Annotated in this window: 58 protein-coding genes and 1 pseudogene (2 of these 59 cut by a window edge); 29 read left to right on the top strand and 30 right to left on the bottom strand. The window is 63.9% G+C overall.

Going from position 1 to position 54,826, the window contains the following annotated elements:
* Window positions 1-930: the 5' portion of a class I SAM-dependent rRNA methyltransferase gene (locus X727_RS159955; protein WP_023833675.1), read on the bottom strand. Its footprint begins 153 nt before the window's first position; 930 of the gene's 1,083 nt are visible here — the first part of the coding sequence; its start codon is at window positions 928-930; its stop codon lies beyond the left edge, outside the window.
* Between the two features lie 127 nt (window positions 931-1,057).
* On the opposite strand from X727_RS159955, the gene X727_RS159960 reads away from it, so the two are divergent.
* The 4 genes from X727_RS159960 to X727_RS159975 all read left to right on the top strand — a co-directional run bounded on the left by X727_RS159960 (window position 1,058) and on the right by X727_RS159975 (window position 3,191).
* Window positions 1,058-1,756, top strand: coding sequence for a YafY family protein (locus X727_RS159960; protein ID WP_023833674.1), 699 nt, complete (start codon window positions 1,058-1,060; stop codon window positions 1,754-1,756).
* 90 nt (window positions 1,757-1,846) lie between these two features.
* A complete protein-coding gene (locus tag X727_RS159965) occupies window positions 1,847-2,242 on the top strand; it encodes a VOC family protein (RefSeq protein ID WP_023712334.1) in 396 nt (131 codons plus the stop codon).
* Window positions 2,239-2,670, top strand: coding sequence for an EVE domain-containing protein (locus X727_RS159970; protein WP_023833673.1), 432 nt, complete (start codon window positions 2,239-2,241; stop codon window positions 2,668-2,670). The genes X727_RS159965 and X727_RS159970 overlap by 4 nt, the downstream gene beginning before the upstream one ends.
* 104 nt (window positions 2,671-2,774) lie before the next feature.
* Window positions 2,775-3,191 (top strand): VOC family protein, encoded by a 417-nt coding sequence (locus X727_RS159975; RefSeq protein WP_031203909.1) that lies wholly within the window; start codon window positions 2,775-2,777, stop codon window positions 3,189-3,191.
* Here X727_RS159975 and X727_RS159980 read toward each other — a convergent pair.
* The 4 genes from X727_RS159980 to sppA form a co-directional block, all read right to left on the bottom strand.
* Window positions 3,181-4,146: an ornithine cyclodeaminase family protein gene (locus tag X727_RS159980; RefSeq protein ID WP_023683067.1), complete on the bottom strand. Its 966-nt coding sequence runs from the start codon at window positions 4,144-4,146 to the stop codon at window positions 3,181-3,183. The two genes, X727_RS159975 and X727_RS159980, sit on opposite strands and share 11 nt — an antisense overlap.
* A 31-nt stretch (window positions 4,147-4,177) precedes the next feature.
* On the bottom strand, window positions 4,178-4,522 hold the full coding sequence (locus tag X727_RS159985; RefSeq protein WP_023698203.1) for a lipopolysaccharide assembly protein LapA domain-containing protein: 345 nt from the start codon (window positions 4,520-4,522) through the stop codon (window positions 4,178-4,180).
* 52 nt (window positions 4,523-4,574) lie between these two features.
* On the bottom strand, window positions 4,575-4,859 hold the full coding sequence (locus X727_RS159990) for an integration host factor subunit beta (protein ID WP_006200394.1): 285 nt from the start codon (window positions 4,857-4,859) through the stop codon (window positions 4,575-4,577).
* An 80-nt stretch (window positions 4,860-4,939) separates the two neighbouring features.
* Window positions 4,940-5,896, bottom strand: a complete 957-nt coding sequence (gene sppA / locus X727_RS159995; RefSeq protein WP_023820573.1) for a signal peptide peptidase SppA — start codon at window positions 5,894-5,896, stop codon at window positions 4,940-4,942.
* Between the two features lie 295 nt (window positions 5,897-6,191).
* Between sppA and lptC the strand changes: the two genes are divergently transcribed.
* The 6 genes from lptC (at window position 6,192) to ptsN (ending at window position 11,587) form a co-directional block, all read left to right on the top strand.
* Window positions 6,192-6,905 carry an LPS export ABC transporter periplasmic protein LptC gene (lptC, locus tag X727_RS160000; protein WP_023669748.1) on the top strand — a complete coding sequence of 238 codons (714 nt, stop codon included), beginning with the start codon at window positions 6,192-6,194 and terminating at the stop codon, window positions 6,903-6,905.
* Window positions 6,892-7,476 carry an LptA/OstA family protein gene (locus tag X727_RS160005; protein WP_023683069.1) on the top strand — a complete coding sequence of 195 codons (585 nt, stop codon included), beginning with the start codon at window positions 6,892-6,894 and terminating at the stop codon, window positions 7,474-7,476. The genes lptC and X727_RS160005 overlap by 14 nt, the downstream gene beginning before the upstream one ends.
* The gene (gene lptB, locus X727_RS160010; RefSeq protein ID WP_023669746.1) at window positions 7,473-8,291 is read left to right on the top strand and encodes an LPS export ABC transporter ATP-binding protein; all 819 of its coding nucleotides are present in this window, start codon (window positions 7,473-7,475) and stop codon (window positions 8,289-8,291) included. Before X727_RS160005 ends, lptB begins: the two co-directional genes overlap by 4 nt.
* 214 nt (window positions 8,292-8,505) lie before the next feature.
* A complete protein-coding gene (gene rpoN / locus X727_RS160015) occupies window positions 8,506-10,032 on the top strand; it encodes an RNA polymerase factor sigma-54 (protein WP_023833671.1) in 1,527 nt (508 codons plus the stop codon).
* Window positions 10,033-10,429: 397 nt separating this feature from the next.
* Window positions 10,430-11,014: a ribosome-associated translation inhibitor RaiA gene (gene raiA, locus X727_RS160020; RefSeq protein WP_023751408.1), complete on the top strand. Its 585-nt coding sequence runs from the start codon at window positions 10,430-10,432 to the stop codon at window positions 11,012-11,014.
* Between the two features lie 108 nt (window positions 11,015-11,122).
* On the top strand, window positions 11,123-11,587 hold the full coding sequence (ptsN, locus tag X727_RS160025) for a PTS IIA-like nitrogen regulatory protein PtsN (RefSeq protein WP_023669743.1): 465 nt from the start codon (window positions 11,123-11,125) through the stop codon (window positions 11,585-11,587).
* Between the two features lie 71 nt (window positions 11,588-11,658).
* On the opposite strand, the gene X727_RS160030 is transcribed toward ptsN, so the two are convergent.
* A complete protein-coding gene (locus X727_RS160030; RefSeq protein WP_023683072.1) occupies window positions 11,659-11,916 on the bottom strand; it encodes a DUF1150 family protein in 258 nt (85 codons plus the stop codon).
* A gap of 64 nt (window positions 11,917-11,980) precedes the next feature.
* Window positions 11,981-12,406, bottom strand: coding sequence for an Hsp20 family protein (locus tag X727_RS160035; RefSeq protein WP_023669741.1), 426 nt, complete (start codon window positions 12,404-12,406; stop codon window positions 11,981-11,983).
* Between the two features lie 144 nt (window positions 12,407-12,550).
* On the opposite strand from X727_RS160035, the gene X727_RS160040 reads away from it, so the two are divergent.
* Window positions 12,551-13,492 (top strand): nucleoside hydrolase, encoded by a 942-nt coding sequence (locus X727_RS160040; RefSeq protein WP_023698210.1) that lies wholly within the window; start codon window positions 12,551-12,553, stop codon window positions 13,490-13,492.
* Between the two features lie 209 nt (window positions 13,493-13,701).
* Here X727_RS160040 and X727_RS160045 read toward each other — a convergent pair whose 3' ends face one another.
* The 5 genes from X727_RS160045 to X727_RS160065 all read right to left on the bottom strand — a co-directional run bounded on the left by X727_RS160045 (window position 13,702) and on the right by X727_RS160065 (window position 18,248).
* Complete coding sequence (locus tag X727_RS160045; RefSeq protein ID WP_023728527.1) at window positions 13,702-14,016, bottom strand: hypothetical protein; 315 nt, start codon at window positions 14,014-14,016, stop codon at window positions 13,702-13,704.
* 106 nt (window positions 14,017-14,122) lie between these two features.
* Window positions 14,123-14,737 carry a LysE family translocator gene (locus tag X727_RS160050; RefSeq protein WP_023669737.1) on the bottom strand — a complete coding sequence of 205 codons (615 nt, stop codon included), beginning with the start codon at window positions 14,735-14,737 and terminating at the stop codon, window positions 14,123-14,125.
* A 98-nt stretch (window positions 14,738-14,835) separates the two neighbouring features.
* Window positions 14,836-16,296, bottom strand: a complete 1,461-nt coding sequence (locus tag X727_RS160055) for an amidase (RefSeq protein WP_031196903.1) — start codon at window positions 16,294-16,296, stop codon at window positions 14,836-14,838.
* Window positions 16,293-17,201: a ribokinase gene (locus tag X727_RS160060; protein ID WP_023740841.1), complete on the bottom strand. Its 909-nt coding sequence runs from the start codon at window positions 17,199-17,201 to the stop codon at window positions 16,293-16,295. The genes X727_RS160055 and X727_RS160060 overlap by 4 nt, the downstream gene beginning before the upstream one ends.
* A 141-nt stretch (window positions 17,202-17,342) precedes the next feature.
* Complete coding sequence (locus X727_RS160065) at window positions 17,343-18,248, bottom strand: methylated-DNA--[protein]-cysteine S-methyltransferase (RefSeq protein WP_031203907.1); 906 nt, start codon at window positions 18,246-18,248, stop codon at window positions 17,343-17,345.
* Between the two features lie 115 nt (window positions 18,249-18,363).
* Here X727_RS160065 and X727_RS160070 point away from each other — a divergent pair, with 115 nt between their 5' ends.
* A complete protein-coding gene (locus tag X727_RS160070; RefSeq protein WP_023704196.1) occupies window positions 18,364-19,179 on the top strand; it encodes a class I SAM-dependent methyltransferase in 816 nt (271 codons plus the stop codon).
* A 10-nt stretch (window positions 19,180-19,189) separates the two neighbouring features.
* Here the strand turns inward: X727_RS160070 and X727_RS160075 are convergent, their stop codons facing one another.
* Window positions 19,190-19,684 carry a DUF2244 domain-containing protein gene (locus X727_RS160075; protein WP_023669732.1) on the bottom strand — a complete coding sequence of 165 codons (495 nt, stop codon included), beginning with the start codon at window positions 19,682-19,684 and terminating at the stop codon, window positions 19,190-19,192.
* A 22-nt stretch (window positions 19,685-19,706) separates the two neighbouring features.
* Between X727_RS160075 and nth the strand changes: the two genes are divergently transcribed.
* Complete coding sequence (gene nth, locus X727_RS160080) at window positions 19,707-20,540, top strand: endonuclease III (RefSeq protein WP_023683078.1); 834 nt, start codon at window positions 19,707-19,709, stop codon at window positions 20,538-20,540.
* Here the strand turns inward: nth and X727_RS160085 are convergent.
* From X727_RS160085 to X727_RS160100, 4 genes are all read right to left on the bottom strand, one after another.
* On the bottom strand, window positions 20,500-22,008 hold the full coding sequence (locus tag X727_RS160085; RefSeq protein WP_023833669.1) for a tripartite tricarboxylate transporter permease: 1,509 nt from the start codon (window positions 22,006-22,008) through the stop codon (window positions 20,500-20,502). The two genes, nth and X727_RS160085, sit on opposite strands and share 41 nt — an antisense overlap.
* 9 nt (window positions 22,009-22,017) lie before the next feature.
* On the bottom strand, window positions 22,018-22,491 hold the full coding sequence (locus X727_RS160090) for a tripartite tricarboxylate transporter TctB family protein (RefSeq protein WP_023833668.1): 474 nt from the start codon (window positions 22,489-22,491) through the stop codon (window positions 22,018-22,020).
* Window positions 22,492-22,585: 94 nt separating this feature from the next.
* On the bottom strand, window positions 22,586-23,563 hold the full coding sequence (locus X727_RS160095; protein ID WP_023833667.1) for a tripartite tricarboxylate transporter substrate-binding protein: 978 nt from the start codon (window positions 23,561-23,563) through the stop codon (window positions 22,586-22,588).
* 178 nt (window positions 23,564-23,741) lie between these two features.
* Complete coding sequence (locus tag X727_RS160100; protein WP_023833666.1) at window positions 23,742-24,197, bottom strand: DUF2214 family protein; 456 nt, start codon at window positions 24,195-24,197, stop codon at window positions 23,742-23,744.
* 141 nt (window positions 24,198-24,338) lie between these two features.
* On the opposite strand from X727_RS160100, the gene X727_RS160105 reads away from it, so the two are divergent.
* From X727_RS160105 to X727_RS160115, 3 genes are all read left to right on the top strand, one after another.
* Window positions 24,339-24,569: a YdeI/OmpD-associated family protein gene (locus X727_RS160105; protein ID WP_023683083.1), complete on the top strand. Its 231-nt coding sequence runs from the start codon at window positions 24,339-24,341 to the stop codon at window positions 24,567-24,569.
* Window positions 24,570-24,711: 142 nt separating this feature from the next.
* Window positions 24,712-25,251, top strand: a complete 540-nt coding sequence (locus X727_RS160110; protein ID WP_023683084.1) for a GNAT family N-acetyltransferase — start codon at window positions 24,712-24,714, stop codon at window positions 25,249-25,251.
* A 120-nt stretch (window positions 25,252-25,371) separates the two neighbouring features.
* Window positions 25,372-26,472: an OmpA family protein gene (locus X727_RS160115; RefSeq protein WP_023833665.1), complete on the top strand. Its 1,101-nt coding sequence runs from the start codon at window positions 25,372-25,374 to the stop codon at window positions 26,470-26,472.
* Here X727_RS160115 and X727_RS160120 read toward each other — a convergent pair.
* The gene (locus tag X727_RS160120) at window positions 26,459-27,232 is read right to left on the bottom strand and encodes an IclR family transcriptional regulator (protein ID WP_023833664.1); all 774 of its coding nucleotides are present in this window, start codon (window positions 27,230-27,232) and stop codon (window positions 26,459-26,461) included. The two genes, X727_RS160115 and X727_RS160120, sit on opposite strands and share 14 nt — an antisense overlap.
* 206 nt (window positions 27,233-27,438) lie before the next feature.
* Between X727_RS160120 and X727_RS160125 the strand changes: the two genes are divergently transcribed.
* The 5 genes from X727_RS160125 to X727_RS0133335 all read left to right on the top strand — a co-directional run bounded on the left by X727_RS160125 (window position 27,439) and on the right by X727_RS0133335 (window position 32,663).
* Window positions 27,439-28,416 (top strand): tripartite tricarboxylate transporter substrate-binding protein, encoded by a 978-nt coding sequence (locus X727_RS160125; protein WP_023726470.1) that lies wholly within the window; start codon window positions 27,439-27,441, stop codon window positions 28,414-28,416.
* Window positions 28,417-28,541: 125 nt separating this feature from the next.
* Window positions 28,542-29,078, top strand: a complete 537-nt coding sequence (locus tag X727_RS160130; protein WP_023726471.1) for a tripartite tricarboxylate transporter TctB family protein — start codon at window positions 28,542-28,544, stop codon at window positions 29,076-29,078.
* 4 nt (window positions 29,079-29,082) lie between these two features.
* On the top strand, window positions 29,083-30,606 hold the full coding sequence (locus tag X727_RS160135) for a tripartite tricarboxylate transporter permease (RefSeq protein ID WP_023686551.1): 1,524 nt from the start codon (window positions 29,083-29,085) through the stop codon (window positions 30,604-30,606).
* Between the two features lie 15 nt (window positions 30,607-30,621).
* On the top strand, window positions 30,622-31,800 hold the full coding sequence (locus tag X727_RS0133340; protein ID WP_031196007.1) for a CoA transferase: 1,179 nt from the start codon (window positions 30,622-30,624) through the stop codon (window positions 31,798-31,800).
* Window positions 31,797-32,663, top strand: coding sequence for a citryl-CoA lyase (locus X727_RS0133335; protein WP_031196006.1), 867 nt, complete (start codon window positions 31,797-31,799; stop codon window positions 32,661-32,663). The genes X727_RS0133340 and X727_RS0133335 overlap by 4 nt, the downstream gene beginning before the upstream one ends.
* 6 nt (window positions 32,664-32,669) lie before the next feature.
* Here the strand turns inward: X727_RS0133335 and X727_RS160140 are convergent, their stop codons facing one another.
* On the bottom strand, window positions 32,670-33,146 hold the full coding sequence (locus X727_RS160140; protein ID WP_023669717.1) for an NUDIX hydrolase: 477 nt from the start codon (window positions 33,144-33,146) through the stop codon (window positions 32,670-32,672).
* A gap of 120 nt (window positions 33,147-33,266) precedes the next feature.
* The gene (locus X727_RS160145) at window positions 33,267-33,569 is read right to left on the bottom strand and encodes a hypothetical protein (RefSeq protein ID WP_023683090.1); all 303 of its coding nucleotides are present in this window, start codon (window positions 33,567-33,569) and stop codon (window positions 33,267-33,269) included.
* A gap of 218 nt (window positions 33,570-33,787) precedes the next feature.
* On the opposite strand from X727_RS160145, the gene X727_RS0133330 reads away from it, so the two are divergent.
* A complete protein-coding gene (locus tag X727_RS0133330; protein WP_023669715.1) occupies window positions 33,788-34,378 on the top strand; it encodes an invasion associated locus B family protein in 591 nt (196 codons plus the stop codon).
* Between the two features lie 15 nt (window positions 34,379-34,393).
* Here X727_RS0133330 and X727_RS160150 read toward each other — a convergent pair whose 3' ends face one another.
* The 6 genes and pseudogenes from X727_RS160150 to X727_RS25130 form a co-directional block, all read right to left on the bottom strand.
* Window positions 34,394-35,086, bottom strand: a complete 693-nt coding sequence (locus tag X727_RS160150; protein WP_023833663.1) for a response regulator transcription factor — start codon at window positions 35,084-35,086, stop codon at window positions 34,394-34,396.
* Window positions 35,083-37,822: pseudogene (locus X727_RS01000000164420) on the bottom strand (sensor histidine kinase KdpD). Before X727_RS01000000164420 ends, X727_RS160150 begins: the two are co-directional and overlap by 4 nt.
* 66 nt (window positions 37,823-37,888) lie before the next feature.
* The gene (gene kdpC, locus X727_RS160155) at window positions 37,889-38,455 is read right to left on the bottom strand and encodes a potassium-transporting ATPase subunit KdpC (protein WP_023833662.1); all 567 of its coding nucleotides are present in this window, start codon (window positions 38,453-38,455) and stop codon (window positions 37,889-37,891) included.
* 12 nt (window positions 38,456-38,467) lie between these two features.
* A complete protein-coding gene (gene kdpB / locus X727_RS160160) occupies window positions 38,468-40,561 on the bottom strand; it encodes a potassium-transporting ATPase subunit KdpB (protein ID WP_023833661.1) in 2,094 nt (697 codons plus the stop codon).
* A 232-nt stretch (window positions 40,562-40,793) separates the two neighbouring features.
* Window positions 40,794-42,497, bottom strand: coding sequence for a potassium-transporting ATPase subunit KdpA (gene kdpA, locus X727_RS160170; RefSeq protein WP_023699137.1), 1,704 nt, complete (start codon window positions 42,495-42,497; stop codon window positions 40,794-40,796).
* 18 nt (window positions 42,498-42,515) lie between these two features.
* Complete coding sequence (locus tag X727_RS25130; RefSeq protein ID WP_023669708.1) at window positions 42,516-42,605, bottom strand: K(+)-transporting ATPase subunit F; 90 nt, start codon at window positions 42,603-42,605, stop codon at window positions 42,516-42,518.
* 402 nt (window positions 42,606-43,007) lie between these two features.
* On the opposite strand from X727_RS25130, the gene X727_RS160175 reads away from it, so the two are divergent.
* Window positions 43,008-44,798: an NAD(P)/FAD-dependent oxidoreductase gene (locus tag X727_RS160175; RefSeq protein ID WP_023833660.1), complete on the top strand. Its 1,791-nt coding sequence runs from the start codon at window positions 43,008-43,010 to the stop codon at window positions 44,796-44,798.
* A gap of 154 nt (window positions 44,799-44,952) precedes the next feature.
* Here the strand turns inward: X727_RS160175 and X727_RS160180 are convergent, their stop codons facing one another.
* Both X727_RS160180 and X727_RS160185 read right to left on the bottom strand, forming a co-directional pair.
* The gene (locus tag X727_RS160180; protein WP_023833659.1) at window positions 44,953-46,179 is read right to left on the bottom strand and encodes an amidohydrolase/deacetylase family metallohydrolase; all 1,227 of its coding nucleotides are present in this window, start codon (window positions 46,177-46,179) and stop codon (window positions 44,953-44,955) included.
* 103 nt (window positions 46,180-46,282) lie between these two features.
* Window positions 46,283-46,648 (bottom strand): RidA family protein, encoded by a 366-nt coding sequence (locus X727_RS160185; RefSeq protein WP_023683098.1) that lies wholly within the window; start codon window positions 46,646-46,648, stop codon window positions 46,283-46,285.
* A 175-nt stretch (window positions 46,649-46,823) separates the two neighbouring features.
* On the opposite strand from X727_RS160185, the gene X727_RS160190 reads away from it, so the two are divergent.
* Window positions 46,824-47,309, top strand: a complete 486-nt coding sequence (locus X727_RS160190) for a hypothetical protein (protein WP_023833658.1) — start codon at window positions 46,824-46,826, stop codon at window positions 47,307-47,309.
* Window positions 47,310-47,449: 140 nt separating this feature from the next.
* Here the strand turns inward: X727_RS160190 and X727_RS160195 are convergent, their stop codons facing one another.
* The gene (locus tag X727_RS160195) at window positions 47,450-47,680 is read right to left on the bottom strand and encodes a hypothetical protein (RefSeq protein WP_023726475.1); all 231 of its coding nucleotides are present in this window, start codon (window positions 47,678-47,680) and stop codon (window positions 47,450-47,452) included.
* A 146-nt stretch (window positions 47,681-47,826) separates the two neighbouring features.
* Here X727_RS160195 and X727_RS160200 point away from each other — a divergent pair, with 146 nt between their 5' ends.
* From X727_RS160200 to X727_RS160210, 3 genes are all read left to right on the top strand, one after another.
* Entirely contained in the window at window positions 47,827-48,468 is a 642-nt protein-coding gene (locus X727_RS160200) for a glutathione S-transferase family protein (RefSeq protein ID WP_023754275.1), read from the top strand.
* Between the two features lie 137 nt (window positions 48,469-48,605).
* A complete protein-coding gene (locus X727_RS160205; protein ID WP_023833657.1) occupies window positions 48,606-50,108 on the top strand; it encodes an ATP-binding protein in 1,503 nt (500 codons plus the stop codon).
* A 128-nt stretch (window positions 50,109-50,236) separates the two neighbouring features.
* A complete protein-coding gene (locus tag X727_RS160210; RefSeq protein ID WP_023683101.1) occupies window positions 50,237-51,202 on the top strand; it encodes a hypothetical protein in 966 nt (321 codons plus the stop codon).
* A gap of 70 nt (window positions 51,203-51,272) precedes the next feature.
* Here X727_RS160210 and X727_RS160215 read toward each other — a convergent pair whose 3' ends face one another.
* Complete coding sequence (locus X727_RS160215; RefSeq protein ID WP_023683102.1) at window positions 51,273-51,716, bottom strand: SRPBCC family protein; 444 nt, start codon at window positions 51,714-51,716, stop codon at window positions 51,273-51,275.
* A gap of 393 nt (window positions 51,717-52,109) precedes the next feature.
* Between X727_RS160215 and X727_RS160220 the strand changes: the two genes are divergently transcribed.
* Window positions 52,110-53,534, top strand: coding sequence for a family 16 glycosylhydrolase (locus X727_RS160220; RefSeq protein ID WP_023669698.1), 1,425 nt, complete (start codon window positions 52,110-52,112; stop codon window positions 53,532-53,534).
* Window positions 53,535-54,826: the 5' portion of a type I secretion system permease/ATPase gene (locus tag X727_RS160225; RefSeq protein WP_023726478.1), read on the top strand. Its footprint extends 469 nt past the window's final position; 1,292 of the gene's 1,761 nt are visible here — the first part of the coding sequence; its start codon is at window positions 53,535-53,537; its stop codon lies beyond the right edge, outside the window. It begins immediately after the preceding gene.

The following is a 54,826-nucleotide window of genomic DNA, read 5'->3' as shown; positions in this document are numbered from 1 at the left end:
ATAGGCGGTCAGCACCACGGCGAGCGGTTTCGGCGTCAGAATCGCGCGGCAAAGATCGGTCAGGCCGGGCAGGTCCTCGAACAACTGCCAGACCTCGCCCTTGGGGCCGCGGCCATAGGCGGGCGGGTCGAACAGGATGATGTCGTAGCGGCTGCCGCGGCGCTCTTCGCGCTCGGCGAATTTCACTGCATCGTCGACGATCCAGCGGATCGGCTTGCTGCCGAGACCGGCCATTTCCTGGTTTTCGCGCGCCCAGCCGACCGCCTTCTTGGAGGCATCGACATGGGTGACCTCGGCGCCGGCACGGGCGGCTACGAGAGACGCGAGCCCGGTATAGCCGAACAGGTTCAGCACCTTGACCGGGCGCTTGGCCGCCGCGATCAGGCTGGCCATATGGTCCCAGTGCGAAGCCTGCTCGGGGAAGACGCCGACATGGCGAAACGAGGTGAAGCGGCCGAGATAGTCGATGCCGTCATGCTTCATCGGCCAGGTCTCGCCCAGCGGCACCTTCGGAAAACGCCAGCGGCCGATGCCTTCTTCGTCGGTATCGCCGGTGAAGATGGCGTCGGCTCGGTCCCAGTCCCTGGCGGGCAAGGCCTTTTGCCAGATCGCCTGTCCCTCGGGCCGCACGATGCGGTAGGGGCCGTATTGTTCGAGCTTTTCGCCGGCGCCGCTGTCGAGCAGTGCATAATCCTGATTGGGCGCAACTTCGAGGATCACCGGCAGGCGCTCAGTGGGCAGGACGCCTTCGCGACGCGCCAGGATACGGGGGGCGGGCTTCGGATCAGACCGGTCGTCCGGTTTTGTTTCGTGGCGTGGCTGTCTGGCTTCGGGTCGGACTGGTACGGTCTCCGGCTGCGGCCGCGCATGTTCGGTCCTGCCCTTTGCGGGCGGACGGTTGTCGCGGCGTTTGTCGCGAAAAGACTTCAAGCAGGAGCGTCTCCGGAGGCGGCAGGCCGCTTTTGACATAGGGTCACCGGCTGCGCAAACAAAATGGTCCAGCGTGCGAATGTCTGAGGTGGTGGACCTCGCTGAGGAAACAGGCAAATCTGGAATCATGTCCCGTTCCGAACGCCTGCTCGACTTGATCCAGATCCTGCGCCGGCATCGCCGGCCGGTGAGCGGTCGCACGCTTGCCGGCGAGATGGACGTTTCAATCCGAACGCTCTACCGCGACATTGCCACGCTGCAGGGGCAAGGCGCGCCGATCGAGGGCGAGGCTGGGCTGGGATATGTGCTGAAACCCGGCTTCATGCTGCCGCCGCTGATGTTCACCGACGAGGAGATCGAGGCCATCGTTCTGGGATCGCGTCGGGTTGCCAGACAACCGGACACGCGGCTGTCGGCCGCCGCCACCGACGCGCTGGCCAAGATCGCCGCTGTGCTGCCGGACGATCTGCGCGAGGACCTCGATGCGACCGCGCTTTTGGTCGGGCCGCACGGCGATGCTGTCGAAAGCATCGACCTTGGCCTGGTGCGCCAGGCGATCCGCAACGAGAGAAAACTCGGCTTTCTTTACCGCGACGCCGGCGGCGCCGCCTCCGAGCGCTTGATCTGGCCATTCGCGCTCGGCTTTTTCGACAAGGTGCGGGTGGTGGTGGCCTGGTGCGAGACGCGGCAGGATTTCAGACATTTTCGCGCCGACCGGATGTCGGGGCTCAACACCACGGATATCCGCTATCCGCGTCGTCGGCAGGCGCTGCTGAAGGAATGGCGCGCGACGCTGGACGCACCGAAGCGCCAGCCTGGCGCTTAATGCTCCTTTCCACGCGCCCACAAGACGCTGCTGCCAGAATCTGACAGTGGCGTCACCTATGCTCCTCCAATCGAAACCTGGAGAGCAGACATGAACACCCCCAATTTCGTCATCCTTTATGTCGACAGCCCGGAGCGGAGCGGCGCCTTCTACGGTGCGCTGCTGGGACGCCAGCCGGTGGAGACGTCGCCGACCTTCGTGCTGTTCGTGCTCGACAATGGGTTCAAGCTCGGCCTGTGGTCGCGCCACACCGTGGAGCCGGCGGCCGCAGCGGCGGGCGGCGGTGCGGAGCTCGTCTTCGCGTTGGACCGGCCTGATGCGGTGGACGCCGCCTACACGGACTGGGCAGGACGCGGCTTGACCATCCTGCAGACGCCGACCGACATGGACTTCGGCCGCACCTTCGTTGCGCTCGATCCCGACAAGCACCGGCTGCGCGTCTACTGGCTGAACGATGGAGAACAGGCCAATGGGGAACAGCAATGAGTGCACACTGGATCGCGGTCGCTTCCGCCGAACATGTCCGGCGCGGCCGCGAGGCCGGCTTCATGCAGGTCAACCACGGCAAGGCGGCACCTTTGCGCCGCATCAAGCCCGGCGACGGCATCATCTACTACTCGCCGACCGCAATTCTGCGCGAGAAGGACGGCCTGCAGGCCTTCACGGCAATCGGCACCGTGCGAGAAGGCGAGCCTTACCAGGGCGACATGGGTGGTGGCTTCACGCCGTTCCGCAGGGATGTCGAATGGGCCAAGGCCGAGGAAGCGCCGATCAAGCCGCTGCTCGAGCAGCTCGACTTCACCGCGGGCAAATCGAACTGGGGTTATCAACTGCGCTTTGGCCTGTTCGAAATTACGGCGCATGATTTCGCGCTGATCGCCGAGGCGATGGGCGCTGCCATGAAGGCAGGCTGAAGCATCCAGCCGCCGGATGGGCAAGGCACACCGTGACAAGGCTGCTGACACCAAGTTGTCAGCAGCCTTGTGCGACAAGCGATTGTCTTCAGATAGCGACGCGCTTGCCCAGGATCCGCATCATTACCGACCAGATGAAGCCCTTGGTGGCATTCTACGAGACGATCACCGGGCTTACCGCAACCTGGTTGACAGACGATTTCGCCGAACTGGCAACGTCGTCCTGCACATTGGCGATCGGCAGCACCCGCACGCTGGCCCTGTTCGGAACTGATGTGGCGCAGCCGTCCGCCAATCGCTCAGCGATCGTCGAGTTTCGCGTCGCCGATGTTGATGCTGAGTACAGCAGGCTGGCGAAAATCATCGGCGATTTCGTTCAGACGCCGACGACGATGCCATGGGGTAACCGGTCGCTGCTGCTGCGCGATCCCGATGGCAATCTGGTGAACTTCTTCACCCCGGTCGGCGCGGAAGCGATCAGGAACTTCGATCGCAGAACCGGCGCAGACGCTACTGCTTGAGCGCGTTGTAGACGGCAATGCCGGCGGCAAGGTCCTCAAGCGCGGCGCCGACCGACTTGAACAGCGTGACCTCAGTGGGGCTCTGCCGGCCCTGTTTTTCCCCGCGCGCCAGCTCATGCAGATCGGCGACGATGGCTTCCGGCTTCAGCACGCCGGAGGCGAGCGGCTGGACGATGTCGCCGGCTTCCTTGGTGGCGCCGGCGCGGGTGTCGACATAGACGCGGGCGCGCGCGATCGCGTCGTCGTCGCTCTCGCGCATGGTCGGCGTGAAGCCGCCGACCAGATCGACATGCGCGCCCGGCTTGAGCAGCGCACCCTTGACCAGCGGCGTCGTCGTGATCGTCGCCGATGAGACGATGTCGGCCTCGGCGAGTTCGGCGTCGAGATCGCTTGCGGCCTCGGCGTTGAAACCGTCCGCGCGCAAATCAGCCGCGACCTTTTCGGCATTGGCGGGCGTGCGGTTCCAGATGCGGATGGTCTTGATCGGCCGCACCGCGGAGTGCGCCTTGGCGAGGAACGGCGACAGCGCGCCGGCGCCGACCACCAGAAGCCGCGATGCGTCCTCGCGGGCGAGATAGGAGGCCGCCACCGCCGAGGCGCAAGCGGTGCGCCACTGTGTCAGCCGTTGGCCGTCGATCAGCGCTTCGGGCTCGCCGGTGGCGCCGTTGAGCAGGAGGTAGAGCCCCATTACCGCCGGTTTGCCGATGGCGTTGTTGTCGGGCGATACGGTGACGATCTTGACGCCGATATGACCCCCGACCGACGTGCCGGCCGCATGGAAGTCGGTCCACGCCGGCATCAAAAGCAGCGTGGATGTGGCACCGTCGGGCCGCTCGACCCCGTGATGATGGCGGACGGGTTGCACAGCACCCTCGCGGAAGGCCGCGCGCAATGTCTCGACCAGCCCGGGAAAGGTCAGCGCCTGGTCGACAGCGTCGGCCGAAATGGTCAGCATGCAAAACTCCGCGAAGATAAAAGCGCCGGCTTCAGGCCGTTGGCTTCGGCAGCGCCGGCCCTTGGCCCGAGCCTTGCGGTGCGGCGGGTACCCGGCTGACCGCCTGGCGCAAATTCTCGGCCTCGACGCCGCGCTGGCGCGCCAGCTTGCGGTAGCGGCCCTGCTTGACCCAGGTCGCCAGGCTGCCGACGACCATGCCGATGGCGAGCGCCACGAACAGGAAGATGAACAGCGGCAAGGTCAGCGTCAGTTTCGGATTGCCGGGGTTGAACGGGTCGAGCGTGAAGGCGACCAGCTCGCGGTTGGCGACGGCCAGCGCAATCAGGATGACGGCGAGCGGCACGAAGACCACGATAAGTATGAAGCGGTTCAACATAGAGATTCCCTGGAGAAGGCAGGCCTTGATAAGGTCGGCGCGTGGTCCGCGCCTACTTGCCGCCATTCAGCCTTTCACGCAATTCCTTGCCGGTCTTGAAGAACGGCACCCACTTCTCCTCGACCTCGACGGATTCGCCGGTGCGCGGGTTGCGGCCGGTGCGGGCAGGGCGATTTTTCACCGAAAAAGCGCCGAAGCCACGCAACTCGACCCGATTGCCTTCCGCCAGGGCATCGGTGATCTCGTCGAAGATCGCTCCCACGATGTTTTCGACGTCGCGCAGGAAAAGATGCGGGTTGCGCGTGGCAATGATCTGCACAAGCTCGGATTTGATCATCAGAAAGGTCCCCGTGAAAGCGCTGCGGTCAAATTATCAGGATGATTTTATTTGCTTTTTTACTCGCCCCAACCGGCAGATCAAGGGTGCCAGACGGAAACGAGACCGTCAAGAAACAAGCGATCCGCGCCAATTTCGTGAAGCACGTCGCTGCCGGCCTCCGACAGGCCGAGCGCGCTGCCGACGCTGCGCGCTATTGCTTTCGAGAACAGGAAGCCGCCACGCCGCTCGGTGTCCTTCCATTCCACCACCTTGAGCTTGGCGTCGACACCCTTGGTCGCCAGCCAGTCGATCGCCACGCTCTCGCCGCCGACAGCGTCGATCAGACCGTTGGCAAGGCCCTGGCGGCCGGTGAAGATCGAGCCGTCGGCAAGGGCCAGTGCCTGATCGCGGGTCATTTTGCGGCGCTCGGCGACGATGCCGACGAACCAGTCATAGCTGTCGAGGATGAGCTTGCGGACCATGGCTCGCTCGTCTTCATTGGTCGGCTTGAAGGGCGAGGGCGATGCCTTCAGCGGCGAGGATTTCACTTCCTCGAGCTTGATGCCGACCTTGTCCATCAGACCGCTGACATCGGGATACTGGATGAGCACACCGATCGAGCCGACGATCGACGTCTTGCGGGCAACGATATGGTCGCTGGCACTGGCGATCATGTAGCCGGCCGATGCGGCCAGCGTGCCGACCTCGGCCACCACCGGCTTGTCGGCGGCAAGCTTGCGCACCTCCTCGTAGATCGATTCGCCGCCGACCGTGGTGCCGCCGGGCGAATCGATCGCCAGGATGACGCCCTTGACCTGCGAGGACGTGCGGATGGTTTCCAGCCGCTTGATCAGTTCCTCGTCTTCGGTGATTGTGCCTTCGATCCTGACCTTGGCGATGTGGTCGACGGAAGAACCGCCGAGGTCGCCGCCATAGAACCAGCTTGCAAGCGCAATCACCCCAAGGGCCACGACGGCAATGGCGGCGCCGCGCCAGAAGGTCAGCTTGCGCCGCAAGCGGCGGCGGTCGATCAGGTCGTCGGCTCTCAGTGCCATGGTCTGCCTCACAGTCGGTGGGAAGCGATGCTTTTAAAGCAAGCGTCCGCGCCCGGCTACCTCTTCCTCAAGGGCCTGCGACGAAGCGACCTTCACGACGGAGGCATTTCAGGAAAAAATGACGCGGCGCGTTCGTTTCTGCTATGAAGTGACGAAATTGTGTCGCCTGAGTTCCGTCTGTAAAACAGCGGCCGTCACATTTTTGCGGTTTTCCTCCGCTTGTGCTTGCTTGCGGGGGCCGGCAACCCACCTATAGCAGGTGTTTTGGCGGACAAGGGTTTATTAGAAGTCAGTCATGCTTGCGCGATCGAACGAACCGACCAATGCCGATGCGGCCTTGGCGCCCACGGCGCCAGCGGGCACGCGCGGCGACGCCTTCGACCGCGCCCAGCGCCACTCGCGCCGCGTGCGCGTGCTTAAGTTTGCCGTGCCGGTGCTTGCCGCCGGGATCGCGGTTGCGTTTCCGGTCTATTCCTATCTGGCGGCGCCGATCAACATTTCGATACAGGCAGACGGCACCGCTTTCGCGGATGGCAAGCTGGTGATGGCCAATCCGAAGCTCAACGGCTTCACCAAGGACAAGCTGCCCTATTCGCTGACGGCCTTGCGCGCCATCCAGGATGTCGGCAAGCAGGACATCATCGAACTCGAAGGCATCCATGCCAAATTGCCGCTGACGGCCGACAATGTGGCGACCGTCGACGCCAAGCGCGGGATCTACAACAGAAACGCCAACACGATGGACATGACCAGCGACGTTACCGTCACCACCACCGACGGCGTCGCTGCCATCTTCAAATCGGTCTTCCTCGATATGGGCAAAGGCTCTATGAAGACAGGTGATGCGGTCGATGTCAGCCGTAACGGCTCGCGGATCACCGCGGGTTCAATGTCGGTCGAAGACAATGGCAAGGTCATCGTTTTCGAGAACAAGGTAAGCGTTCACATCGATCCGGCCACTATGAAGGCGGCAGAGGCAAAGAGCGGAGAAACGAATGCGTCCCAGTAATTCGGCACGGCTTGTCGCCGCAGCTTCGGCCTTGCTGTTGCTGGGTATGGCGCCGTCCTGGGCTCAGTCCAGCGCCAGCAGCCAGTCCGGGCTCAAACTGTCGGGCGACCAGCCGATCCAGATCGAGAGCGACAAACTTGAGGTCCGCCAGGCCGACAGCATGGCGCTGTTCAGCGGCAACGTCACCGTCACGCAAGGGCCAACGCTGCTCAAGGCCGGCAGCATGGAGGTCTACTACGTCAAGGACCCCAACGCCGCCAAAGGTGCTGCCGCCGGCGCTTCGGCGATGACCGGTTCGGCCAATATCGACCATCTGGTGGTCAAGAACAAAGTCTACATCAAGTCGAATGACCAGATCGCCACCGGCGACAACGCCACGTTCGACATGAAGACGCAGGTGCTAGTTCTGTCGGGCAAGGAGGTCGTCTTGTCCCAAGGACCCAACGTCCTCAAGGGCTGCAAGCTCACCGTGCAGATGAAAAGCGGCCTTGCTCAGGTCGATGGCTGCGGCGGGCGCGTCATCATGTCGATGACGCCGCCACCGAAATCCGAGGCCCCGAAGCCCGAATGACTGGCGTGTCTTCGCTGCTGACCCGCCTTCCGGGACGGGCGGCCAGTAAACTTGCAGCACCGGCCACAGTCACCGTTGATTCCTCGAAGTTCAAGGGCACCCTGATCGCCAAGGGTCTGACCAAGAGCTACAAGGGCCGCAAGGTGGTCAGCGGTGTCACCATCGGCGTGCGCGCCGGCGAGGCTGTCGGGCTGCTCGGGCCGAACGGCGCCGGCAAGACCACCTGTTTCTACATGGTCACCGGCTTGGTGCCGGTCGATGAGGGCACGATCGAGATCGACGGTTTCGACGTCACCTCGATGCCGATGTACCGCCGCGCCCGCCTCGGCATCGGCTATTTGCCGCAGGAAGCCTCGATCTTCCGCGGCCTGAATGTCGAGCAGAACATCCGCGCCGTGCTCGAAGTGGTTGAGAAGGACCGCAAGGTGCGCGAGCGCAATCTCGACGAACTGCTCGAGGAATTTCACATCAGCCATCTGCGGAAGTCGCCGTCCATGTCGCTGTCGGGTGGCGAGCGGCGGCGTCTTGAGATCGCCCGAGCTTTGGCGACGCGCCCGGCCTACATGCTGCTCGACGAGCCGTTCGCCGGCATCGACCCGATTGCCGTCGCCGACATCCAGCAGCTGGTTCGTCATCTAACGGCGCGCGGCATCGGCGTGCTGATTACCGACCACAATGTGCGCGAAACGCTCGGCCTCATCGACCGCGCCTACATCATCCATGCCGGCCAGGTGCTGACTCATGGCCGTGCCGACGAGGTGGTGGCGAACCCCGATGTGCGCCGGCTCTACCTCGGCGAAGGTTTCACGCTCTGAGCGTGAAATTTGTTTCCTGACGTGATTTTTGCCGCCCCGCCGGGCTTTTTTCTCCGATTTTGCGTGAGATAATGCTTCGGTAGGGGCCTTTTGCCATCGTTCGCCTTGACAAGCAAAAGCCGGGCCAGTTTCTATGGAAGGTCGGAAATATTCATTTTCCGGCAGCTTCTGATGTGTAGGCTTCCGGGTGCAGAAGGGCGTTTGAAACCGAACCATGGCGTTGGCGGCGAAACTACAGCTACGACAATCCCAGTCGCTGGTGATGACGCCGCAGCTGATGCAGTCGATCAGGCTGTTGCAGCTCACCCATGTCGAGCTCGACCACTTCATCGACGACGAGATCGAGCGCAATCCGCTGCTGGAGCGCGCCGAGCCCCAGGATGACGCCGCAAGCGACCAGGTGCAGAAGGGCGATGCCGCTCCTGAGCCTGCCGCCGATGGCGACTGGTTCGAAAACGAGACGGCGTGGAGCGCCGAAGCGATCTCCGACAAGCTCGACAGCTCGCTGGAAAATCTGTTCCCCGACGATCCCGGCACCAGCGAGCGGCTCGGCCCGGACCTGACGGCGCAGTGGAAGTCGGCCACCGGCAATAGTTCGTCCGGTTCTTCCGAAGGCTTCGACGTCGGCGACATGGCAGCCGCAGCGATCACGCTGCGCCAGCATGTTGGCGAGCAGATCGCGCTTGCCTTTGCCGATCCGACCGCAAGGCTGATCGCAGCCGAACTGGCCGACGGCCTGGACGAGGCCGGCTATCTGCGCGCCGATCCCGCCGAGATCGCCAAACGGCTCGGCGCCGATCAGGCGATGGTGGCCAATGTGCTGGCAGCCTGCCACACATTCGAGCCGGTCGGCCTGTTTGCGCGCGACCTTGCCGAATGCCTGTCGCTGCAGCTTGCCATGCGCGATCGTCTCGATCCGGCGATGAAGACGCTGATCGGCAACCTAGAACTCCTGGCGCGGCGCGATTTCCAGACGCTGAAGCGGCTTTGCGGGGTCGACGAGGAGGATCTCCTCGACATGCTGGCCGAAATCCGCGCGCTCGACCCGCGCCCGGGCATGGCGTTTTCGGGCGGCGCCAGCGACGCCATCGTCGCCGATGTCGAAGTCCGCGCCGCCAATGACGGCAGCTGGACGGTCGAGCTCAATGCCGAGACGCTGCCGCGCGTGCTTGTCGATCACATCTATTTCGCCCAGGTCTCGCCGCATGCGAAGAATCAGGCGGAGAAGGATTTCCTGGCCGAATGCCTGCAGAATGCCAACTGGCTGACGCGCAGTCTCGACCAGCGGGCAAAGACGATCCTGAAAGTGGCGTCGGAAATCGTGCGCCAGCAGGACGCTTTTCTCGTCCATGGCGTGCGTCAGCTCAGGCCGCTCAACCTGCGCACGGTGGCCGATGCCATCGGCATGCATGAATCGACCGTCAGCCGGGTGACGGCCAACAAATACATGCTGACGCCGCGTGGCGTGTTCGAGCTGCGTTATTTCTTCACGGCTTCGATCGCGGCGTCGGGCGGCGGTGATGCGCATTCCTCGGAAGCGGTGCGCGACCGCATCAAGCAGCTGATCGACGAGGAAAAGCCCGCCGATGTGCTGTCCGATGACGCAATCGTCGATATGTTGAAGGAAAGCGGCGTCGATATTGCCCGGCGCACGGTGGCCAAGTACCGGGAGGGTATGAATATTCCCTCGTCGGTGCAGCGGCGGCGTGAAAAGCGCGCTCTGGCGAGCGCGGGGCGCTAGGTCTGCTTGCCCGGCAAGGCTTTTGCTATGGCTGGATTCCACAACTTTCCGACCTTAAAGCGCATCGCGCTGAAACGGATTCATACGACGCGCTTTAAGTCTTTGTTTTGATGCATGTCGTTGTCCCAGAACCGCAGCGCACTTCTGGGCGACATGCATTAATTGACAAGCTGCAATGAAGTGTCTAGAAGCCCGCCCGCATGAGACGGGCTCGCGGCCCGCATGCGGATGGTCCGTCACGATGAAGGCCACGGGACGGCCAAGAAGGCGGATTGTGATCAACCGGAAAGTTCGGATCTAAAATCGGCGCGAGTTGACGCCGCAAAGCTTGTGCGCACGGATCACGAGTATAAACTCTGGCCAGTTTGAAGCCTGAGCAAGGAAGGTCAGTTTTCAGATGAAATTGCGCATATCGGGTAAACACATGGATATCGGCGATGCGTTGCGTACGCGCATTACCGATCGTGTCGGCGAGGCGATTGGAAAATATTTCGATCGCGGTTTTTCAGGGCACGTCACGGTCATCAAATCGGGGTCGCGTTACTCGGCCGATTGCATGATCAGGCTGGATTCCGGCGCTTCGCTGCAGGCAACCGGCGATTCCCAGGATCCGACACTTGCCTTCGAGGCGGCCGCGGACCGCCTCGAAACCAGGCTGCGGCGCTACAAACGCCGTCTGAAATCGCACAATTCAGGCAATGGAAATGGCGAAATCACCGACATCGCCTATACGGTGATGGCGCCGCTGACCGATGACGATGAGGACATTCCGGAGGACTACGCCCCGGCCATCGTCGCCGAATCAACCATGACGCTGCAGACCATGTCGGTGGCGTCGGCGGTTATCGAACTCGACACCAAGGACAGCCCGGTTTTCGTCTTCCGCAACGCCGGAAACGACCACCTCAACATCGTCTATCGGCGGCCCGACGGAAATATCGGCTGGATCGACCCGTCGACGACCAAAGTCGCACAGGCGTGACGACAACGACAATGGTCGCACAGGTGACGACAATGGTCTCGCGGAGATAATAGCCAGCCGCGCGAGGGGCGAGGACTGGCGACGGCAGGCGAATAAGGGATTTCAAATATGGATCTGAGCGATCTTCTCAACGTTCCGGCGATCTTGCCGGCGTTGAAGGCGAACTCCAAAAAGCAGCTTCTGCAGTTGCTGTCCGAGAGAGCGGCGGCGATTTCCGGCATTCCGGAGCGCGAAGTGTTCGACACCATCCTGCAGCGCGAACGGCTGGGCTCCACCGGCGTCGGCAACGGCATCGCCATTCCGCACGGCAAGCTCGCCGGGGTGAAGCGCATCGCCGGCGTCTTTGCCCGGCTGGAGACGCCGGTCGATTTCGAGGCGCTGGATGACCAGCCGGTCGATCTGGTGTTTTTGCTGCTGGCCCCGGAAGGCGCCGGCGCCGATCACCTCAAGGCACTGTCGCGCATCGCCAGGGTTTTGCGCGACGCCGACACGGTGGCCAAGATCAGAGGCACGCGCGACGCGGTCGCCATCCACGCACTGCTTTCGGACACGCAGGCCTCGCACGCCGCCTGAAGTTCTTCGGATTTAAGTCTTCCAGGGGCCGCCGAAGGCGGCCCTCTCCATTTCAACCGCCAGCAGTCGCCTTAGTGAATGGCGACAGTGGTCAGGTCGTTTTCCATGGCGCCGGCCAAAGCCCGGTCTTTCGCATCCGAAAGCAGGATCGGCTGGCCGTTGGCGGCAAACAGGGCCCACAGGACCATACCAGGCGCTATTTCGCCGAGGTTGGGGAAGCGCCCGAGCAGCTCGTCGCTCGAGACCTTGCGGAGATAAGCGACCGAGCCTTCGCCGAGATGGGCGAATTCGCCGCTGGTCATGGTGATGGTTTCGTCAGTTCTGGTCATTTCAAGCCTCCTTGGCGCGAGGACGCCGCTCAAGGCCATCCCGCATGAGAGCCATCGGTAAAGATCAGTCTTTCACCGATATATTTATTTTCCGTACCAGCCGTTCGGTATCCGGCCGATCGAGATCGATCGACAAAAGGCCGTTCTTCAGTTCCGCTGCGATCACCCGCATGCCGTCTGCCAGCACGAAACAGCGCTGGAACTGGCGCGCGGCGATGCCGCGGTGGAGGAATTCGCGCTCAGTGTCGTCGGTTTGACGGCCGCGCACGACCAACTGGTTTTCCTCCGTGGTGACATCGAGATCGCTTTCGGCGAAACCCGCGACAGCCAGCGTAATGCGCAGCCTTTCGGCCTTGCCGTCAGCACCGCTGAGGCGCTCGATGTTGTAGGGAGGATAACTGTCACCGGATTTCGCCAGTCGTTCCAGGGTCTTTTCCATGGCATCGAAACCAAGGAGAAGCGGGCTGGAGAAGGGCGTCATTCGGCTCATGTTACACTGTCCTCTTTGGAGCGACATAAACTGGAAAAACCCGGATGGCATTTTTCCCGATGGTCTTGATATGGTCCGCGCCGCGGCCAAGTTCAAGCCGCCGAACACCCCCGCCAAAAAGACTCCCCCGCATAAGGAAATGAAATGCCCCAGACCCGCAAGATCATCATCGACACGGATCCCGGCCAGGACGATGCCGTCGCCATATTGCTGGCGCTCGGCAGCGCCGAGCTGGAGATCGTCGGCATCTCTGCTGTTGCCGGCAACGTGCCGCTGAAATTGACCGAAAAGAACGCCAGGAAAATCTGCGAACTGGCCGGCCGGCCCGACATCAAGGTCTATGCAGGCGCCATCCGCCCGTTGGCGCGCGAGCTGGTCACCGCCGAGGAAGTGCATGGCAAGACCGGCCTCAACGGCCCGCAACTGCCCGATCCGAAGATGAAGCTGCAGGGCCAGTATGCGGTCGACTTCATCGTCGAGACGCTGATGAAGGAAGAGGCCGGCACGATCACGCTGTGCGCGCTCGGCCCGCTCACCAATGTCGCGCTGGCGCTGATCCGTGAGCCGAAGATCGCGCCGCGCATCAAGGAAATCGTACTGATGGGCGGCGGTTTCTTCGAAGGCGGCAATGTCACGCCGACCGCAGAATTCAACATCTATGTCGATCCGCAAGCCGCCGACCTGGTGTTCAAATCCGGCATTCCGATCGTCATGATGCCGCTCGACGTCACCCACAAGGCGCTGACCACGGCCAAGCGCACGCAGGCCATCCGCCAGCTCGGCACCCGGGTCGGCACCGCGACGGCCGAGATGCTGGAGTTCTTCGAGCGCTTCGACGAGGAGAAATACGGCACCGATGGCGGCCCGCTGCACGACCCCTGCGTCATCGCCTATCTGTTGAAGCCGGAGCTGTTCAAGGGCCGCAACTGCAACGTCACCGTCGAAACGACCTCCGAACTCACCATGGGCATGACCGTGATCGACTGGTGGGGCGTGACCAAGCGGCCGAAGAACGCCATGGTGATGCGCGACATCGACCATGACGCGTTTTTCGCGCTGCTGGTTGAGAGGTTGGCGCGGCTTTAGCTCTGTCTTTCCTTTCTCCCATTGTGGGTTCCGAAGGGACGGGGCGAGACAAGTGGCTCGCCCCCGGGCGGCGTCGCCGAAGGCGACGGATGTGGGGTGTTCCAGGGAACGCCCACGTCTCACTCCGCTGGAACACCCCTCATCCGTCTCGGCGCTATCGCGCCGATCCACCTTCTCCCACAGGGGGAGAAGGAAGGCGCCGCCGCCGTTCACTTTGCAAATCGATAGAAGACCATTCCATTCTCGCGCGTGACGCGCTCCATGTTTGCCGTCGCGCCGATCAGATGCGGCCGGTCGTCATCGACAAGAATGGACGAACCGCTTTCGAGCGAAACCAGATAAAGGGTGTGGTCGTGGTCCGATTGGGCGCTTTTGACCGTTGCGTGGATTGGCTCGACTGACCGGATAGGGCTCGCGTCATTCGTCCATTTGTAGAGCGCCGAAGGAACCATCATCGCGAACATGGCGACGATCAGGACCACGCCGGGCGCGTTCCTTTTCAAATCCCTATAAGTCCATGACATTTGAAAGAATCCCCAGCACAAAGTCATGTGGTGGCGTGGAGACTGACTTTCAATCAGCCTTCACGTACGGGCTCATTCTGCCGTTGGAAACGACCGTCCACGGTTGTTACTTCGCCTTCGAAAAAGCTAGCCACAGGCCGCCGCCGACCAGAAAGCTGCCGCTGATCCTGGACATCAGCTTAATGCGGCTTGCCGAGAGCAGGCGGCCGGCGCGGCTGGCGGCGAGAGCATAGGTGGAATCCGAGACGGCGGCGAAGATCATGGCGGTGAGGCCCATGACGACGATCTGCAGGGTGTAATTGCCCTGCGGGGCGATGAATTGCGGGAAGAAGGCGCCGAAGAACACCAGGGTCTTGGGGTTGCTCAGCGCCACCAGCAGGCCCTGCAGGAAGAAGCCGCCGCGCGGCTTTCTCGCGGTGCCGTCGGCATTCAGCGCGCCCTTGGAACGGAACATCTGCACCCCCATCCAGATCAGATAGGCGGCGCCGATCAGGCGTACCCATTCGAACCAGTGGCCCATGCCCGATATCAGCGTGTTGAGGCCGATGCCGACAATGGCGATCATCACGGCGAGCCCAGCCTGCGTGCCGGCGACATTGGCAAGGCCGGCGCGGTAGCCATGGCGGATGCTGTTGGCGATGATCAGCGTGACAGTCGGACCGGGCACCAGGATGATGACGATGCAGGCAAGGACATAGGCGGCGTAGAGTTCCAGCGACATGGGGGATTTCCTCGAGGATGCGCTTAGGCGGCTGGCTGCAATCAATGCATGGCGGCGGGGCTGGTGCAAGCCGGTCGCAGACCGTGCCGCCCCTCGCGTCAGGACGCCCCCACCTGCCAAGGCAAGGTCGCCTCATAGGCCGCTCCGGCCCTGAGCACGGCGAGGTCGCCGCGCGGCCGGCCGATCAGCTGCATGCCCAAGGGGCGGCCTTTGTCGTCGAAGCCGACGGGCACGTTGAGCGCCGGACAGCCGCCGAGCGTGGCGAAGGCCGAAACCTGCATCCAGCGATGGTAGCTGTCCATCGTCCGTCCGGCGACCTCACTTGGCCAATGCGTGCCGACTTCGAAAGGAAAGACCTGCGCCGTCGGCAGCGCGATGAGATCGAAGTGCTCGAACAGCGACAGCAGCGTCCGGTGCCAGGAGGTGCGGATGACCGAGGCCGCGCGGATCTGCGGCGCCGTCAGCCGCATGGCGTTCTCCACCTCCCAGACGGCTTCCGGCTTCAGCAGGGCGCGCTTGTGCGGGTCGTCATAATGGACTTTCAGCGCCGAGCCGCTGCTCGCCTGCCGCAGCGTCACGAAGGCTTGCCACAGTGCCTCGAAATCGAAATCCGGCAGCAAGGGCTCGGTCAGGAAGGATGCCTCCGCGAAGCGGCCGAGTGCGGCCTCGCACAGATCGAGGATGCCAGGCTCCACCGGCAGGTGACCGCCGAGATCACCGAGCCAGCCGACGCGGCCGCCGCTTGCCGGCGTTGCCAGCCCTTCGAGGAATGAACCAGGCTTTTCCCAGGACAAGGGCGCATGCGGATGGTAGCCCGCCTGCACGTCGAGCAGCAGCGCCATGTCGCTGATGCTGCGGCCCATCGGCCCGTCTATGCCCATCTGAGCATGAAAGACTTCCAGGTCCGGCCCTCCGGGGACAAGGCCCTGCGACGGGCGGAAGCCATAGACATTGTTCCACGCCGCCGGATTGCGCAGCGAGCCGCCGAAATCGCTGCCGTCGGCGACCGGGACCATGTCGAGCGCAAGGGCGACCGCTGCGCCGCCGCTCGAGCCGCCGGCGGTCAGCGCCGGATCGAACGCGTTCAGCGTCGGTCCGAAAACATTATTGTAGGTGTTGGATCCCAGCCCGAATTCGGGAACGTTGGTCTTGCCGATGATGATGCCGCCGGCCTTGCGGATGCGCTCGACGAAGAAATCATCCTCCTGCGGCACGAAATCGGCGAAGATCGGCGAGCCGAAACTGGTCCTCAAGCCGCGCGTCATGGCGAGGTCTTTTATCGCCATCGGCAGGCCAAACAGCGAGCCGGCCGGCCCGCCTTGCGCTAGATGCGCGTCCGCCGCGTCGGCCTCGCGCAGGATGTCGGAGCGCTCGCGCAACGAGACGATGGCATTGACCAGCGGGTTTACCGCGTCGATGCGGTCAAGGAATGCGGCGACCAACTCGCGCACGGACAGGCGGCGCAGCCGGATCGCCTCGGCCAGGTCGACAGCGGACATCCGGCAGATGTCGCCGGCGGGGGGCACGGCGTGCTTCGTTGCGGGGCGCAGGGCTGTCATCCGGCGTTGTTGCGCAGGGCGGTGTCCACATCCGCGGCCAGCGGGATGGCCGGCTGGGCGCCGGGCTTCAGGCAGGCGAGCGAGCCGGCGGCTGCGGCGCGGGTGAGAGCCTGCTCCAGCGGCAGGTTGGACGCCAGCCCGGCGGCGAGATAACCGCAAAAAGTATCGCCGGCCCCGACGGTGTCGACCGGCGTGATCTTCAGCGCCGGCACGGTCAGGAAATCCTCCGGGGTCGCCGCCAGCACGCCGTCGCCGCCGAGCGTGACGACGATGGTGCGGCCGGTCTTGCGGGCGAAGTCGCGCATGCGCGCCGGGCGGTCGCGGCCTTTCAGCGACAGCGCCTCGCCGTAAAGGTCGAATTCGGTTTCGTTGGCGACGGCGTAGTCGGCCTTGCCGAGCAACGCTGCCGCCTCGCTACGGAACGGCGCGGTGTTGAGCACGGTGACCGCGGCGGCGGCGCGTGCGGCGTCGAGCGCTGCATCGACAGTCTGCAACGGGATCTCGTGCTGCAGCAGGACGACGTCGCCCTTCGCAAGGAAAGCCTTGGCGAGATCGCCGGGCAGCACCGAATCATTGGCGCCCGGCACCACGGCAATGACATTCTCGCCATCGGCGCCGACGAGGATCAGCGCCGTGCCGGTGGAGGCGAAGCTCTGGCCGACGCCGGAGAGATCGACCTTGCCGGCCACGAGCAAAGCCAGGGCTTCGGTTGCGAAATTGTCCTTGCCGACGGCGCCGACCATGCGCACCTTGGCGCCGGCGCGCGCCGCAGCCAGCGCCTGGTTGGCGCCCTTGCCGCCGGGCGCGGTGGCGAAGCCGGAGCCGCGGACCGTCTCGCCCGGCGAAGGCAGGCGGTCGACATTGGCGATAAGGTCGAGGTTGATCGAGCCGACAACGATGATCAAGAAAGCCTCCTGCGGAATGCGCGGGAAGCTAACCTGTAAGCCGGCGGCTTGCCAGAGCGTGCGGATGTTTTGCGCCGGGAGCTCGCAAAAAGAACAACACCGGCGAAGGGATTTCGCCGGTGTTGTTTGATGCGGGCAGCTTCAGGACGCGGTCTGGCCCGCTTCCCAACCGAGGATGGCGCGTTTGCGGGTCAGGCCCCAGTGGTAGCCGGTGAGTGCGCCGGACTTGCCCAGCGCCCGATGGCAAGGGACGACGAAGGACAATGGGTTGGCGCCGACCGCCGCCCCCACCGCCCGGCTGGCGTTTGGCGCGCCGATCCTGGAGGCGATCGAAGAATAAGTGCAGGCCTTGCCCATCGGGATCCTGAGCAGCGCGTCCCAGACGCGCAGCTGGAAGTCGGAGCCGATCATCACCACGCGCAGCGGCTGGTCGGCGCGCCACAATGTCGGATCGAAGATGCGCGCCGCATAGGGCTGGGTGGCGCTCATGTCCTCGACATAGGTGGCGTTCGGCCAGCGGCCCGACATGTCGGCGAAAGCCGCCCGCTCGCCGCCCGGATCGTTGAAGGCGAGCCCCGCAAGGCCACGGTCGGTGACCATGATCAGGGCGATGCCGAAGGGCGAGATGTGGTAGCCGTAGCGGATGGTCAGGCCAGCGCCGCGCGTCTTGTAGTCGCCCGGCGACATCGCCTCGTGGGTGACGAACAAATCGTGCAGCCGGCCGGGGCCGGACATGCCGAGTTCGAACGATGTTTCGAGGAGCGGCATGCCGGAATCGAGCAGTTTGCGGGCATGGTCGAGGGTGACCGCCTGCAGGAAGGCTTTTGGCGACAGGCCGGCCCAGCGGGTGAACAGCTTTTGCAGGCCCGTGGGTGTCTCGCCGACATCGGCTGCCAGGGCTTCCAGCGAGGGCTGGTCGCGATAGTCGAGGCTGATCTTCTCGATGGCGCGGCGCACGACCTCGTAGTCGCTGCCCTCGGGGGTGATGTCGTGCTGCAGGATCGCTGTCGGTTTCATCTGCGTATTCGTGGTCATCTGGGCGTTCATGGCAATATCTCCTTGACCGCGAATATCGGTCTTTCCGCCCCTTGCAACCACCCGAAACTTGCCTTGTTGCCGCCTGTTCCCAGATAAGTACTGGATTGCGCCCCGGGAGATGCCAATGGCCGGCGAAAGGGTGAATCTGAGCGGAGCAAGGGAGACCTTGCTGATGACGCTTTATGGCAAGGCACTGGAAAGCCGGCTGCCGCATTCGCTGCTCGGGGATCGCTTCGCCGACGAGGCCGTGCGCAAGATCGACTATGATTTCTCGCGCCTCAAGGTCGACACCAATCTCGGCATCGGCCTGGCGATCCGGGCCAAGACGTATGATGTCCGCGTTCAGGACTTCATCGCCAGAAATCCCGGCGCCATCGTGCTGCATCTCGGCTGCGGGCTCGATACGCGCATTTTCCGTGTCGATCCACCCGAAGGCGTGGAGTGGTTCGATGTCGATTTTCCGGATGTCATCGCGCTCCGGCGCAAGCTTTACCCGTCCCGGGACCATTACCACCTCGTCGGCTCTTCGGTAACCGACCCAGACTGGCTGGCAGAAGTGCCGCGCAATCGTCCGGCCGTCGTGGTGATGGAGGGGTTGACGCCTTATCTCCCGGTAGAGGAGGGGCCACGGCTGCTGTCACGCCTTGTCGCGCATCTTGCCGGCGGCGAGCTGATGTTCGACGCCTACAGCCACTTCGGCCTGAAGATGCTGCGCCTCAATCCGACCATCAGGGCGACGGGCGCCGAGGTTCACTGGGCGATCGACGACCCGCAGGTACTGGAGCGTGCCGTTCCGAAGCTGCGCTTTGTCGACGATATCTCGGCCTACAGCGCGGAACGCACAGCGCATATGAGCTGGTCCGCAAAACTGTTCATCGGGCTCTGGAGACACATTCCCGCATTGCGCAAGGTCGGCAGGATTTTACGCTACCGGTTCTGACGCGCCGGCTCTAACGCGTCCTGGCTTTTGTCAGAGCACGTGAAAATGCAGTGGCAAAACTCTCGCGGGAGTCAGGGTCCAGGAATGACCCGATCGGCACATTCTGTCCTTGTGCTTCCACCGTCATCCTGGTGATGCCGATCTCGGCATGGCGAGCGACGGAAAAGCGCGCCCAGAACGGGTTGAAGCGATGCGCTTCCGACTTTCCCGAGGGCGCCGTCTTGCGGATGTCGAGGCTGGTGCGCGACACCGACACTTCCTCGCGGGCACGGGCGGCACGATAGTTGGCGCGGAAGGCGATGTAGACGGCGATGACGTCGAGGCCGAAGAAGCCGAACACCGGCCAAGCGCCGCGCGACAGGAAAAACGCCCCGGTCACCACCCAGCCGAACAGCAGCGCGCCCATCAGCACGGCAAAGCCGGTGCGGCCCAGCGAGCGGTGCGGTGTCAGCAGCGCCTGGAAGAATGGCTCGTCGGCCTGAAACGAGGCGTTTGTGTCGCTCATCCCAGGATATTATAGGAGGGAAATGGCCAGCCCCAAGTCCAAAAATCTTTCCCTATCCAAAAGTGAACTGCCGCCCGGGCGGCGCGACGGCTCGAATGCCAAGCCGCGACCGCGGCCGGCGCGGCTCCGTTCGCTCTACAGCGCCGCCGAGGTGCATGAGATCTTCCGGCGGTTTTCGGTGCAGCGGCCCGAGCCGAAGGGCGAGCTCGAGCACGTCAACGCCTTCACGCTGCTGGTGGCCGTGGTGCTGTCGGCGCAGGCGACCGATGCCGGCGTCAACAAGGCGACGCGGGCGTTGTTCAAGGTCGCCGACACACCTGAAAAGATGCTGGCGCTGGGCGGAGCCAGGGTCGGCGAGTACATCCGCACCATCGGACTCTGGCGCAACAAGGCCAAGAATGTCGTGGCGCTCTCGGAGGCGCTGATACGCGATTACGGCGGCGAGGTGCCCAGCGAGCGCGATGAGTTGGTCAAGCTGCCGGGGGTCGGGCGCAAGACCGCCAATGTCGTGCTCAACATGGCGTTCGGCCAGCACACGATGGCGGTCGACACCCATATTTTCCGCATCGGCAACCGCCTCGGCCTGGCGCCAGGCAAGACGCCGGAGCAGGTCGAGCAAGGGCTGCTGCGGATCATTCCGGATGAGTATATGCGCCACGCGCATCACTGGCTGATCCTGCATGGCCGCTATGTCTGCAAGGCGCGCAAACCCGATTGCCCGGCCTGCGTCATCGCCGATCTCTGCAAGGCCGAAGTGAAGACGACCGATGTGCCGGCGCCGCTGGTGGAAATCGCGGCGCCCGGCGTCCCGACAACTAGCTTTCCTCCACGAACACCTCTTCGCGCTTCTTCTTGACCGACGGCAGGAAGACGACGACGAGCACGGCCAGTGCGACGAGCAGCAGGCCGGCGCTGATCGGCCGCGTCACGAAGGTCGAGGGGTCGCCGCGCGACAGGATCATGGCGCGGCGCAGGTTTTCCTCGAGCAGCGGGCCAAGCACGAAGCCGAGCAGCAGGGGTGCGGGTTCGCAGCGCAGCTTGGTCAGGATGTAGCCGAGCAGGCCGAAGAATGCGACCGCGTAGAGATCGAAGGCGTTGGTGTTGACGCTGTAAACACCGATCGAGCAGAACGCCATGATGATCGGGAAGAGCACATAATAGGGGATCGTCAGCAGCTTCACCCACAGCCCGATCAGCGGCAGGTTCAGCACGATCAGCATCAGATTGCCGATCCACATCGAGGCGATGATGCCCCAGAACAGCGCCGGCTGCTCGATCGCGACATTGGGGCCGGGCACGATGCCCTGGATGATCATGGCGCCGATCATCAGCGCCATGACCGGATTGGCCGGAATGCCCAGCGTCAGCATCGGAATGAAGGAGGTCTGGGCGCCGGCATTGTTGGCCGATTCCGGGCCGGCGACGCCGGCGATGGCGCCCTTGCCGAACTCCTCCGGGTGTTTCGACACGCGCTTTTCGACCGTGTAGGAGGCAAAGGCCGCAAGCACCGCGCCGCCGCCGGGCAGGATGCCGAGCGCCGAACCGATGATCGTGCCGCGCACGATGGGCGCGGCCATCGCCTTGAAGTCGTCGCGGGTCGGCATCAGGCCGGTGACCTTTTTGATCATCACCGAGCGCTCGTGCTCGTTTTCGAGATTGCGCAGGATCTCGGCAACGCCGAAGACGCCGACCGCCACCGCGACGAAGTTCAGCCCGTCGGCATATTCGCGGATGCCGAGCGTGAAGCGCGGCGTGCCGGTGTAGATGTCGGTGCCGACAATGCCGAGCAGCAGGCCGAGCACGACCATCGCCAGCGCCTTGACGATCGAGCCGTGGGCGAGCGCGATGGACGAGACGAGGCCGACGATCATCAGCGAAAAATATTCGGCCGCGCCGAATTGCAGGGCTATTGCCGTCAGCGGCGGGGCAAAGACGGCGACGAGAAAGGTCGACACCGTGCCGGCGAAGAACGAGCCGATCGCGGCGATCGCCAGAGCCGCCCCGGCGCGACCGTTCCTGGCCATCTGGTAGCCGTCGATGGCGGTCACGGCCGAGGAGGATTCGCCGGGCATGTTGATGAGAATGGCGGTGGTCGAACCGCCATACTGGGCGCCGTAGTAGATGCCGGCCAGCATGATGAGGGACGAAACCGGGTCGCCGATCTGAAAGGTGATCGGCAGCAGCATGGCGATGGTTGCGGTGGCGCCGATGCCGGGCAGGACGCCGATCAGCGTGCCGAGCAGAACGCCGATGAGGCAAAAACCCAGATTGGCCGGCGTGGTGGCCGTCGAAAAGCCGAGTTCGAGGTTCCTGAGGAGGTCCATCTCAGCGCCTCACAATGCCAGCAATTGGGGCAACCAGGGGCCGAAGCGCTGGAATGGCAGCCCGAGCGCGTAGCTGAAGACCAGCACCGAAAACAGCGTCAGGCCGGCCGACAGCAGAAGTGCCGTCAGCGGCTTCATGCGGGCGCTGGCAAAAGAGGCGATCAGCGCCGTCAGGAAGATCGACGGGACGAAGCCGAGGCCGCGCACGGTCATGCCGAAAAAGATCGGCGCCGGCAGGATGAAGAGCATGCCGCGCCAGGCAATGGGGCCGATCGGCTCGCCCTCGACGCGCACCGCCTGGACGAGGATGATGGCGCCGAGCACGATCAGCACGATCGCAAGCACCAGCGGGAAATAGCCCGGTCCCATGCGGAAGGCGGTGCCGATTTCGAGGCCGAGCGATTGTATCGCGAAAAAGGCGCCGAAAAAGATGAACAGCGCGGCGCACAGGCCGTTTGTCCTGTCGATGGCGAAAGGTTTCATGGCGGTCCTCCCCTGACCTTGCGACGGGCTGCCGTTGCAAATGTGAAACGGATGTCAAAGCGAAAACGGGCGCCGGCAGCGCCCCGTTCAAGCCTCAGTCGGCGTATTGGCCGGCGGCTTCGATGATCGGCTTCCAGCGCGTGATCTCGCCTTCCAGCTTGGCCTTCAGCGCTGCCGGCGTCGCGTCGGACTCGGACGACGGCTTGGTGCCGAGTTCGGCAAAGCGGGCGATGACGTTGGGGTCCTTCAGCGCGACCTGGAGCGATTTCGACAGTCGGCCGGTGATCTCGGCCGGCGTGCCCTTCGGCGCATAGAGGCCGTGCCAGATGCCGACCTGCACCGCGGGCAGGCCGGCTTCGATGGTCGTCGGCACGTCCTTCAGCACGTCGAGGCGCTCCGGCGTGGTGACGGCATAGGCCTTGATCGTGCCGCCCTGGATCTGCTTGGTGGTGTTGGTGGTCTGGTCGCACATAATGTCGACCTGGCCTCCGAGAAGGTCGGTCATGGCCGGGCCGGTGCCCTTGTAGGGCACGGTGACCAGCGGCGTGCCGATGGCGCTCATGAACAGCATGCCGCACAGATGCGAGGCAGCGCCGATGCCGGCATTGGCGACAGTGATGGTGTCCTTGTTGGTCTTGGCGTATTCGACCAGCCCTTTCAGGTCGGCCGGCTCCAGGTCCTTGCGGGCGACGATCGCCATCGGCACCTCGGTGACGAGGCCGACATACTCGAAGGCGTTCAGCGTGTCATAGGCGAGTTTTCTGTAGAGGGTCGCGCTGGTCGCCATGCCGATGTGATGGAGGAGCAGCGTGTAGCCATCCGGGTCGGCGTTGGCGACGCGGCCGGCGCCCAGCGTGCCGCCGGCGCCGCCGACATTTTCGACGATGATCTGCTGGCCGAGATCCTTCGACATGGCTTCGGCGACGAGCCGCGTGACCGTGTCGGTCGGACCGCCGGCCGCAAACGGCACGACGACGGTGATGGTGCGCTCGGGATAGGTCTGTGCGCTGGCGGTGAACGAATAAAGCGTGACGGCCGCGGCGGCGGCCAGGGCGGCTACAATTTTCCTCATCGTAATTCTCCTCCCAGGATATCAATCTCCGATCGCTGTGCAGGTCAGGCAGCGAGGGTGCAACAAAGGCAAGCTAACAGATTGTCGCCTGACGCAAACTGCAAAATACAGCCGTGCGCAACCATGGCGATCAGTGCGGAGTATGCCCGGCGGAGATGGGTTTGGTGTTGGCGTTGCTTCAATAACCGTAGCCGCGCGCCATCGCCGCCGCGAAGATCGGGATCAGCAGGAAGATGAAGGCTTCGGCGCGCACATAGGTCTTCACCGAGGCGAGTTCCGCCACCGGCACCTGAAAGCCGGGATTTGCACTGGCTTGCCGCTTCCAGGAGATGAAGCGGATGGTCGGGATGATCGACAGCAGGCCAACGATGCCGAATGCCGCCATCTTGGCCCAGAACACCCAGTTGTAGACATAGAACTCCCAGCCCTTCAGGCCGTAGACGACGCGGCCGATGCCGACGATGATGATCGACATCGCGAGGATGCCGTAGTGGCGGTCGATGCCGGCAAGCCGCTTCAGCGTGGCGGCGGAGAGGTCGCCGCGGATCAGGACAAATTCGGCGCCGATGATGCCGGCCAGCGACAACACCAGCAGATGATGGAAAATGGCAAGCACGAGATCGGTGGTGTCCATGGCGTTCTCCTCCCATTGGCGGTATCGAGACCGGCCCTTGCCGGACCGGTTGCGAAAGGTAGCATCGTTCGGCAGAATTCCCAGAGGCGGACCTGGGTTGGACCATCGGCGTCGCCATCCTGACAGCTGGGGTTTTCTGAAATGACCGGACTGAAGCGCGCCCTGAACCCGATGCCGGACGACATCCGCATCGCCCTGACCGAAAAAGGACTGACAGCGGCCTACGAGGCGCGGCCGGACTACCAGAAGAACGATTATCTCGGCTGGGTCGCCCGCGCCAAACGCAGCGACACCAGGCAGAAGCGGCTCGACCAGATGCTGGACGAATTGCGGCGCGGTGGGCTCTACATGAAGATGGTCTGGCACGGCTGAAAGTAAGCCGACGCTGTTCGCTTCGACCGCCTGGTCGCGCCAGGCCGTTCGGAAGCTTCCCTGGCTGAATGATGATCCGGCTTGGCCCTTGTCCGGGCGCGCTGGTTTGCTAAGCGCTGACCGTCAACGGAGGCAGAGTTTCATGGGCAGTCCAAAAACAGCCGGCGTCCCGGTTCTCGAAACGGAACGGACCATCATGCGGGCGCACCGGATCGAAGATTTCGACGACTATGCCGTCATGTGGGCCGACCCCGTCACCACCCGTTTCATCGGCGGCAAGCCGCGGACGCGGGAGGAAAGCTGGATGCGGTTCCTGCGGCATGCCGGCCTGTGGTCGCTGCTCGGCTACGGCTTCTGGGCGGTCGAGGACAAGGCCAGCGGTCGCTTCATCGGCGAGGCCGGATTCCACGATCTGAAGCGGGACATCGAGCCGTCGCTCGAGGGCATTCCGGAAGCCGGCTGGGCGCTGGCGCCGCAAGCGCATGGCAAGGGTCTTGCCAGCGAAGTCGTCAGAAGGGCCCTGGCCTGGGGCGACGACACCTTTGCCGGCGCGAGAACCGTCTGCATCATCGATCCGGAAAACACCGGTTCGTTGAACGTTGCGGCAAAGTGCGGCTACACCAAGGTCCTGGAAACCACCTATCACGACGGGCTGACGATCCTGCTCGAACGGCGGGTGTGAAGCGCTTCATCGACGCAATTTCCACGTTCTGCCAGGGTTGGCTATTCTAATCTAGCTACGCAATTCCTGTGGGAAAACCGCTCACACTTTTCCTGGAATTGCTCTTTGGGGGAGCCGACCATGCGTGCGATCAATGCGATATTTCTGAAGCTTTTCTGGGCGGGGCTGCTGCTGCTGGCGGCCGTGCAACTGGCGGGCGCCGATGCGACGGTGCCGACCGCCGACATCGAGGGCGGTGCCGACAATCATCTGGCCAAGCGCTACGAGGGGTCGTTCATCGTCTCCTACGAAAAATTCGCCTATACCGATTTTACAGTGCCGCTGTCGCCGCTGAAGCCGAGCGCCGATCCGGAGGCCCGTGACACGATGAACAACCGTGTGTTCGCGCCGGACAAGAAGGCTGAGGTCGAAGGCGCGCTGACCCGCATCGCCTATGTGCTGCCGGCCGAGCGCTCCCCGCTCGAAGTGCTGCGTAACTACCAGGATGTGATCGCGGCCGCCGGCGGCGAAGTCCTGTTCGAATGCAAGAAGGAAGAGTGCGGCGGCGCCGCCGACCGGTCGTCGAGCGGTGGCGGCGGCGACATGAGCCTGATGATGTATTTCTTCCATGAAAGCGACGTCAAGGACGCGGCCTTTTCCAATGGCGCCTGTGCGGTAACCACCGGTATCAACGACCAGCGCTTCTTCGCTGCCAAGGTGCCGCAGGATGGCGGCGACGCCTATGTCACTGTTCAGGCCTATTCGCTGACCGACGACCTCTACTGCAAGGAACTCAACGGCCGCACCATCGCCGTCGTTCAGGTGCTGGACCCCAAGGCGCGCGACAAGAAGATGGTGGTGGTCGAAGCGGCCAAGATGGCGGATTCGCTGTCGGCCACCGGCTCCATCTCGCTCTACGGCATCTTCTTCGACACCGACAAGGCCGACATCAACCCGGAATCGGAACCGACGCTGAAGGAGATCTCGACGCTTCTGACCAACGAGCCCGGCATGGCGGTGATCGTCGTCGGTCATACCGACAACCAGGGCGCGTTCGACTACAATATCGATCTGTCGTCGCGGCGGGCGCAATCGGTGAAGGCGGCGCTGGTCTCGAAATACGGCATCGATGCCGGCCGGCTGACCGCCGCCGGCGCCGGCATGATGGCGCCCGTCGCCAGCAATGACGGCGAAACCGGCCGCACCAAGAACCGCCGTGTGGTGCTGGTCAAGGCGAACTGAGGCCGATCACGGTTTCAGCGCCGGCTAGGCGCGCTGCCTGCTCCAGCATCGAGGCATCCTCGCCGAAGGCGCGGGTGGCGCGAGCGGCGGCCTCCAGCAGGTCCGGTGTCATGCGGCGCAGGAACGCCGTATCGACGCGTGTCGACGGGCCGGCCAGCGTCAAGGCGCCGAGCAGAACGCGGCCCGGTCCGAACACCGGCACCGAGACGCCCGCCGTCTCAGGGTCGCGGTCGCCGATCGACAGATAGTGGCAGGCCTTGCGGATGGTCTCGTATGGTTCGCCCGGCTGGCCCGAAAACGCTGCCAGCACGCGGCCGCCAGAGCCGGCGAGCAACGGCAGCAGGTCGCCTTCCCGGATCGTGTAGCGGATAGGATGCTTGGATTCGACGCGGTAGAGACAGGTGCGGGCGTCGCCCGAGCGGACATAGAACGCCACGCTTTCCCAACTGCGTTCGGCAAGATTACGCATGATCGGCAGCAGGATGTCGACCGCCACGACCGAGCGCTGGTAAAGCGCGCCAAGCCGAAAGGTGGCGGGTCCGATGCGGTAGCGGCCATCGTCGAGCCGCTCCAGCAACTGCCCGCGCAGCAATGAGTTCGCCAGCCTCAAAATGGTGCTTTTGTAGAGCCCGGTGCGCGCCGCGATCTCGGCCAGGCTGAGCGAGCGGTCGGCGGTCGCGAACGCGTCGAGAATGGCGATCGCGCGGTCGAGCGCGGCAACACCATCGGCCGGCAACGGCTGGGATCGCGCTTCGGTCATCTCACGAACAGTTTCATTCCAGTTTACCTGCTCGGACAAAGGCCGGCCGAAGCGATTGTGCCGCACATCCATGGTTCTGTCTAGTAGAACAGCGTTCCTGTTGACAGAACGTACCGAAATCGGCATGAATTTTTGCCGAGCGGGTCTGTTTTCAGGCTACGTTTCTGGCAGGCACCGGAGGAGGTGTCGTGATTTGGAGGAATCCCATGCTGAACAGACGCAGATTTTTGATGAGCACCGCGGCCGCAGGCGCTGCCGGATTCGTTGCAACGCATTTGACGCCCGCCCTCGGTCAGGATGCACCGCAGATCCAGATCTTCGTGCCGGCCGCGCCCGGCGGCGGCTGGGACCAGACGGGGCGCACCATCGACCAGGTGCTGCGCAGTGAAAAACTGATCTCCGGCTCGCAGATCACCAATGTCGGCGGCGCCGGCGGTACTGTCGGCCTGCCGCAGTTCATCAGCCAGTGGAAGGGCAAGGGCAATTCGCTGATGGTGGCCGGCATGGTCATGGTCGGCGCCATCATCGCCAACAAATCGGCCAACAACCTCTCCGAAGTGACGCCCATCGCTCGCCTCACCGGCGAGTTCGAGGCGCTGGTGGTGCCGGCGGATTCGCCGTTCAAGACGGCCGGCGATTTCGTCGCCGCGCTCAAAGCGGATCCGACCAAGGTTCCGGTGGCCGGCGGCTCGGCCGGTGGCTCCGACCACATCCTGTTCGGGCTGATCGCCAAGACGGTCGGCGTTCCGGCAACCAACCTCTCCTATGTGCCTTTCGCCGGCGGCGGCGAGGCGCTGTCGGCGCTGCTCGGCAACCAGGTGGCGGCCGGCATTTCCGGCTTCGGCGAGTTCTCCGAGCAGGTCAAGGCGGGCGCGCTTCGGCTGTTGGCGATCTCCGCCGACAAGCGCCAGGACGGCATCGACGCACCGACGATGAAGGAAGCCGGCATCGACGTCGAACTGTTCAACTGGCGCGGCGTATTCGCACCGCCAGGCGTCTCCGACGCCGACAAGGCGGCGATGGTCACGATGATCGAGACCATGGCCAAGAGCGATGCCTGGGCAGCCGAATGCAAGAACCGCAACTGGACCCCCATCCTTCTGACCGGCGACGATTATGCGAAATTCCTCGTCGACGACACCGCCCGCATCACCGCGATCCTCAAGGATCTCGGCCTCGCCTGATGTCTTCAGGGGCGGCCACGGCCGCCCCTTCCGACATTAGCCTGCGGCATGGACATATCATGCGCTGGGAGTGAAACTGCGGATGCGGCCGGCGGGAGGATGCCGGCCATCTCGGGAGGACATCGATGAGCACCAGCGACCAGCAGCCGGCGCCCCCGCGCCTTGCCATGCCCGAATTGTTGATCGGCATCGGGCTTCTCGCCTGTGCCGCGGCCGTGGCGTGGCAGACCCTGGCGATCCCGGTTTCGCCGCTCTATTCCAAGGTCGGGCCGACCATCTTCCCCTACATCACCATGACAGGCATGATCGTGCTTTCGCTGCTGCTCATCGTCGCCGCGCTGCGCGGCGGCTGGCAGCCGCAGGAGGAAAAGGAAACGCCGACCGACTGGAAGGCCATGGGCATCGTCGTTGCCGGCCTGGTCGCCAATCTGGTGCTGATCCAGCCGCTCGGCTTCACCGCCGCCTCGGTCATCATGTTCGTGCTCGTCTGTTATGGCTTCGGCAGCAAGCACACGCTGCGCGATGCGCTGACCGGCCTGATCCTGGCGCTTGCCGCCTATTTCGGCTTTGCCAGGGCGCTCGGCGTCAACATTGGCGCCGGCTTCATCGAAAACCAGCTGAACACGGTGATCGACGCGATCATCGCCACTGCGAGGGGCTGACGCCATGGAGACGCTCGGCCATCTCGCCCACGGATTTTCCGTCGCTTTCTCGCCGATGAACCTGCTGTGGTGCCTGGTCGGCACCACGCTCGGCACGGCCATCGGCGTGCTGCCCGGCCTCGGGCCGGCGCTGACCATCGCGCTGCTGCTGCCGATCACCTACCAGGTGGCGCCGGAGGCGTCCTTCATCCTGTTTGCTGGCATCTATTACGGCGCCATGTATGGCGGCTCGACGACCTCGATCCTGCTCAACACGCCGGGCGAAAGCGCCACCATCGTCACCGCGCTGGAAGGCAACAGGATGGCCCGCTCGGGTCGCGGCGGCGCGGCGCTGGCGACCTCGGCGATCGGCTCCTTCGTCGCCGGCACCATCGGCACGATGGGCGTCGCCTTCCTGGCCCCGGTGGTGGTGAAGTTCGCGCTCGCCTTCGGGCCGGCCGAATATTTCTCGCTGATGGTGCTTGCCTTCATCACGGTGTCGGCGGTGCTCGGCTCGTCCTCCGTGCGCGGCCTCACCAGCCTGTTCATCGGCTTCGTCATCGGCATGATTGGCGTCGACCTGCAGACGGGACAGCCGCGCTTCACCTTCGGCATGAACGAACTGCTCGATGGCGTCGATGTCATCATTGCCGCGGTCGGCCTGTTTGCCGTCGGCGAGACGCTCTACATGGCCTCGCGCCGCTATGCCGGCAAGGACGAGATCGTGCCGCTCAAGGGCTCGCTCTACATGACCGCGGCCGAATGGGGGCGCTCGTGGAAGCCATGGCTGCGCGGCGCTTTCATCGGCTTCCCGATCGGCGCCATGCCTGCCGGCGGCGCCGAGATCCCGACCTTCCTGTCCTACGCCATCGAAAAGAAGCTGTCGAAGCACAAGGAGGAGTTCGGCACGGTCGGCGCCATCGAGGGCGTTGCCGGACCGGAAGCCGCCAACAATGCGTCTGCCGCCGGCGTGCTGGTGCCGATGCTCACCCTTGGCCTGCCGACCTCGGCGACCGCCGCAATCATGCTGTCGGCCTTCCAGAGCTACGGCATCAATCCGGGACCGCTGCTGTTGACGACGCAGGCCGATCTGGTCTGGGGCCTGATCGCCAGCCTGTTCATCGCCAACGTCATCCTGGTCGTCCTCAACCTGCCGCTGATCGGGCTGTGGGTACGGCTGTTGAAAATCCCGGCGCCGCAGCTCTATGCCGGCATCCTGGTGTTCGCCACCGTCGGCACCTACGGCATCTCGCAATCGCCGATCGACCTCGTCATCCTCTATCTCCTGGGGGCCGCCGGCTTCCTGATGCGGCGCTTCGATTTCCCGACCGCGCCGGTCATCATCGGCATGATCCTGGGGCCGCTTGCCGAAACGCAGTTCCGCCGGGCGATGACGATCTCGAACGGCGACTGGTCGGTGTTCTACACCCACAAGCTGTCGCTGGTGCTGCTGATCCTTGCCTTCATCGGGCTCGCCGGTCCGCATATCTGGGCCTTCATCGAGCATCGGCGCCGGCGCGGACCCGAGCATGTGCCGGGCGATGCCTGAGCGACCTGGAGCATCATGACCGATCTGCTTGCCGGCATCCGCATTCTCGACCTGACCAATGTGCTGGCGGGCCCTTATTGTGCCTACCAGCTGGCGCTGCTCGGCGCCGATGTCATCAAGGTCGAGACGCCGCAAGGCGGCGATCTGGCGCGCCAGCTCGGCGCCTCGCCGGCGCTCAACGAGGCGGGGATGGGCGCGTCGTTCCTGGCGCAGAATGCCGGCAAGCGATCGGTGGTGCTGGATCTCAAAAGCGAAGCCGACCGCGAACGCTTCCTCGATCTCGTCGCCTCCGCCGATGCGCTGGTCGAGAACTTTCGACCGGGCGTGATGGGGCGGCTGGGGCTTGGCTATGAGGCGCTGAAAGCGGTTCGTCCGGGTCTCGTCTATTGCGCCATATCGGGGTTCGGCCAGACCGGGCCGATGCGCGACAATCCGGCCTACGACCAGATCATCCAGGGGCTGTCCGGCATCATGAGCATCACCGGCACGCCGGAGACCGCACCCTTGCGGGTCGGCTATCCCGTCGCCGACACGCTGGGCGGGCTGGTCGGGGCCTTCGCCATCGCCGCGGCGCTGGTCAAGCAGAAGACCTCGGGCGAGGGCGCGTTTCTCGATGTCTCGATGCTCGAATGCACGCTGTCGGCGCTGGGCTGGCCGGTGTCCAACTATCTGACCGCCGGCGTCGAGCCGCAGCCGATGGGCAATGAGAACATGACGGCTGCGCCCTCCGGCGCGTTTCGCACCGGCGACGGCCTGCTCAACATCGCCGCCAACAAGCAGGAGCAGTTCGTCACGCTTTGCCGGCTGATCGGCCAGCCGGAACTGGCCGACGATCCGCGCTTTGCCGAGCGCGAGACGCGCAAGCAGAACCGCGCTGTGCTGAAGGTGCTGATCGAGACGGCCTTGGCGAGCGCCTCGGCCGCAGCCTGGGAGGAAAAATTCAACCGCGCCGGCGTGCCGGCGGGCCGGGTGCTGACGATCCCCCAAGTGCTTGGCGAGCGCCAGGTGGTCGAGCGCGACATGACCACGCGTTTCCAGGGTCTGCCCGGCATGGCGCAGCCGCTGACCGTGGTGCGCGGCGGCTTCATGGTCGATGGCGCGGCACCCTTGCCGGTCCTGCCGCCGCCTGTGCTGGGCGAGCATATGGACGAGGTTTTTTCCACCCTGCCGCCGCGCGCCAGGAGAAGCGCGTGAGCGAGAGAAAAACCGGCCGCGAACGCGGCGAGGAATGGTGGCAGACCGGCATCATCGAGATGAGCCCCGGCATTATCCGGCTGCGCGGCTATGAAATCCAGGAGCTGATCGGCCGCGTCAGCTTTCCGGCCACGATCTGGCTGATGCTGCGCGGCGAATTGCCGAGCGAGGAGCAGGCGGCGCTGCTCGGCATTGCGCTGGGGGCGGCCGTCGACCACGGGCCGCAGGCGCCGTCGATCGCCATTGCCCGCATGGCCATCACCTGCGGCGTCGGCATCAACAGCGCCATGGCGTCCGCCGTCAACGTGCTGGGTGACGTGCATGGCGGCGCCGGCGAACAGGCGCTGTCCTTCTATGGCGACATTGCCGTGGCACTTGACCAGGGTGTTGCGCTGGACCAAGCCGTAGCCGCACGGCTCGACCGTTTCTTCGCCGAGGAGAAAGGCTATGTGCCGGGATTTGGCCATCGCTTCCACCCGGTCGATCCGCGCGCGCCGCGCCTGATCGCAGTGACGCGCGAGTTTGCCGCGCGCGGCGTCGTCAGCGGACGCTTTGCCGACATCGCCGAGGCCGTCGAATCAGAGGTGGCACGGCGCAAGGGGAAGAAAATACCGCTCAACATCGACGGCGCCACCGCCGTCATCTATGGCGAGCTCGGCTTTCCGCCGCCGTTGACGCGCGGCCTGTTCGTGCTCTCGCGCTCGGTCGGCATCCTGGCGCATGCATGGGAACAGTCGCAGCAAAGCGAGCGCAACAAAGGGCCGCTGCCGCGCGAATGGCTGTGGGCCTATACGGGCACGCCGCTGCGGCCATTTCCCGCTGAGGGGGATGAGGGTCCCGCTGAAGGGGACGAGGGCAAGTGAGGTTGGTCAGGCCGGGTCCGGCACTGCCGGCTGAGGCGGCGCCAGGTTGGCCATCAGCGTCGAGAGATCCGGCTCATCGATGAGCAACGCCGCGTCCTGCGGCTTGAGCCATGCCCGCTGGCGGCTCTTGGCCTCCTGCCAGTTGGCCAGTTCCTCGGACACCTCCAACAGATAGACGACGACGTCGACGCGCACAAAATTGTGCTCCAGCCGTTTCCAGTAGGAATAGCTGCCGGCAGGCGCCTTGCGGGTCTTGCCGAGCACGCCGGCTTCTTCGCGCGCCTCGATGGTGGCGGCCTTGCGCCCGCTCTTTCCTTTCATCGGCCAGCCCTTGGGCACGATAAAGCGCTTCGTCGCTCGCGACGTCACCAGCATCACTTCGAAATTGCCTGAAACGTCCAGACGAAAGGGAATGGCGGCGACCTGGCGAATGCGTTCGCCTCGCCTTGCCTTGCGTACCGCCTTTTTCTTCGTCGTCGCCATGTGCTGAAAATCCGGTCGGCGGGCGCACCGCCGCACGCCGCCTGCAAACCCTGATATGCCCGCGAGGCAATGAGCATTTTTAGTAAATAAGTCGACTAAGTAAATCGCAAGCGACCGATATCAACGGCAAACACGCACAATCTGGTTGTTGACGATCTGAATCGGACAAGCTTGCCGGACGACGGGCACTTCGGGGCGCGGCTGCGGCACGATCCGACGGTCCTGCTCGCGATATTGCTGCTGCTGTTGCTGGAACTGCTGCCGCTGCAGGCTGTTGCGCAATTGCTGCAGCTGGTTCTGCTGGATCAGCCGGTTGGCGCTGGGATTGACGGACTGAGCCGCAGCAGATTGCATGATGCCGGCGAGCGTTGCCGCCGCCAGCATTGCCGACATGAGAACTGTCGATAGGCGAAGCGTCGACATCAGTTCATTCCCGTACAGATATAACCTCCTCTCTATATAGGGCGTTCGTCTCGATCTGCCATGGGCCGGTCTGCCATGGGCCGATCTGCCACGGGTTGGCGAAATCCCTGAGGAAGCGGCCCGGCCGCACTTGACAGAAAAGATCGATTGACCGCTCTATCGGGCGCGGATCTCGGCCTCAATCGCGGCTGACTCGAGGCACAATCGGGAGCATATTGATGAAAAGCAGGCAAGTATATTTCGCGGCGCTACTGGGCAGCATCTGTATTCTTGGCCCGGTGGCAGTCGCGGCGCAAACCAAGACCGACAAGGCGGCGCCTGCCGCCGCAGCGCCCGCCCCTGCTGCCGGCCCGACATTGCCTGGCGGCGCCTCGGCGCTGTCCGAGACACATGGCGACTGGACGGTCAATTGCCAGGTAACCGGCACGGCCAAGGTTTGCAGCCTGTCGCATCAGCAGTTCAACAAGCAGTCCAACCAGCGCCTGCTGGCGATCGAGCTGTCGAGCAAGAGCGGCGAGGATGCCGCCGGAACGCTGGCGCTGCCGTTCGGCCTGGCGCTCGCCAAAGGCGTCAGCCTGACCATCGACGACCAGAAGCTGGAAGGCAGCCTGCCGTTCAACACCTGCCAGGCCGTCGGCTGCCTGGTGCCGGTGGCGTTCGATGCCAGCGTCACGCCGCTGCTGAAGGCAGCCACCACGCTGAAGATCGACGCCTTCGCGGCCGACACCGGTCAAGCGGTGAGTTTCACCATCCCGCTCAACGGCTTCGGCGGCGCACTGGCACGGACCGCGGAACTCTCGGCGGACTGAGCGGAAAACGTCCGGTCACTCAACCTCGCGTAGCCGGTACCCCACCCCGGTTTCGGTGGTGATGTAGCGCGGCTGGTCGGGCGACTTTTCGATCTTCTGCCGGAGCTGGCGGACATAGACCCTCAGATACTGCACGTCGGTCGAATCGCCCCACACCTGCTTCAGAATGAAATGGTGGGTCAGCACCTTGCCGGCATGCTGCACCATAATGCGCAATATGTCGTACTCCTTGGGGGAGAGCTTTATCTCCTTGCCTTCGACCTTGACGATGCGCTTGACCAGGTCGACCGAGAGATCGCCGGTCTGAAACACCGGCTTCTCGCCCTGCTGCTGGAATTTGTGGCGCAGCGCGACGCGGATTCTGGCGACCAGTTCGTTCATGCCGAACGGCTTGGTGATGTAGTCGTCAGCGCCGAGTTCGAGCGCCGCGACGATGCCGGCTTCGTCGGTGCGGCTGGACAGGATGACCACGGGCACGTCGAGGCCTTCGTCGCGCCATTTGCGCAGGAGATCGAGGCCACCCATGCCGGGCAGGCCGAGGTCGAGCAGGATCAGATCCGGCTTTTGTGCATCGACGAGTTGGATCGCAGCCTTGGCGTTGGGCGCTTCGCTGACCGCATAGCCCTGGCTGCCGAGGCCGACGCGCAGCAGTTTGCGGATCGGCGGCTCGTCATCGACGACCAGTATGCTGACGTTGGAATTTGTCATGCCGGATCACCAGATGCTTGCTCGTCCACACCTGATACGTCCGTATCGGACGATTGTACCAACCTCGGCATGCGGATTGTGAAGACTGCGCCCGGGCGATCGCTGCGGTTCGCCGCCATGATCGTGCCGCCCATCGCCTCGATGAAGCCCCGGCAGATCGACAGGCCGAGCCCGGTGCCGGCCTGGACCTGATCGCGCTTGCGCACCCGGTAGAAGCTGTCGAAGACGCGCTCCAGGTCGGCGGGCGGAATGCCCGGTCCCTCATCCATGATCTGCAGCGCGACGGAGCCATTGTCGGCCCAGCCCTGCAGCCGGATTGTCGATCCCTGTGGCGCGTATTTCGCGGCATTGTCGAGCAGATTGAACAGCATCTGTTCGAACAGCACGGGATCAAGCTTCAGCATCGGCAGGTCGGCCGGAACATCAACCTCGGTCTTGTGCCCGGCAGTGATCTTGCGCGCCCGTTGCAAGGCCGAGCCGACGACATCGCCGACATAGTGGAGAGCAAAATTCGGCTCCATGGCGCCGGATTCAATCTTGGTCATGTCGAGCAGATTGGCGATGAAGCGGTTCAGCCGTTCGGACTCGTCGAGCACGGTGGTCAGCAGCTCGGCCCGATCGTTCTCGGGCAGTGCCGGCGCAAATTCCCTGAGCGTGCCGGCCGCGCCCATGATGGCCGCCAGCGGCGTCTTCAGATCATGCGAGATCGACGTCAGCAGTGCCGAGCGCAAGCGGTCGGCCTCGGCCGCCAGCCTGGCGCGATCGACATCGGCGACCAGCTGGATGCGCTCGATGGCAACCGCCGCCTGATCGGCCAGCGCGTCGAGCAGGCGCTGTTGCTCGGGCGTCAAGAGCGGCCCCTGCTTGTCATTGTCGAGGCCAACGACGCCGATGGCGGTACGGCCGGTCCGCAAGGGCAGGTAGAGCCGTTTTGCCCCGGGCAGGGTATCGGCGCCACGGCCGGCAGCCCGGTTGTGTTCCCAGGCCCAGCGTGCAGCCGCGATGTCGGCCTCGGCCAGCGTGTCGTCGGGGGGATAACCGGCCTTGACGGTGATCGTGCCTTCTTCCGGCAACAGCAGCACTACGCGCAGCTTCAGCATCGAGGCGATCTGGAACGCGGTGGCCCACAAAACGTCGTCGAGCGTGCCGGCGCCGGCGAGTTTCTTTGAAAAGAGGTAGATGTCCTCGGTGGCCCGGGCGCGTGAACGGGCGGCGGCTGCCTGACGCTGCACACGCGCCGTCAGATTGCTGGCGATGACGGCAACGACGAGGAAGACGGNAGACGGCGAAGGCAACGATGCTCTCCGGATCGCGGATCGTCATCGTGTAGCGCGGCTCGAGAAAGAAGAAGTTGAAGGCAATGGCGCTGAGGAAACAGGCGTACAGCGCCGGCCACAGGCCAAAGGTCACTGCCGATGTCAGCACCGCCAGCAGAAGCACGCTGGCAAGGTTGCGAACGTCGAGGAACTGATCGAGGACGGCGCTGACGGCAAGCGCGCCGGCGACATAGACGGTCGAGAAAAGATAAGGCCAGATTTGAAATGGCGTCTGCTCGGCCGCCGCCTTGACCCTCGACGTGGCCTCGTTGTCGCGCTCCGTTCCTGAAATGACATGGACGCTGATATCGCCGGCATTGCGGATCAGATCGTAGGTGAGCGAACCCTCGATCAGTTCGCGCCAGCGCGAGCGGGTCGGCCTGCCGACGACGATATGGGTGAAGTTGTTGGCCGTGGCGTGGCGGACGATGTCCTGGGCGACGTTCTGGCCCGGAATGGTCGTCACCTCGGCGCCGAGCTGCTCGGCCAGGCGCAAGAGCGTGGCCAGCTGGTCCTTGTCTTCCTCCGACATGGCGGCCGAACGCGGCGTGTCGACATGCAGCGCCGTCCACGGTGCGCGCAGCCGGTCGGCCAGCCGGCGCGCATAGCGGACACGAGACGCTCCGCCCGGACGCGCATCGACGCAGACGAGCACCCTTTCGCCCGCCGCCCAGGGGCCGGGAATCGCGTGCGACTGCATGTGGTTGAGCAACTGCTCGTCGACGCGCTGGGCGGTGCGGCGCAGCGCCAATTCCCGAAGCGCGGTCAGATTGCCCGGCGAGAAATAGTTTTCGACTGCGCGCTGGGCAGTGTTGGGGAAATAGACCTTTCCCTCTTTCAGCCGCTTGATCAGGTCGTCGGGCGTGAGGTCGATGATCTCGATGTCGTCGGCCTGGTCGATGATGGAGTCCGGGACCGTTTCGCGCACCCTGACGCGGGTGATCTGCGCCACGACGTCATTCAGGCTCTCGACATGCTGGATATTGAGCGTGGTGTAGACGTCGATGCCGCGCGCAAGGATTTCCTGGACGTCGAGATAGCGCTTGGGGTGGCGGCTGCCGGGTGCGTTGGTGTGGGCGAGCTCATCGACGAGCACCAGCGCGGGGCGGCGGGCGAGAATGGCATCGATGTCCATCTCATTCAGCACGCGGTCCTTGTAGTCGACCTTCTGGCGCGGGATGACCTCGTAGCCTTCGACCAGCGCCAGGGTTTCCTTGCGGCCGTGGGTTTCGACGATGCCGATGACCACGTCGATGCCGTCGGCAAGCATGGCGCGGCCGGCCATCAGCATTTCGTAGGTCTTGCCGACACCGGGTGCAGCACCCAGAAATATCCGCAGGCGGCCGCGCTCTTCCCGTTCCGCATGCTCGAGCAGCGCGTCCGGAGAGGGTCTGGTATCGTTGCTTCTGGCGTCCGGCATCAGGCTCGATCATGAACGGCGCCGAGGATCGTGTCGATCCCCGGCCCTGGCTTCAGAGATTGTCTCTCACTGCTTGGTATCGTCCAGTGCCAGGTTGAGCGCCAGCACATTGACGACCGGCTCGCCGAGGAAGCCGAGTTCGCGGCCTTCGACATGGCTGTCGACAAGCGCCTTGACCTTGGCTTCGTCGAAGCCCCTGGCCTTGGCCACCCGAGCGACCTGGAAATAGGCGGCGTCCGGGCTGATAGCGGGGTCGAGGCCGCTGCCGGACGTCGTCACCAGATCCATCGGCACCCGCTGGTTCGGGTTCTCCGCCTTCAGCTTTGCAACATCGCCCTTGATGCGGTCGATCAGCTTGGGGTTGGTTGGACCGAGATTGGAGCCGCTGGACGCTGCGGCGTTGTATCCGTCGCCGGCAGCCGAGGGGCGGCCATGGAAATACTTGTCGTCGGCAAAGCCCTGGCCGATCAGTTCGGAGCCGATGACCGTGCCGTTTTTCTCGATCAAGCTGCCATTGGCCTGGTGCGGAAACAGCGCCTGGGCGATGCCGGTCATGCCCAGGGGATAGATCAGGCCGGTCAAAACGGTGAAAAAGACGATCATGATAACAGCGGGTCTTATCTGAGTGAGCATGGACGTATTTCCTTAAGCGAGGCCGAGGCCGGTGACGATCATGTCGATCGCCTTGATGCCGGCGAAGGGAACGATGATGCCGCCGAGGCCGTAGACCAGCAGGTTGCGGCTGAGCAGCGCGCCGGCGCCGATGGCGCGGTATTTGACGCCTTTAAGCGACAGCGGGATCAGAGCGATGATGATCAGCGCGTTGAAGATGATGGCCGACAGGATGGCGCTCTGCGGCGTCGCCAGATGCATGATGTTGAGCGCTTGCAGGGGGCCGATTGTATGTCCCGGCGCAACGTAGAAGACGGCAAACATGGCCGGGATGATGGCGAAGTATTTGGCGACGTCGTTGGCGATCGAGAAGGTCGTCAGCGAGCCGCGCGTCATCAGCAGCGCCTTGCCGATCTCGACGATCTCGATCAGCTTGGTCGGGTCACTATCGAGGTCGATCATGTTGCCGGCCTCGCGGGCGGCAACCGTGCCGGTGTTCATGGCGACGCCGACATCGGCCTGCGCCAAGGCCGGCGCGTCGTTGGTGCCGTCACCGCACATGGCGACCAGCTTGCCCTTGGCCTGTTCGTCGCGGATCAGCTTCAGCTTGTCCTCGGGCGTGGCCTGGGCGAGGAAATCGTCGACGCCGGCTTCGGCTGCGATCGCCGCCGCAGTCATCGGATTGTCGCCGGTGATCATCACGGTGCGGATGCCCATTTTGCGCAGTTCGGCAAAGCGCTCGCGGATACCACCCTTGACGATGTCCTTGAGGTGGACGACGCCGAGCAGGCGGCCGTCACGCTCGACGGCCAGCGGCGTGCCGCCCGACTTGGCGATCTCGTCGGCGATCGCCTGGAGATCCTTGACGGTGTCGCTGCCGGGGCGCGCGCCGTGAGTGGCCGATGTCGACTGGCTGACATAGGCGAGAACCGAATCGACGGCGCCCTTGCGCACCGACGAGCCATCGATGTCGACGCCGCTCATCCGGGTCTGCGCGGTGAAGGGCACGAAGCTGGCATGCAAGGTTGCCATGTCACGGGCGCGGATGGCGTATTTCTCCTTGGCCAGCACGACGATCGAGCGTCCCTCAGGCGTCTCGTCGGCGAGCGAGGCGAGCTGCGCGGCATCGGCCAGTTCCTGTTCGGTGGCGCCCTTGACCGGGCGGAATTCGGTGGCCTGGCGGTTGCCGAGCGTGATGGTGCCGGTCTTGTCGAGCAAAAGCGTATCGACGTCGCCCGCCGCTTCGACGGCACGGCCGGACATGGCCAGCACGTTGAAGCGCACCAGGCGGTCCATGCCGGCAATGCCGATGGCCGACAGCAGGGCGCCGATGGTGGTCGGGATCAAGGTGACGAACAGCGCGACCAGCACCGTCACCGGGATATAGCCGCCGGAATAGGAGGCAAAGCTCGGGATCGTGGCGGTGGCCAGCACGAAGATCAGCGTCATGCCGACGAGCAGGATGTTGAGCGCGATCTCGTTGGGCGTCTTCTGGCGCGAGGCACCCTCGACCAGCGAGATCATGCGGTCGAGGAAGGTGTGGCCGGAGGCGGCTGATATGCGCACGCGAATCCAGTCGGACAGAACCTGCGTGCCGCCGGTGACCGCCGAACGGTCGCCGCCGGATTCGCGAATGACGGGTGCGGACTCGCCGGTGATTGCCGCCTCGTTGACCGAGGCCACGCCTTCGATCACTTCACCGTCGGACGGGATGATGTCGCCGGCTTCGACCAGCACGATGTCGCCAACCTTCAGGCTGGTGCCGGGCACCAGCTTGAACCTGGAGCGGTCTTCGCCGGCAAGCAGCTTGGCCTGGGTTTCGGTGCGCGCCTTGCGCAGCGAATCGGCCTGCGCCTTGCCGCGGCCTTCGGCGACGGCCTCGGCGAAGTTGGCGAACAGCACGGTGAACCACAGCCAGATGATGATCTGCAGCGTAAAGCCGAAATCGCCGCCGCCGGTGGCGAGATCCTTGACGAACAGGACCGTGGTAAGAAGCGAGACGATGGCGACGACGAACATCACCGGGTTCCTGACCAGCGTGCGGGGGTCGAGTTTCCTGAAGGCGCCGCCGATGGCCGGCCACAGGATGCGGGCATCCATGATGCTCGCGGATTTGGACTGGCTCATTTGGTGGCTCCAGTATCTGAACTGTTGGCCGGCACCGACCGATCGGATGCCGAAAAGAGGGGCGGCGGACCATAGGCCAGCAGCCAGATCACGATCATGACTGCCGCGAGGCCGAGGAAGGTAGATACGCTGGGGAAGGGAGGGGGCGTTTCCTCCCCCTCATTGCCGGCTCGTGGGCCGGCTCGCGGCCGGGCCTTCATGCGTTTTGGGTAGAACCAGGACATGACAAGCCTCAGAATGTCTGGCCGTTGATGGCAGCCAGGTGCTCGACGATCGGTCCGATCGCCAGTGCCGGGAAGAAGGTCAGGCCGACGACGATCAGGATGACGCCGACGAGCAGGCCGACGAACAGCGGGCCGTCGGTCGGGAAGGTGCCGGCGGAAGCCGGAACCGTCTTCTTCGTCGCTAGCGAGCCGGCAATGGCAAGCGCTGGAATGATGACGAAGAAGCGACCCACCCACATGGAGATGCCGAGCGTGATGTTGTACCAGGGCGTGTTGCCGGAAAGGCCGCCAAAGGCCGAGCCGTTGTTGGCCGCCGCCGAAGTGTAGGCATAAAGAACCTCGGAGAAGCCATGCGGACCGCCATTGGCCATCGAGGCGACGGCGCTTGGCAGCACGACCGCTATTGCCGTGAAGACCAGCATGACCAACGGCAGAGCGAGGATGGCGAGCATTGCCATCTTGACCTCCTTGGCCTCGATCTTCTTGCCGAGATATTCGGGCGTGCGGCCAACCATCAGGCCGGCGACGAACACGGTGATGACGATGAACATGACGATGCCGTAGAAGCCGGCGCCGACGCCGCCGACGATGACTTCGCCGAGCTGCATGTTGAGCATCGGGACCAGGCCGCCAAGTGCTGTGAACGAGTCATGCATGGCGTTCACCGCACCGCAGCTCGCAGCCGTGGTGATGACGGCGAATAGTGCCGAAGCGGCAATGCCGAAGCGGCTCTCCTTGCCTTCCATGTTGGCGCCGTCGACGCCCAACGCATGGACCAGCGGATTGCCCGCGGCTTCCGCCCAGTAGCAGATAACGACGCCAGCGATGAACAGCACACCCATCGTGGCCAGGATCGCCCAGCCCTGGCGCTGGTTGCCGACCATGCGGCCGAAGACGTTGGTGAGTGCAGCACCCAGCGCGAAGATCGTCACCATCTGGATCATGTTGGAGATGGCGTCGGGGTTTTCGAAAGGATGCGCGGCATTGGCGTTGAAGAAGCCGCCGCCATTGGTGCCGAGCATCTTGATGGCGACCTGCGAGGCGACCGGCCCAAGGGCGAGCGTCTGCTTGGCGCCCTCCAGCGTGGTGGCGTCGACATAAGGCCCGAGCGTCTGCGGCATGCCGAGCCAGACATAGACAAGGGTGAGCACGATGCTGAGCGGCAGCAGGATGTAGAGCGTGCAGCGGGTCATATCGACCCAGAAATTGCCGATCGATTTGGCCGAGGCGCGGGCGAAGCCGCGGATCAGCGCCACCGCAATGGCAATGCCGACGGCGGCGGACATGAAGTTCTGAACAGTCAGGCCGGCCATCTGCACGAGGTAGGACAACGTGCTTTCGCCGCCGTAATTCTGCCAGTTGGTGTTGGTGACGAAGCTGACGGCAGTGTTGAAGGCGAGATTGGGTTCGACCGATGCCATCCCGGCCGGATTGTAAGGCAGGACGCCCTGCAGGCGTTGCAGAAAGTACAGCACCAGGAAGCTGGCAAGGCTGAAGAAGATGATTCCTGCCGCGTAGGTCGTCCAGTGCTGCTCCTCGCGCTCGCTGGTTCCCGAAATGCGGTAGAGGCCGCGCTCAACGGGCCCGAGTATGGGCGAGAGAAAGGTGCGATCGCCATTGAAGACGCGGTACATATAGCCGCCGAGCGGCTTCACCAGCAAAACGACGATCCCGCAATAAACCAGGATCTGTATCCATCCGTTGAGTGTCATGGGTTTCCGTGCCTTGCTTCAGAAGCGTTCTGGGCGAACGAGGGCGTATGTCAGGTAGACGAGCAGGAACAAGGTCACGCCGCCACCGAGGATGTAATCGACAAGCATGGTGCGATCCTTCCGCTTAAAGAGCGTCGCAAGCTTTGATGTAGGCGAGGGAAAGACCGAAGAACAAAACCTCGATCCCGATGACGACGATGTCCATTTGTGTTGGTCCTTGCTTCTGCTTGTATTTGGCGCCAGCGACTGGCGAGCCAGAAATTCCATGAGAACGGCCCGCCGTAACTCTGGGGTCACGGCGTCCGCAGCGTTTTGCTCGAGATGGAATATGGACCCGATCGCCATAAAGGTTCGAGACGGGGCCGGGAGGAAAGATATAAAATTCCTATAAAGATTTCCGGGAGATGGCTCCGTTCCGGGCCGCTAGAAACCGACGCCATGATATCGCGACCCCTCTTGCGGCGGCTCCGTCTTTCGAAACAATGGGAACGCAAAACGAGGGAAAAACAGATGCTCGACATGGCACCATCGAAACAGGCGGCGACATGGCTTTGCGCGCTTGCACGGGCGCTGGAAGCTGATGACGCCGAGGCGGCCGCCAACCTGTTCGTCGAGGATTGCTACTGGCGCGATCTGCTGGCTTTCACCTGGAACATCACCACGATGGAAGGCCGCGATGAGATCCGCGACATGCTGCAAGCGACGCTGGCGGAAACGAAGCCCTCACACTGGACGCTGTCCGGCGAGGCGACCTCGGATGAGGGCACCGTCGAGGCCTGGTTCACGTTCGAAACGGCGGTCGCGCGGGGCGAAGGGATTGTGCGCCTTACGGACGGCCGCTGCCGGACCTTGTTCACGGCGGTGCGTGAGCTCAAGGGGTTCGAGGAACAAAAGGGACCGGCGCGGCCGCTTGGTATCCGTCACAAGGCCGATCCGAAGCGCGAAACCTGGGCGGAGGCGCGGGCGCGCGAGACGCGCGACCTCGGCGCCACCGAGCAGCCGTATTGCCTGGTGATCGGCGGCGGGCAGGGCGGCATCATGCTCGGCGCGCGGCTGAGGCAGCTCGGTGTGCCCACCATCATCATCGAGAAAAATGCGCGCCCCGGCGATTCCTGGCGCAACCGTTATCGCTCGCTCGTGCTCCACGATCCGGTCTGGTACGACCATCTGCCCTACATTCCGTTCCCGGAGAACTGGCCGGTGTTCACGCCCAAGGACAAGATGGGCGACTGGCTGGAGATGTACACCAGGGTGATGGAGCTCAACTACTGGGTCGCCACCAAATGCCTCAGCGCCAGCTATGACGAGGCCGAGAAGGTGTGGACTGTGGTGGTCGACCGCGTCGGCCGGCAGATCACGCTGAAGCCGAAGCACATTGTCTTTGCCACCGGCGCCTATGGCCCGCCACGCCAGATCGCGCTGCCCGGCGCCGAGACCTTCAAGGGCGAACTCCTGCATTCCAGCCAGTATGCAAGCGGCGAGAAATTCCGCGGCAGACGTGTCGCTGTCATCGGCGCGGCAAGCTCGGGGCACGATGTCAGCGTCGACCTCTGGGAGAGCGGCGCAGACGTCACCATGATCCAGCGGTCGCCGACGACAGTGGTGAAATCCGACACTCTGATGGAAGTCGGCTTCGAGATCTTCTCGGAAAAGGCTTTGGCGCGCGGCATCAGCACCGACAAGGCCGACCTAATCGTCGCGTCCACGCCGTCCGCGCTTGTACCCAAGGGCCAGCGGGATCTTTACGAGGTGATCAAGGCACGCGACGCAGACTTCTACGACCAGCTACGCGCCGCCGGCTTCGCCATCGATTTCGGGGAGGACGAGACCGGGCTGTTGATGAAGGCCTACCGCACCGGCTCCGGCTACTACATCGATGTCGGCGCCTGCGAACTGATCATCAATGGCGAGATCAAAGTGAAGAGCGGCGTCGGCATCAGTTCATTGACGCCGACCGGCATCCTGTTCGACGACCGCAGCGAGCTGGCCGTCGATGCGATCGTCGCCTGTACCGGCTACCAGTCGATGAACGAGACCGTGGCGGCCATCGTCTCGCGCGAGGTCGCCGACAAGGTCGGGCCATGCTGGGGCCTCGGCTCCGGCGTCAAGGGCGATCCCGGTCCTTGGCAAGGCGAGCTGCGCAACATGTGGAAGCCGACGGCGCAGGACGCGCTGTGGTTCCACGGCGGCAATCTGGCGCTGTCGCGGTTTTACTCGAAATATGTGGCGCTGCAGATCAAGGCGCGGATGGAAGGGATTGCGACGCCGGTGTTTGGGGCGGTGAGTAACGCAGGGCGCTAGCGATCTCCTCCCCCCTCGAGGGGGAGATGTCGCCGAAGGCGACAGAGGGGGTCGCCGCGCGTGGAGCGCTGACCTCCAGCTGCCGCGAGGAGCTTGCGTCCGGTCGAACCGACCCCCTCTGGCCTGCCGGCCATCTCCCCCTCAAGGAGGGAGATTATCCACGCCCGAAATGCCGTGCCGCGACCTCGACATGCGTATGTGCCGCATGCGGCTCGAAGCGCTCGGTCTCGTTGTGGTCGGGCGCCTCGTTCGGCCACCAGACACCGCCGATAACAATGCCTTCTGAGACCAGCCGCTGATCCGCGATCAGCGCCGCACCGACCGCATCGACGAAGGTAAAGCGCCCGGGGCGCAGTCTCAGCACCGCGACATCGCCGACACCGCCAACTTTCAGCGTCCCAAGCTCCGGCCTGGCGATCGCCTCGGCTGGCCTTTGCGTGGCGGCGCGCAGCACCTCGACCAGCGGCATGCCCAGCGCCATCAGCTTCGACATGCAGACCAGTATGTCGAAGGCCGGACCGTCGACGCAGTAGAGATGCACGTCGCTGGAGATGACGTCGGGCGCGAGGCCCTCGGCCAGCATCGCTTTCGCCACGGCGAAGTCGAACGATCCCATGCCGTGGCCGATGTCGAAGATGACACCGCGTTCGCGGGCCAGCCGCATGTCCGGCCGCACCGCGCCGGAAGCGAACACCGGCGCGTTGGGGAATGGCCGAAAACAATGGGTGAGGATGTCACCCTTGCGCAGCCGCGGCAGCACTTCGGAGCGGCCGGGCGGCGGCTCGTCTATATGCGCCATCAGCGGCAGGCCGGCCTGGTCGGCGGCTTCCAGCGCGAGATCGACCGGCGCGATGCCGCTGGCGCCGCCGGCATGCTTACCGGAGCGCACTTTTACGCCGACGACGACATCGGCGTGCTCGCGCACCGCAGCCACCGTCTCGCGTGGCTCGCAGAGCCTGAGATCGCTGCATTCGCCGACAGAGACGCTTTGCGAGAAGCCGAATATGCCGGCAAAGGAGATGTTGACATAGGCCAGGATGCGCACCTTCGAGCGCTCGATGACATGGCGGCGAAAGCCCAGAATATTGCCGGCGCCGGCGCTGCCGGCGTCGATGAAGGTGGTGGTGCCGCTCTTGGCCGCCAGCCGGTCGGCATCGACGCCAAGCGAGGTGCCGCCCCAATAGACATGGCTATGCAAATCGATGAGGCCGGGCGTGACGATGCAATCACGAGCGTCGACTATCTTGGTGGCGTGCTCGGCATCGATCGCCGCCTCGATGGCCACGATGCGTCCGCCCGCAACGGCGACATCGCGCGGCGCGTCCAGGCCCGAGGCCGGATCGATCAGACGGCCGCCCTTGATCAGGAGATCGAACTGCATCGGCGCCTGCCTCTCTTCGTTTGGGGCATGATCTCTGGACAAAACGGTTTCCGTTTGTCCGAGAAAACCCCGTCTCCACTTTTCGGGATCATGCCCCGGCTGGTCAAACCGGCCGGTAGGCGACGGCTTCGACCTCGATCTTGATGTCGATCATCAGCCGCGATTCGACCGTGGTGCGGGCCGGCGGATTCTTCGGGAAGTGCTTGGCGTAGACGGCATTGAAGGCGCCGAAGTCGCGCGCGTCCTCGAGCCAGACCGTGGTCTTGACGACATCGTCCATGGTGCAACCGGCCAGCGCGAGTGCCGCCTTCACATTCTGCAGCACCTGCTCGGTCTGCTCGGTGATGCCGCCCTTGACCACGATGCGGTCGCCGTCGACCGGCACCTGACCTGAGATGTAGACGAAATCCCCGGCGCGCACGGCCGGCGACAGCGGCACGTGGGATGTTCCAAAACACTCTTTAGGCAAGGGAAACTCCTGTTCAGAATGGCGGGCCGCGCCCCGTTTTCGACGACCGCTCTACGCCTGTCCCGGTGATCCTCATAGGGGGCTTTTTGGAAAGCAGCATTTTTCCAAACGCGTGTTGCTTTATCAGCGGACCGCCAGCATCTTGCGCGTCGCATTTTGCCGACAGGAGATTTCAATGACCTTCGACAAGAACCCGTTTCCAGAGGGCGATGCCGATCGTCACGCGCTCTGGGAAATGCTGGTGCGGCGCGACATCGACGCCTTTATCGGTCAGGACTGGTCGATGGTCGAGGATGATTTCATCGCCGACAGCTTCTTCGGCATGCATGCGCATTTCCTGAGCGATGCCGACGCCTGGCGCCTGCAATTCCCGAGCCTTGCCGTCTATCGCGACGAATGGCTGCGCCAGGCCAAGGAGACGGCGGCGACCAAATTCGCCGAGCCGCTGCGCGAGGCGCTGTTTCGCGTCACCAACATGCGCGACATCGATGTCGACGGCGACCGCGCCGTGCTGCACAAGAAGTTCAACGGCTCGGTGGCCAAGGCCGATGGTAGCGTCGACAAGCTGAAATGGCAGACGCTGTATTTCTGCAGGAAGGTGGCGGGCCACTGGAAGATCGGCGGCTTCGTCGGCTACATGCCACATCCCTTGGGGATCTGAGTCTTGCCGCTCATGCTATTGCCGTCCTTCGCGCACGAAGACGTCCGCTTCCCGGGCTGCGGCTGTAAAAGCTCGGCGCGGCGCCAACCGAACTCACTCGAACTCAAGCGAGTTGAACGGCACAGGTTCGTCCCACAGGGCTAGCGGGAGCGGTGGTCGAACACGACCGCCATGGTCTTACCAATTGCCGCCATGACGACGAGTTCGACGAGATCGTCGTCGCTGTCGACACAGGTTGGATCCATGCGGCGGATGGCGTCGAGCGCCGCTCTAGTCGAGACGGTATCGCCAGCGCGGAATCTGGAAAGCGCAGAGGAAACAAGGTTCTGGGTTGTCACGTCGATGACAGGTACGCTCTGCACTACGTTCATGGCTTCCTCCTGCCAAGAACCCTCTCCCGAAGGAAATAATACGCCGAACAACGGCGTGTGCCAGCGGAATCGTGGTCCGACCAGATTGCCGGGAGGGCACGTTTGCGTGTTTGATAGGGTCGAGCCCACAGCGTCCAGGACCGGATATGAAACTGTACTTCAGCCGCAATCCCAATCCGCGCCTTGCGGTAGCAACGGCACGTCATCTGCAGGCCAAGGTCGAGTGTGAGTTCGCGGCACCCATGGCGCCCGGGCAGGCTGAGCGGTTTCGTCAGCTCAATCCCAATCTTACCCTGCCGATATTGGCATGGACGGGCGGCAGCCTGTGGGAAGCCGACGCCATAGCCTGCCTTCTGTCGCGCGAAGCGGGTTCGGATTTCTGGCGCGGCGGCGGCGACCAACCCGACATGATCCGCTGGCTGAGCTGGGGCAAGGAAAATTTCGTGCGGGCCTGCGACACCGTGCATTTCGAGCGCGGAACCAAGCAGCGCTACGGGATTGGGCCTGTCGACCAGGGCAAGGTGGAGGAGGGGCTGGCGGAGTTCCGCATCGCGGCAGCGATTCTCGAGGCGGAGCTCGCCAAGCGGCCATGGCTTGTGGGCAAGTCGCTTTCCTATGCCGATTTCCGCATGGCGACGTTTTTGCCGTTCAACGATGCAGCCGGCCTGCCGCTGGCGGACTATCCCTCTGTTCTGGGTTGGTATCGCCGGCTCGAAGCCATCGATGCCTGGCGCGATCCCTTCGACGGGCTGGAAGCGCCGCTTCTGCCGCCGGTCAACTCCGCTTGATGTGCCTTCCCTTTGGGCAGATGGGCTGATGTGTGGCGCTTTGGCAGCATAGGTGTGGAACAGCGGGCGAGTTGCCATGGCGCGCTCGACGGCTCGCGGCCGGGTTGATAAGCCCTGTCCGCAAGGAGAGTCGTGACATGACCGTAGCCATCGAGATGGGACAGACGACGGCGGGTGCGTCGGCGGTGCTCGACCTTGAGGAGCTGCTGGCGACCCGGCTTCTGGTGCAAGGCAATTCCGGCTCCGGCAAATCGCACCTTTTGCGCCGGCTCCTGGAGCAGAGCGCGCCCTGGGTGCAGCAGACCATCATCGACCCGGAAGGCGATTTCGTCTCGCTGGGCGACCATTACGGCCATCTGGTCATCGATGCCGAGGAGCATACGGAGCGTGGCCTGCAAGCAGCCGGCGAGCGGGCGCGCATCCATCGCGTCTCCACGGTGCTCAATCTCGAAGGGCTCGATGCCGAGAACCAGATGCGGCGCGCCGCTGCCTTTCTCGGCGGGTTGTTCGAGGTTGCCCGCGAGCATTGGTATCCGATGCTGGTGGTGGTCGACGAAGCGCAGCTGTTCGCGCCCGCCGTGGCCGGCGAAGTGTCCGACGAGGCGCGAAAGCTCTCGCTCGGCGCCATGACCAATTTGATGTGCCGCGGCCGCAAGCGCGGCCTTGCCGGCATCATCGCCACGCAGCGGCTGGCAAAGCTCGCCAAGAATGTCGCGGCGGAGGCGTCCAACTTCCTCATGGGCCGTACCTTCCTCGATATCGACATGGCGCGCGCCGCCGACCTTCTGGGCATGGAACGGCGCCAGGCGGAGGCGTTTCGCGATCTGGAGCGCGGGCACTTCATGGCGCTGGGACCGGCGCTGTCGCGCCGCCCGCTCGGCGTGCGCATCGGCCAGACCGAGACCAGCCCGCGCAACGGTACGCCGCGGCTGATGGCAATGCCGGAAACAGCGCTCGAGGACGCACGGGCCATCATCCTGGCAGCGCCGCCGCCCGAGACGATGCGCGCGCCGCGCCGGATGGCGTCGCCCGATTTGCTCGACCAGCTGATGGCGGCGAAGTCTGCGGCGATGGAGATCCGCCCGGAACCTGCGGAACCGGCGGTAAGCGCCGAGGATATCGCCGACCGGCGAGAGCGGGTGGACCGTGTCCTGCGCGCCATCCTGGCGCAGCCCGATGCGGGTTTCCGCGTCATCGGCGTGCTTTATCAGGAGTTCGTCGTCCGCTGCCGCATCGAAGGCCTCGCTTCGGTGGTGCCGGACCTCTCAGAATTCCGTCGCATGCTGACGCGTGCCCGCGCCGGGCTCGGCGCCGACATGGCAGGCGATGACGCCTGGCAGGACGTTTCCGTGCGCGCCTCGCTGCTGCCCGAGGACATGCAGGGCGTGTTCATGATGATCGCCCGCGCCGCCAAGGAGGGCTGGCCGTGCCCGAGCGACGCGGCGATCGCGCGCGCCTACGGCTCGCATTCGCTGCGGCGCGCCCGGCGGCTGCTCACCTATATCGAGGAGCAGGGCCTCATCGTCTGCCAGCTCGACGGCACCGGCCGCCGCACGGTGACGCTGGTCGAGCTCGCCTGGGCGACGGCGCCGGGCGACCCCAATGCCGCGGAGGCGGAACAGGGCAGCCTGGCGCTGTGAAAGGCGAACAGGCAGCTACCTGACTTGCTTGCGCGGTTCTGAACAAGATGTGTTTCGCCGATCGGCGCGCGACGATTTATGATGGGTTTCCGAGAATCGCAGAACGGTTCGGGCGGGAGGGTTGTCCGGTGCGGTTGAAATCTCTGGCTGTCTTTGTCTTTGGCCTCCTCGCCGTCGCCGGCATCGCCTTGACGATGTCTGCCCGGTCTTTTGCCGCGTCCTCCGATATACCGGCCTGGCTGCAGGCCCATGTCGGCAATGACGACGGCGAGATTTCGCAAGTGGTGCTGGAGCGGGCGCGCGCGCTTTACCTGAAGAAGGTCGCGCAAGGCGCGGTCCACAATGGCTGCTATTTCGCCATGGATGCGACTCGCCCCGGCGATCTCGGCAATGGCGTGCTAGGGCGGCGCTACTACGTCATTTGCGAGGCCAAGCAGTCGTTCAGGGCGATCTCGTCGGGCCATGGCGGCGGCCGCAATTTGAAAGGCGTGGTCGATTTCTCCAACGGCAAACGCTGCGCGAAAAACTTCGGCAATGCCCTGGACTCGTCCTTGACGACCGGTGGCGCCTATATGACCGGCGAGGCAAAGATCTCATTCAAGGGTTTTTACCGCATCGGCGCAAAAAAGGACCAGGCGCTGCTGCGCACCTTCATCCAGTTCGACGGTGAGGGGGAGACGGCGAATGCCAGGCAGCGGGTGATCGGTGGCCACGCGGCGCGGCTGTTGCGCGGCATGTGCCTGCGCAAGAACCCGAACAGCTCCTATGCCGACCATGACGGCTTCGTGCCATACGGCAAGCTGGTGGATTATGCCGGCGGCCGCAGCAATGGCTGCACCAGCTGGTCGCCGTCCGACGCCGACCAGATCATTTCGATGGTGAAGGGCAATCCGACGACGCTCTATATCTACCCGGAATCGCGCGACATCACCGCCGTTGGTAAATCGGGCGCCTATTGGAATGCGTCCTGCCTGAAGGAGATCGGCAAGCCGAAATTCTGGCCGCGAAAGAGCCTTGAGCCGATCATCGCGCAATACGCCAAGGACAACCCGCCACCGCCGCCACAACCGTTGCCGATCTGCACCGGGCCGTGAGGGATGAGTCCTCGGCTCGGCATTGTCGGCGGCGCGGACTGGCTGGGCGGCGCCGCCGATCCGATGGGCTCTACTGATTGATCTCGGGTTCGACGAGCTTTGCCAGATTGCGCAGCGACTCCTGCCAGCCGAGATAGCAGGCTTCGGCCGGAATAACGTCCGGAATGCCGGCCTGCGTGATGTCGAGTTCCGTGCCGACCGACACTTTCTTCAGGAGCACGGTCACTTCGATCTGGCCGGGCAAATTGGGGTCGTCGAACCTGTCGGTGTAGCGCAGGCGCTCGCCGGGAACGAGTTCGAGATATTCGCCGCCGAAGGAATGGCTGCCGCCCGTCGTGAAGTTTCGGAACGACATCTTGAAGGCGCCACCGACTTTCGCGTCGAAGCTGTGCACGGTGCAAGTGAAGCCGTTCGGCGGAAGCCATTTCGCCAGCGCGTCGGCTTCTGTGAATGCGCGGTAGACCTTCTCCGGGCTGGTCGTCAGAACGCGGTGCAAACGTACGGTGCTTGGCATCTCTTCGGTATCCTTTGTGGTTTCGTTGTTCGATGCCCCAAGGACGGGTGAACCTCACCCGGTCCGACATAGCCTGTCAAATTTTCTTGAGCCCTTTGCCGGCAGCCATCCGCCCGCGACTTCGAGTCGCCGCCTCAGGCAGGCGGTCGTGTCGCGTCATTGCCTAACCTTTCGGCGCGGATCTCACAATTTATTAAAATTGTAAGTCTCTCCTACAAAGTTGTATTAGGATCAGCTTAACGCCTTCGGCATTATCTATTAAATGATGGGCGACGATCTCCTTGGTGTACTATAGAATGATTCCCTGGAACGACGGATCAATTTAAGAGTTGATCCGAATGGTCGCTCGAAGGTTGTCGAACGACCAAGGCAGCACGCGCAAGGAGTGTCGGAATGACCACAGTCCTCAACGCCAAAGGCATTCCACTTCCCTATACCGGCGCTTCCACCCATTGGTTCTCGGCGACTGGAGGCGCGCCTTACCGCTACGGCACCTCGGGCAACGATTCCTTCTGGGGCGACACCAACGTCAAGGTCACCATGTATGGCGGCGCGGGCGACGACTATTACCATCTCTATTCGACGATCAACAAAGCGGTCGAGAACTACGGCGCGGGCGTCGACACGATCGATACCTGGATGAGCTACAAGCTGCCCGCCAATTTCGAGAACCTCGTCGTCACCGGCGACGGCCACTATGCCTTCGGCAATGCTCAGGACAACATCATAACGGGCGGCGCTGGCAGCCAGACGCTGGACGGCGGCAAGGGCAATGACGTGCTGATCGGCGGCGCCGGCGCCGACACCTTCATCATCACCAAGGGCAATGGCAGCGACCTTATCTCCGATTTCGGCGCGACCGACACGGTGCGCCTCAACGGCTATGCCTTCACCTCGTTCGAGGCCGTCCACGCCAATATGGTCCAGGTGGGATCGAACGTGCAGCTGAACCTCGGCTCGAGCGAGGTGCTGGTGTTCCACAACACCACGATCGACAAGTTTCAGCCCGGCCAGTTCGAGCTGCCGATCGACAAGACCGGCATGACGCTGTCCTTCAACGACGATTTCAACACGCTGAGCCTGTGGAACGGCCAGAGCGGCATCTGGGATTCCAATTTCTGGTGGGGGGCGCAGAACGGCAGCTCGCAGCCCCAGAACGGCGAGCTGCAATGGTATATCGACGCCAATTATGCGCCGACCAGCTCGGTCCATCCGTTCAGCGTCGCAAGCGGCGTGCTCACCATAACCGCGGCGCATGCGCCCGACGACATCAAGCCGCTGATCAACAATTACGAATACACTTCCGGCATACTGACGACGCACGACACCTTCTCGCAGACCTATGGCTATTTCGAAATGCGGGCCGATCTCCCGGAAAATGCCGGCGCGTGGCCGGCCTTCTGGCTTCTGCCCGAAGACGGTTCATGGCCCCCGGAACTCGACGTGATCGAAATGTATGGGCAGAACCCGAATGCGCTTCTCATGACCGCGCACACAAATGAGACGGGAACCCACACCACGGTCGGGTCGACGGTGAATGTCTCCAACACCGACGGCTATCACACCTATGGCCTGTTGTGGACGCCGGACAAGCTGGTCTGGACCTATGATGGCGTCCAGGTCGCGGAAGCGGCGACGCCGTCCGATATGAACAAGCCCATGTATATGCTGGTCGACCTTGCGGTCGGCGGTCAAGCCGGCGCGCCGCCCGACCATCTGGCGACGCCCGCGCAAATGAAGATCGACTATATCCACGCCTATACGCTGAACGATTTGCAGCAGAGCCATCTGAGCACGACAGCCGAGCACGCCGTCTAGATGTCACGGGACCGCGCGCCACTCAGCGATGCGGCCATCGGCCTGCGCCCGGTTTTCCTGCGCGGCATCGCCGATATCGGCATCTTTTCGTTGCTGATCAACATCCTGCTCCTGGTGATCCCGCTCTATCTGCTGCAGGTCTATGACCGGGTGTTGCCGTCCTCCAGCGTCGAGACGCTGCTTTATCTCTCGGCCATGGCGGTCCTCGCGCTCGCCTTCCTCGGCCTGCTGGACGCGGTCCGCGCCGTCTACGCGCAACGTGTTGCGGCCACCGTCGACCAGAAACTGGGCGCGCGGACATTCGCCGCCTCGCTTGGCGCCAGACATGCCGGCAGCGGGCTGTCGCCGCTGAACGACCTTGCCACGACTTGCGCCTTCATCAGGTCGCGCGGCGTGGCGGTGTTGTTCGACCTGCCGTTTGCGCCCGTCTTCCTGGCCTTGCTCTATTTCATCCATCCCGTCCTGTTCTGGCTGACGCTCGCCGGCGCCGTGCTGCTGTTTCTCTTGGTCGTGGCCAACCAGCTTGCCATCGGCAGGAACGATGCCATGTCGGCGGAACGCTCGGCGGTGGCCAGCCAGGCGGAGCAGGCCTTCGCCCGCAACACCGACACGCTGCGCGCCATGGGCATGGTGCAAAATGCCGCCGCGGTCTGGGGACGGCACGTTGCTGAGGCGCTGACCCTGCATGACCGTTCCGGAAGCGCCAATGCGATCTTCAGCGCGACGTCGCGGGCGCTGCGCATGATGCTGCAACTGGCGATCCTCGGCGCCGGCGCGTGGCTGGTGCTACAAGGGCAGATGACCGCCGGCATGATCTTCGCTTCGTCGCTGGTGTCGTCGCGCGCGCTGCAGCCGCTCGACCAGCTGATCGGATCCTGGCGGCAGATCGTCGACGCCAAGCGATGCTGGAAGCGGCTGGACACCGCCCTTGCGGCGCAACCAGCGCAGGGGCGCAAGCTCGCACTGCCCGATCCATTGGGCGCGATTTCGGTGCAGGATCTGTTCTTCATCGCGCCGACTGCGGCTTTCGGCACGGAGCCCATCCTCAAGCGGTTGAATTTTGCCATCGGCGCCGGCGAAGCGGTGGCGATCGTCGGCCCGAGCGGGGCCGGCAAATCGACGCTGGCGAAATTGCTTGTGGGCGCGCTGCAGCCGACCGGCGGCGCGGTCAGGGTCGACGGCGCCGACCTGAGGAGCTGGGGCGAAACCCAGCTTGGCAGGCATATCGGCTATCTCGCGCAGGAGGTGGAGCTTTTCCCGGGATCGATCGCGCAAAATGTCGCCCGCTTCGA

The organism is Mesorhizobium sp. L103C105A0, assembly GCF_000502215.1.
In the GTDB taxonomy this organism is placed as follows: Bacteria; Pseudomonadota; Alphaproteobacteria; order Rhizobiales; family Rhizobiaceae; genus Mesorhizobium.
The sequence above is the reverse complement of the archived record's forward strand: the minus strand, read 5'-3'. Positions and strand labels throughout refer to the sequence as shown.

What these genes read in the sequence shown, in the direction of transcription:
- X727_RS159960 (WP_023833674.1), top strand. Translation starts at nt 1,058, where the DNA reads ATGTCCCGTTCCGAACGCCTGCTCGACTTGATCCAGATCCTGCGCCGG.
- X727_RS159965 (WP_023712334.1), top strand. Translation starts at nt 1,847, where the DNA reads ATGAACACCCCCAATTTCGTCATCCTTTATGTCGACAGCCCGGAGCGG.
- X727_RS159970 (WP_023833673.1), top strand. Translation starts at nt 2,239, where the DNA reads ATGAGTGCACACTGGATCGCGGTCGCTTCCGCCGAACATGTCCGGCGC.
- X727_RS159980 (WP_023683067.1), bottom strand. Translation starts at nt 4,146, where the DNA reads ATGCTGACCATTTCGGCCGACGCTGTCGACCAGGCGCTGACCTTTCCC.
- X727_RS159985 (WP_023698203.1), bottom strand. Translation starts at nt 4,522, where the DNA reads ATGTTGAACCGCTTCATACTTATCGTGGTCTTCGTGCCGCTCGCCGTC.
- X727_RS159990 (WP_006200394.1), bottom strand. Translation starts at nt 4,859, where the DNA reads ATGATCAAATCCGAGCTTGTGCAGATCATTGCCACGCGCAACCCGCAT.
- sppA (WP_023820573.1), bottom strand. Translation starts at nt 5,896, where the DNA reads ATGGCACTGAGAGCCGACGACCTGATCGACCGCCGCCGCTTGCGGCGC.
- lptC (WP_023669748.1), top strand. Translation starts at nt 6,192, where the DNA reads ATGCTTGCGCGATCGAACGAACCGACCAATGCCGATGCGGCCTTGGCG.
- X727_RS160005 (WP_023683069.1), top strand. Translation starts at nt 6,892, where the DNA reads ATGCGTCCCAGTAATTCGGCACGGCTTGTCGCCGCAGCTTCGGCCTTG.
- lptB (WP_023669746.1), top strand. Translation starts at nt 7,473, where the DNA reads ATGACTGGCGTGTCTTCGCTGCTGACCCGCCTTCCGGGACGGGCGGCC.
- rpoN (WP_023833671.1), top strand. Translation starts at nt 8,506, where the DNA reads ATGGCGTTGGCGGCGAAACTACAGCTACGACAATCCCAGTCGCTGGTG.
- raiA (WP_023751408.1), top strand. Translation starts at nt 10,430, where the DNA reads ATGAAATTGCGCATATCGGGTAAACACATGGATATCGGCGATGCGTTG.
- ptsN (WP_023669743.1), top strand. Translation starts at nt 11,123, where the DNA reads ATGGATCTGAGCGATCTTCTCAACGTTCCGGCGATCTTGCCGGCGTTG.
- X727_RS160030 (WP_023683072.1), bottom strand. Translation starts at nt 11,916, where the DNA reads ATGACCAGAACTGACGAAACCATCACCATGACCAGCGGCGAATTCGCC.
- X727_RS160035 (WP_023669741.1), bottom strand. Translation starts at nt 12,406, where the DNA reads ATGAGCCGAATGACGCCCTTCTCCAGCCCGCTTCTCCTTGGTTTCGAT.
- X727_RS160040 (WP_023698210.1), top strand. Translation starts at nt 12,551, where the DNA reads ATGCCCCAGACCCGCAAGATCATCATCGACACGGATCCCGGCCAGGAC.
- X727_RS160045 (WP_023728527.1), bottom strand. Translation starts at nt 14,016, where the DNA reads ATGTCATGGACTTATAGGGATTTGAAAAGGAACGCGCCCGGCGTGGTC.
- X727_RS160050 (WP_023669737.1), bottom strand. Translation starts at nt 14,737, where the DNA reads ATGTCGCTGGAACTCTACGCCGCCTATGTCCTTGCCTGCATCGTCATC.
- X727_RS160055 (WP_031196903.1), bottom strand. Translation starts at nt 16,296, where the DNA reads ATGACAGCCCTGCGCCCCGCAACGAAGCACGCCGTGCCCCCCGCCGGC.
- X727_RS160065 (WP_031203907.1), bottom strand. Translation starts at nt 18,248, where the DNA reads ATGAACGCCCAGATGACCACGAATACGCAGATGAAACCGACAGCGATC.
- X727_RS160070 (WP_023704196.1), top strand. Translation starts at nt 18,364, where the DNA reads ATGGCCGGCGAAAGGGTGAATCTGAGCGGAGCAAGGGAGACCTTGCTG.
- X727_RS160075 (WP_023669732.1), bottom strand. Translation starts at nt 19,684, where the DNA reads ATGAGCGACACAAACGCCTCGTTTCAGGCCGACGAGCCATTCTTCCAG.
- nth (WP_023683078.1), top strand. Translation starts at nt 19,707, where the DNA reads ATGGCCAGCCCCAAGTCCAAAAATCTTTCCCTATCCAAAAGTGAACTG.
- X727_RS160085 (WP_023833669.1), bottom strand. Translation starts at nt 22,008, where the DNA reads ATGGACCTCCTCAGGAACCTCGAACTCGGCTTTTCGACGGCCACCACG.
- X727_RS160090 (WP_023833668.1), bottom strand. Translation starts at nt 22,491, where the DNA reads ATGAAACCTTTCGCCATCGACAGGACAAACGGCCTGTGCGCCGCGCTG.
- X727_RS160095 (WP_023833667.1), bottom strand. Translation starts at nt 23,563, where the DNA reads ATGAGGAAAATTGTAGCCGCCCTGGCCGCCGCCGCGGCCGTCACGCTT.
- X727_RS160100 (WP_023833666.1), bottom strand. Translation starts at nt 24,197, where the DNA reads ATGGACACCACCGATCTCGTGCTTGCCATTTTCCATCATCTGCTGGTG.
- X727_RS160105 (WP_023683083.1), top strand. Translation starts at nt 24,339, where the DNA reads ATGACCGGACTGAAGCGCGCCCTGAACCCGATGCCGGACGACATCCGC.
- X727_RS160110 (WP_023683084.1), top strand. Translation starts at nt 24,712, where the DNA reads ATGGGCAGTCCAAAAACAGCCGGCGTCCCGGTTCTCGAAACGGAACGG.
- X727_RS160115 (WP_023833665.1), top strand. Translation starts at nt 25,372, where the DNA reads ATGCGTGCGATCAATGCGATATTTCTGAAGCTTTTCTGGGCGGGGCTG.
- X727_RS160120 (WP_023833664.1), bottom strand. Translation starts at nt 27,232, where the DNA reads ATGACCGAAGCGCGATCCCAGCCGTTGCCGGCCGATGGTGTTGCCGCG.
- X727_RS160125 (WP_023726470.1), top strand. Translation starts at nt 27,439, where the DNA reads ATGCTGAACAGACGCAGATTTTTGATGAGCACCGCGGCCGCAGGCGCT.
- X727_RS160130 (WP_023726471.1), top strand. Translation starts at nt 28,542, where the DNA reads ATGAGCACCAGCGACCAGCAGCCGGCGCCCCCGCGCCTTGCCATGCCC.
- X727_RS160135 (WP_023686551.1), top strand. Translation starts at nt 29,083, where the DNA reads ATGGAGACGCTCGGCCATCTCGCCCACGGATTTTCCGTCGCTTTCTCG.
- X727_RS0133340 (WP_031196007.1), top strand. Translation starts at nt 30,622, where the DNA reads ATGACCGATCTGCTTGCCGGCATCCGCATTCTCGACCTGACCAATGTG.
- X727_RS160140 (WP_023669717.1), bottom strand. Translation starts at nt 33,146, where the DNA reads ATGGCGACGACGAAGAAAAAGGCGGTACGCAAGGCAAGGCGAGGCGAA.
- X727_RS160145 (WP_023683090.1), bottom strand. Translation starts at nt 33,569, where the DNA reads ATGTCGACGCTTCGCCTATCGACAGTTCTCATGTCGGCAATGCTGGCG.
- X727_RS0133330 (WP_023669715.1), top strand. Translation starts at nt 33,788, where the DNA reads ATGAAAAGCAGGCAAGTATATTTCGCGGCGCTACTGGGCAGCATCTGT.
- X727_RS160150 (WP_023833663.1), bottom strand. Translation starts at nt 35,086, where the DNA reads ATGACAAATTCCAACGTCAGCATACTGGTCGTCGATGACGAGCCGCCG.
- kdpC (WP_023833662.1), bottom strand. Translation starts at nt 38,455, where the DNA reads ATGCTCACTCAGATAAGACCCGCTGTTATCATGATCGTCTTTTTCACC.
- kdpB (WP_023833661.1), bottom strand. Translation starts at nt 40,561, where the DNA reads ATGAGCCAGTCCAAATCCGCGAGCATCATGGATGCCCGCATCCTGTGG.
- kdpA (WP_023699137.1), bottom strand. Translation starts at nt 42,497, where the DNA reads ATGACACTCAACGGATGGATACAGATCCTGGTTTATTGCGGGATCGTC.
- X727_RS25130 (WP_023669708.1), bottom strand. Translation starts at nt 42,605, where the DNA reads ATGCTTGTCGATTACATCCTCGGTGGCGGCGTGACCTTGTTCCTGCTC.
- X727_RS160175 (WP_023833660.1), top strand. Translation starts at nt 43,008, where the DNA reads ATGCTCGACATGGCACCATCGAAACAGGCGGCGACATGGCTTTGCGCG.
- X727_RS160180 (WP_023833659.1), bottom strand. Translation starts at nt 46,179, where the DNA reads ATGCAGTTCGATCTCCTGATCAAGGGCGGCCGTCTGATCGATCCGGCC.
- X727_RS160190 (WP_023833658.1), top strand. Translation starts at nt 46,824, where the DNA reads ATGACCTTCGACAAGAACCCGTTTCCAGAGGGCGATGCCGATCGTCAC.
- X727_RS160195 (WP_023726475.1), bottom strand. Translation starts at nt 47,680, where the DNA reads ATGAACGTAGTGCAGAGCGTACCTGTCATCGACGTGACAACCCAGAAC.
- X727_RS160200 (WP_023754275.1), top strand. Translation starts at nt 47,827, where the DNA reads ATGAAACTGTACTTCAGCCGCAATCCCAATCCGCGCCTTGCGGTAGCA.
- X727_RS160205 (WP_023833657.1), top strand. Translation starts at nt 48,606, where the DNA reads ATGACCGTAGCCATCGAGATGGGACAGACGACGGCGGGTGCGTCGGCG.
- X727_RS160215 (WP_023683102.1), bottom strand. Translation starts at nt 51,716, where the DNA reads ATGCCAAGCACCGTACGTTTGCACCGCGTTCTGACGACCAGCCCGGAG.
- X727_RS160220 (WP_023669698.1), top strand. Translation starts at nt 52,110, where the DNA reads ATGACCACAGTCCTCAACGCCAAAGGCATTCCACTTCCCTATACCGGC.